Here is a 54,531-nt window from a genome sequence, read left to right as displayed (position 1 = left end):
TCCATCGTGGAGTGGTACAAGCCGGGCGGTTCCCTCTCGCCGCAGCGGCTGGCTGACGACGTCATCACCATGGCATTCGACGGCCTGCACGCGGACGCATAGCCAATACGTGCCGCTCTCTTCCCACGCCTGACGGCCAATACTAAGTGTGCTTGGTATTTTCCCCTCTACGCGGCTACGGTGGTTAAAAGCCACCGTCCGGAGGGAGGTCCTGATGAGCCAGGCCAGCCATCGACAGCGTTCCCGCAGTCTCCCGGCAGTCCCGGGTGCCGGGGCCCTCATGGCTGCCCTCACGCTCAGCGGATGCACCGGCATGCCAAGCCCCCGGGCCACCAGCGGCACCTCCTCAAGCCAGGCGCCGTCGTCGGCCTCCGCCAAGTCCGCGCCGGCGACGTGCTGCAGTCCGTGGAGGGGCGTGGAGCTCACCACGCCGGAGAAGCTGTTGCCGGAACTTCGCAAGTGCAATCCCGGCCACACCGTAGGCTTCAAGGTCAAGCGCGGCGACCAGAGCCTGGACATCAAGGTGGACCTCACCGACCGCCCAGCGAGCACAACCACCCGATAGAAAGGAAAAGAACATGAGCCACCCCAAGGAAGAACCCCAGGCTGGATTCATCATCCCGGACCCGTCAAAAATCCGCGAGGACGTCCCCGGCGACGCCGGCGACGAGGCCAACGTGATCCGGTTCAGCGAGGAGCAGGCCCTGATCGAGGAACAGTCGCACGGCGTGCGGCCGGACACGTATAGCGTCCCCTCCGGGGGGCCCACGATGGACGAGGCCCGCGGCAACATGGACCTCTCCGACCGCAGCGAAGACGGCCGCGGCACCGGGCGCGAGGATGACAGCAGCGACGACAGCCTGCACGGCGGCGCCGAAAGCTGATACCCGGATAGAGCAAGCAGCAGGGGTGCGCCGATCTGACCGGGGCACCCCTGCTGCTGTGTTTAACGGCTGGCTTGCCTAGACCTGGTACTCCAGCTTGCTGCCCAGGTTTTCGTGGACGCAGAGGATGTTGTGCTCAGTGTCCATGAACCACGCGCACTTCTCCGACTCCGTGGTGCAGATGTGGTTTTCCGTCTTCAGGGTGGGCAGGTCGTAATCCTGGAACATCACGCCCCTGGCTTCCATGTCACGGACGGTCGCTTCGATGTCCGTGACCTCAAAGCTCAGGGCAGTGTGCTCCGAGTGCTCGCCATCGGAAACCGGCATCAGCTGCAGCAACGGCCCGCCGTCGGTGCCGAGTAACTCGCTGCCATCATCAGCCTGGCCACGGTGCGGGAGCCCGAGTTTCTCCGTATAGAAGCTGTGGGCACGGGCGGCATCATCAACCGGCAGGATGGTAGTGGCGGTATTCATTTTCAGGCTCATGGGGGCCACCTCCTACGGGCAGAATCTTACGCTTCCACGGCCGAAAAAGGACCGCCCGGAATCGCCCGATCGTATTCGACGCGGAAACCCTGGACGCCCGTTCACCTGTGGCGGCAAAAACCAAACGCCCGCTCACTTTCCCAAGAAAAGTGAGCGGGCGTTCAGAGAGAGACCGCCAAAAGTGAGCGGGCGTTGAAACTACTTCTCGACCAGGGTGAGGACGTCGTAGGTGGCCACGATCTCGTCGTTCTGGTTGGTGAGGACGGCGTCCCAGGCCACCTCGCCGTATTCGTCCGTTTCGCGCGGGGTGATCTTCTTGGCGGTGAGCGTCACGCGGATGGAGTCGCCCGCGGCCACCGGCTTGGCAAAGCGGCAGTTCTCCAGTCCGTAGTTGGCAAGGACGGGACCGGGTGCGGGTTCCACGAACAGGCCGGCACCCCAGCTGAGCAGCAGGTAGCCGTGAGCCACGATGCCCGGGAAGAACGGGTTGGCTTCCGCAGCTTCCTGGTTGGTGTGGGCGTAGAAGGTGTCGCCGGTGGAGTTGGCGAATGCAGTGATGTCCTCAAGGGTCACCTGCCGCAGGTCCGAGCGGACGGCATCACCGATCCGGAGAGTGGACAGGTGCTTCCGGAACGGGTGCGTCCCCTCGGTTTCCACCGTGAAGTTGCGGTCCGCCCCCGTGTGCCAGACGCCGGTGACGGCGGTGAGCATGTTCGGCGAGCCCTGGATGGCGGTGCGCTGCATGTGGTGCAGCACCGACCGGATGCCGCCCAGTTCCTCGCCGCCGCCGGCGCGTCCCGGTCCGCCGTGGACCAGGTGCGGCACCGGTGAGCCGTGTCCGGTGGAGGAGCGGGCGTCCTCCCGGTTGAGCATCAGCACGCGGCCGTGGTGCGCGGCAATTCCGGTGACCAGTTCGCGGGCCACCTCGGGATCGTTGGTGCATACCGATGCCACCAGCGAACCGCCGCCGCGGGCAGCGAGGCGGACGGCGTCAGCCAGGTCCTTGTAGCCGATCACGGACGACACCGGCCCGAATGCCTCCAGCGAGTGGATGGCTTCCGCATCGGGGTTGTCCCAGTTCAGGACGACGGGGGCCATGAACGCGCCGCCGTCCACCACCCCGGTGGTTCCGTCGGCGGAGGTGACCGACGGCGAATCCAGGGTCCCGTACGCAAGCTCACCGCCGGCGTCGAGCATGGACTGCACGGCGGCGCGGACGTCCTCCAACTGTTCCACGGAGGCCAGGGCGCCCATGGTGACGCCCTCGCCGCGGGGGTCACCGAGGACCACGCGTTCAGCAATGCGCTTGCCGATCGCCGCGGACACGGCAGCCACCAGTTCCTGCGGAACGATGGCGCGGCGGATGGCGGTGCATTTCTGGCCGGCCTTGACGGTCATTTCGGTGACCACGGACTTGACGAAGGCGTCGAATTCCGGCGCGCCCTCCACGGCGTCGGGGCCGAGGATGGCGGCATTCAGGGAGTCTGTCTCCGACGTGAAGCGGACGCCGCCTTCCACCACGTTCGGGTGCGCCTTGAGGGACTTGGCGGTGGAAGCGGAGCCGGTGAAGGCCACCAGGTCACGGTAGTCCAGCACATCGAGCAGGCCGCGGACCGAGCCGGAGACCAGCTGCAGTGACCCGGCCGGCAGGATGTTGGACTCCACGATGGCCTTGACCACCGCGGCGGCCACGTACCCGGTGGGGGTGGCGGGCTTGACGATGGTGGGAACGCCGGCGATGAATGCGGGGGCGAATTTCTCCAGCATGCCCCAGACCGGGAAGTTGAAGGCGTTGATCTGCACGGCGACGCCGGGGATGCGCGTGTAGATATGCTCGCCCGCGAAGGATCCGTCCTTGGACAGCACCTCCATGGGGCCGTCCACCACCACCTGGGAGTTGGGAAGCTCGCGCCGGCCCTTGGAGCCGAACGTGAACAGGACGCCGATGCCGCCGTCGATGTCCACCATGGAATCGAGCTTGGTGGCGCCGGTCTGGGCTGAGAACGCGTAGAAGTGGTCGCGGCGCGCCTGCAGGTACTGCGCCAGTTCCTTGAGCTTAAGCGCGCGCTGGTGGAACGTCAGCCGGCCGAGTTCTGCCTGGCCGGTGGTCCGGCCGTGCTCCACGACCGCGGCAAGGTCCAGGCCTTCCGTGCTCACCTTGGCCAGGACCTCCCCCGTGCTCGCATCCCTGACAGGGACGGCGGATCCCAGCGCGCCGGCGTCGGGCGTCCACCAGGCATCCATGACGAAGCTGGGCACTGTCTCCACGGTGTCGACCGTGGCCTGGGGGGCTGTGGCTGTGGTGGTCATCGTTGACGGTCCTTCCAACAAGGGGGCAGGCAAACAAGAGCGGTCATTACTGACCGTCCGTTCGGTAATATATTCACCATACATTAAGCACCGTGCTGCAGACTAGAAGGCCAGGACCGCTTGGCCACCAAAAGGAGAACGCATGAACGCCCCCTCACCCCAGGACGCTGCCCCAAGCCAGCCCTCCGCGCACGAGCTCTGGAAGATCACCCTCGGGGAACTGGACGAGAAAATGGGTGTCAAGATCCTGGAGGAGTCCGTGGAGCGGGTGGTGGCCACCATGCCGGTCGAGGGCAACCGGCAGTCATTCGGGCTGCTGCACGGCGGTGCTTCCCTTGCCGTGGGCGAAGCGGTGGGTTCGTGGGCCGCCGTGATCCACGCCAGCACCCTGGGCAAAACGGCTGTGGGCGTGGATGTTTCCGCCACCCATCACCGTTCCGCCCGCGAAGGCCAGATCACCATCACCGCCACCCCCATCCACCTGGGCGGCACGCTGACCACGCACGAGGTGCTCATTACCAACGAGGCCGGCCAGCGGCTGTGCACCCTGCGCATCACCAACCTGCTGATGAAAAGAAAAAGCTGACCGCGGTTGACGTCCGTGCGGTTACCGTGACGCACGCCTGTTCCGCCGGCGGACCAGAACCATGAGCAGGATTCCGACGGCGAGTGCGCCCGCAGCACAAGCAGCAATGGTGACCACACCGGACGCTCCGGTGTAGGCCAGGCCCCCGGCGCCAGGATCACTGTGCCCACCGGTGTTGGCAAGGTCCGCAGGGGGTGCGCTGGGAGCCGCGCTGGCCGCCGGCGGAGGCACGACGGCGGGAGTTTCAGTCGGTGGGGCAGGCGACGGGTCGACGGGCGCCACGGTGGTCGGAGCAGGCGTGGTCGGGCCAGGGATGGTTGGAGCAGGAGCAGGACTGCTTGGCGCCGGAGTGACCGTCGTGGTCACTGTGGGCGTCGGACTTGCGGTCGTAGTGACTGTGGGCGTCGGGCTTGCCGTCGTAGTAACTGTCGGCGTCGGGCTTGCCGTCGGCGCAGTCGGCGTCGGGCTTGCCGTCGGGGTGGGCGGTTCCGCCGTGGCGGCCGCGAACTCGAAACTGCTGGCGCCCGACCGGCTGAACCCGTTGACCGTTTCGGCCGTGAACTTTAACGCTTCCGTGCCCTGCGGAGCCGTGTAGCTCCAGTTGCCGGCGGCGTCCACGGGTACCTCGAATGGGTCTTTCCCCTCAACTGTGACCCGGACCTTGGACCCGGCGGCCACCGCGGATGCGGGTGCCGCGGGCACCTGGCCGGTAATGACCTGCCCGGGCTTGTAGGTTTCACCGGGTGCGGGTGCCGTCACGGCAGGCTTGTTGAGGAAGAGTTCCAACTGGTAGCCGGGCAGCACAGCCAGGCTGTCCCGCAGGGTTGCTGCGACAGCAAAATTCTGCACGACGTTCCCATTCTCGTCCGGGGTGTCGCCGGCGGAGTGGGTGCCCAAGGCGTAATTTCCACTGAGGTAAGGCCCGCCGGAGTCGCCACCGCTGGACTGTACGCCGTAGGACAGGAAGCCGTTGAAGGCCCGGATGTCATTGGCGTTCTTCTTGTAGTCAGGTCCCGGTACCAGGAAGATCCCCACGGCGTCCACCGTTCCGCAGGACCAGGCTGAGGATCTCCCGGACCGGCAAACAGGCATTCCAACCACTGGATCAGCAGAACCAATAATCTTCACGTCCGGCCCGGGCACTGACGGGTCGCCCCAGGTGCTGGCAGCGGGAAGCGGATCGATGTCCTGTCTCAGCGACTGGACGACGGATATGTCTGTCCCGACATTCCCGGGGTCTGTGATGGCGGTGTAGTCGGGGCCCACGGGCGTACTGGGGTCCAGAACCGGCGAGTTACCGGGGCCGCCGAACTGGCTGAAGCCGAACTTTCCCAGCAGCCCCGCGGGCACACCCTGGAATTCCAGTGTGGCTGTCTTGGCGGCACCGTCCGACGCGCAGTGACCGGCAGTGAGGACGGCGGGAAGCCCCGCCGGGTCGAATGCCGAGAAGCCGGTGGAGCAGATGAACCCGAGGTCCGTCTGGTACCCGACGCCACCGGGAACGTCCGCCTCGGGCTTGAGCGGAGTCCCGCCGTCGAGCTCCACGTTGGCGTAGCGGGACACAAACTGTGAAGGGGAAATTTTGCCGGTGGTCTTGCCTGCGGCGTCTGCGCCGGCTGCGGGGGAAGTGGCGGAAAGCGCCTCCGGCGTGTTGATTCCACCGGTCCTGATCACGAATTTCCCGCCGGCCGCCATGACAGCCTGCAAACCCTGCGGGCCGACGTCGCGGATGTATGCCTGGAAAAGCTGCCCGGTACTCAGTGCCACTTGTGACCTGGAGCCGTCGGTAGCCGCGGAGGGCGAGGGAGCCGGCGGGGCCAGCTGCGCAGCGGGCGCTTCGAGCGACAACGGGAAAGCATTGCCGGCAAGGGCGGCAACCGCCCTCTCCAGGTCGCTGCCGGACCCGGTCACGACGACGGTGCGGCCCTCGATCCGGATTCCCACATAACCCGGGACCTGGCGCAGCCGGACAGCCACCGCTGCTGCCTGCGCGCCCAGCTCCCCTGCCGCCTCGAACTCCTGCGGCGTCATCTTGAGGTCCCGCTGCACCGCATCATCCAGCGCTGCCTGGGAGAGGGCTGTGGACGTGCCTGAACCGGCGGCACCCGTTGTCGGAGTCGCGGTGGCCTGTGAGGCGGGGGCCGAAGCGCTGCGAGGCTGCGGCGACTGCCCGCCGTCCGGTTCGCCTGCAGGGAAGGCGGGGGCTGCCACGAATACGGAGGATGCCAGCACGCCGGCTGCTGCGCCCAGCGAGAGTCTGCGCCGCAGATTGGCGGCGTTGGACCCCGGCTTTTGCTGCGGGGATGTACTGGCGCCTGGTGATGTTGTCCCGATCATGTCCGTCTCTCTGCCGATCAACGTGACAGAGGAAACAGCAGCACCTCATGTCACATGAGTCACACTGGTCCCAGTGTATCGGCGCCGACACGGCAAATGGCCAGAACGGAATCCAAATCTGCGGGACTCAGCCCGTTCGACACCAGGTAGGAGCGGGTGTCCAGGTCCCGGACGAATGCGACGACGGCGAGCCCGCGCTGCTCCAGGAGGGGCTCCAGTTCGGCCTCAGTCAGGTAGCGTTCCCGGCTGTGCGGTGGCCCATGGGTGCGGTACCTCTCGTTAATGCAGCGGGCCGCCCGCCGGTATCCCTCGGCGATGGCGTCGTCGGAGTCGCCGGCCAGGTCCTGGACCATGGCCGCCACCATTCCGCTGCGGTCGCGGCCGGCAGCGCAGTGCAGCAGGACGCCCCCCTTTGGCGCGGCCACGGCGATGGCCCGGAAAACCCCCACGAGCCTCTCCGGGAAGAGACGCGCGTTCGCCGCATAGTGGGCAGGATCGTTCAGGTAGGGGCCGGTGAGGGCTGTAAACCGTGGATCGCCCGGCTCTTCCGTGGGTGCGTGCAGCACCTCGATGCCGGCCAACGCCCCGGCGGGCACCTCAGGATCGCTGTCCCGGCGTTGCCCCTCTCCGCTGTTACGAAGATCCACGACGGTGCGGACGCCGTCGTCGAACGCCTGCCGCCAACCCGTCCCGGTGAGCCACTCACGCCGGCCCATCCTGTAGATACCTCCGGAAACGTGCCAGCCGTTGACAGCTCCATCCCAGTCCACGGGCCTGCCGCTTGTGTCCATTGGCACAGCTAACCACAGGCTGCCCTGGGCCGCATGGCACATTAGGGAACACCCCGGAAGAAGATAGGTCGCTCTTACCGATGACTGACGCCCTCTGCAGGCGTACGGTACCCCTGAATGCTTGTGCATGTAGGGGTATCCAAAGGAGAACTGCGATGAGAAACGCAACAGCACGACGCCGACAGACGGCTTTGGCGGCGCTTGCCGCCCTGGCGATGGCGATTGGTTTCGCGTCTGTTCCCGCCGGCGCGGCGCCGCCACCCGAAGTGGACTATGCCGCCCTGGGGGACTCGTATACGGCAGGAACGGGTGCCGGCGAAGCGGATCGACCGCCAGGGGTTGATTGCTGGCAGAGTCATCCGGGCTACGTGGATGTGGTAACTGCGACCCTTCCGGCGAACCTTCTCGACAATGCCGCGTGCCATGGAGCCGTCCTGTCCAGGCTGAGCCCCACCTACGATCAGGTTCTTTCCTCTCCGACTGTCCAGGAACAAATTCGGTCGTTGGTAAAAGAGCGGGCCCTGTCGCAAAAAACTGACCTCATTTCAATGACGGCGGGGGCGAACGATCTTGGTTTTGCACGGGTCTTGGGTGTTTGCGCCTTCTCGGATGAGGCCACATGCCGTGCTGCCCTGTCGCAGGCCGAGTCACCCACAGCGTTGGCCTTCCTCACTGCCAGCCTCGTTCAGACGTATACGACAATCCAAGTGTCGGCACCTAATGCGAAGGTGGCCGTGCTGGGCTATCCTCTGCTGTTCGACCCAGACAGCCCAATCGTTCTTCCGATTCCATCCGCAAATCAGCGGCTCATGAATGGCGCCACCGTGACGCTCAACGCCACGATCGCCAGGGCCGTGCGGATCGCTGATGCGTTACCTCGCACAGACATCCAATACATGGACGTGACCACGGCATTTACCGGGCACGCGGTCAACTCAGTGACAGGATCATGGTTGCAGTTGTCGCCGACCAATTTTGCGGCTGACTACAACTTCCACCCCAACCAGGCAGGGCACCAGGCCTACGCTGCAGTGCTGCTTGCTTCGGTGAACCTGAAAGAGCTGGCACGCCAGTAGAGCCCGCTCCCTATCCCCGCCGGGCCAAGCGGTGCTCGAGGCCGGCGCGGACAGCGGGCCACTCGTGGTCCAGGATGGAGAACACCACCGTGTCCCGGAGGTTTCCGTCACTGGTCCTGGAGTGGCTGCGGAGCACGCCGTCCTGCTTGGCGCCGAGCCGGGCAATCGCCTCCCGCGACTGGTGGTTCAGCCAGTGCGTCCGGAACTCCACAGCCGGGCAGCCAAGAACCTCAAAGGCATGCCGCAGCAGCAGCAGCTTGGAGTCGGGATTGGTGCCGCTCCCCTGCGCAGAGGCCGCGTTCCACGTGGAGCCTATTTCCACCCGGGGTGTTGCGGCATCGATGTTCATATAGGTTGTCATGCCGATAATCCGCCCCGGGCCCCCTGTGCCGGGGTCGATCAGCCGTGTGGTGAAGGGGAGCATTGAGCCCTGTTGCTGCAGCGCAAGCCGGCGCCGGATTTCCGCGGCCATGCCCTGCGGCGAGGGCACGGACGTGTACCAGAGCGTCCACAGCTCACCGTCCGTGGCGGCCTCCACCAGGCCGTCGTGGTGTTCCTCCGCGAGCGGCTCCAGGATTACGTAGCGTCCGGTCAGGGTAAGGGGTTCAAGGAAAGTCACTGCACCAGCCTAGGCCTGCCCATGGGGCGGGCTAGGCCGGGGACAGCACCGCGACGTCGAGCGAGGGAGTAATTGTGTCAGGAACCAACCCGGATCCCGAGGATGACAAGATCACAGGCCTGGAGCCCGGCGGCGGGGTGCCGCCCGGGGAAACCCCGCCGGGAGAAGCATCCACTGCAGGCCCGCAGGGCCATGAAGAGCACGGCACCCGGAAGGGCACGCAGTTCCTGTGGATCGCCATTATCGGTGTGGTGGTCCTGCTGAGCCTGCTGTACTTCATCGGCTACATCGTGGGCTTCTTCGACTAGGCACTCTTACAGGAGGCGGACGGTCTAGCTGGGCCAGTCAAAGAAACCCTTGCCCGTCTTGCGTCCCAGTTCGCCCCGGGCCACCTTGTCCTTCAGGATCTGCGGGGGCGCGAACCGGTCCCCAAGCGTGGACTGAAGGTATTCCGCGATGCCCAGCCGCACGTCCAAGCCCACGATGTCCGTGGTCTTCAGCGGCCCGGTGGGATGCTTGTAGCCCAGCACCATTGCGTTGTCGATGTCCTCGGCCGAGGCGACGCCCTCCTCCACCATGCGCATCGCCTCCAACGCGATGGCCACGCCTAGGCGTGAGGACGCAAACCCCGGAGCGTCATTGACGACGACGGCGGTCTTGCCGAGTGCCTCCACCCAGGATTTGGCGGCGGCAGCGAGTCCGGGGGACGTGCGCTCCCCCAACACCACTTCAATAAGCGTGGACGCCGGGACAGGGTTGAAGAAGTGCAGCCCCAGGAAGTTTTCCGGCCGCTTCAGCTCCCGGGCGAGCCCGTTGACGGACAGCGAGGAGGTGTTGGAGGCAATGTAGGCGTCGTCCGCCAGCCGCTCCTCGATCCCCCGCAGTGCCGTGACTTTGAGGTCCCAGTCTTCCGGGACGGCTTCCACTACCAGCTGGCGGCCGGCAAAGTCTTCGTAATCGGTGCTCACGGTGAGGCGGGACGCCAGCTCTTCGAAGTTGGCATCGACCGCGCCGCGTTCGATGCTCTTCAAGGCCGCCGATTCCACCCGTTCCCGGGCAGCCTCCGCGGAGACGTCGTCGCGCTCCACCACCAACACGTCCACGCCCTTGATCAGGAAGGCGTGGGCGATGCCGGCGCCCATGCGTCCGCCACCCAGGACACCAGTCCGGGCGGGAAGGTTGGCAGGGACTTCACGGTTGCTCATGGTCTACTTTCCGTCGGCGGAATTGGCGGAGGCGGGGGTGCCGGAGTTTGCGCCGGCTTTCCTGGCAGCACTGCGGTCCAGGAAGGCCTGCATGCGGTCGAACTTGGCCTGGGATTCGAAGAGGATGCCCTGGGCCAGCTGGTCGATCAGCGGGTGCGCTTCGGCCGGTGCGTGGAACACCGACTTGGTGATGCGCACGGCCAGTGGATCCTGGCGCCCGATCCGGCTTGCCAGGCTGTGGGCAGCCTCCAGGAGGTCTGCGGGATCGTGGATTTCGGTAATGAGGTTGGCCGCTTTGGCCTCCTCGGCGCCGAGGACCAGCCCTGCCAGGAGGATCTGTTTGGCCAGCGGTTCACCCACGAGTTCCTTGAGCCGCCAGCTTGCACCGGCCGCTGCCAGGATGCCCAGCCCTGTTTCCGGGTTGCCGATCCGCACGTTGGGGGTGCCGATCCGGAAGTCTGCCGCGTAGGCGAGTTCCGCCCCGCCGCCCAGGCAGTAGCCGTCGAGTGCGGCGATGACCGGCATGGGGAGCTTGGCGATCCGGACGAAGATAGTGGAGTTGATGCCCTGAAGGGCGTCGTCCCGCCGGCGTTCCCGCAGCTGGGCGATGTCGGCGCCGGAGGCGAAGACTCCTTCCACGCCGGCGATGATCAGCACCTTGGGGTTTTGTTCCAGCGCGGCGCACACCGTGTGCAGTTCGTCCACCATCTGCTGGTCGATTGCGTTCTTCACCCCCGGCCGGTTGAGGAGCACCATCACCCGGTCCTCCCGCTCCTCGACCAGGAGCGCGGTGAACTCTTCGGACGCCAGGTCCACGGCGGTGGCCATCAGATCTTCTCCAGCAGCATGGCGGTGCCCTGTCCAACGCCGACACACATGGTGGCGAGGCCGATTCTTGCGTCTTCGCGTTCCATGCGTCCCAGCAGGGTGATGGCGAGCCGTGACCCGCTGGATCCGAGCGGGTGCCCAAGGGCGATGGCGCCGCCGTCGCGGTTCACGATCTCCGGTTCCAGCCCCAGGCGCCGGATGCAGGCCAGGGACTGCGTGGCAAAGGCTTCGTTAAGTTCGACGGCGGACACGTCACCGATGCTCAGGCCGCTGCGCTTCAGTACCTTCTGGGTGGCAGGGACCGGGCCGATGCCCATGATTTCCGGTTCGCAGCCGGCAGAGGCGCCGTCGATGATGCGGGCGCGGGGTGTGAGGCCGAGCCGCTCGATGGCTGCCTCGGAGGCGATGATGATGGCGGACGCGCCGTCGTTCAGGGACGAGGAGTTGCCGGCGGTGACCACGGAACCGCCGTGGGCCACGGGCTTCAGCCCTGCCAGGACGTCCATGCTGGTGCCGGGACGTGGCCCCTCATCGGTGTCCACCACAGTTTCGGCTTTACGGGTCTTGACCGTGACCGGGACGATCTCGTCCTTGAAGCGGCCAGCCTCGATGGCGTCGAGGGCCAGTTGGTGTGAACGGACGGCAAACGCATCAGCGTCTTCGCGGGAGATGTTGTCCACGCGGGCCACTTCCTCCGCCGTCTCCGGCATGGAGTAGGTCATCTTTCCGTCCCGTGACAGGCCGCCATGCTGGAAGTGCGGATTGGTGAACCGCCAGCCGATGGAGGTGTCGAAGATCTGGCCGGGTTTGGCGAACGCGCTGGTGGGCTTTTCCTGGACCCAGGGCGCCCGGCTCATGGATTCCACGCCGCCGGCGATGACGATGTCAGCGGCTCCGGCCTTGATCATGTGGCTGGCCTGGATGATGGCGCTGAGCCCGGACGCGCAGAGTCGGTTGACGGTGATCCCGGGGATGTGGAGCGGAAGCCCGGCCAGGAGGGTGGCCATCCGGGCAACGTTCCGGTTCTCCTCGCCTGCACCGTTTGCGTTGCCCAGGATGACCTCGTCGATGCTCTCAGGATCCAGGCCGGCCCGTTCCACAGCTTCGCGGAGCACCAGCGCGGCCAAGTCATCCGGCCGGACGGAAGACAAAGCGCCCCCGTACCTGCCCACCGGCGTACGGACCCCGCCAACAAGGAAAGCCTGCGGACCTGCGGTTGCAGCCATGGAAACACCCTTCACGCGATAAACAGCACTGTCATCGGCGGCGCGGAGAGCAGATTACTCCACTTACCGACCGTTCGTTCTGTAAATGGTACACGGCAACGCTCCGGATGTGCATCCGGTTACAGGACGGTCACCCCCAGGTGAGCCGCGAGGTGGGGCGCGAGCAAGCCCAGCTGGCACTCGTCAACAACCAGCCCGGCCAAGCTGCCCAGGCCGCTGAGCCTGCGGAACTCCGTGCCCCTGATGTCGAAATCCTTCAGCTTGGCGCCGGCGAGGTCGAGGGACCCCACCGTGCAGTCCTGCAGCTTCACGCGGGTTGCGGTGGCGCCGCCAAGGTCCAGTTCGTTGATGATGCAGCCACTGATCAGCACATCGGTCAGCTTCGCGCCGCGCAGGTTAAGGAAGTCGAGCTTGCCGCCCTCGATCCGGACCGACTGCCAGCCGCTTTCGTAAAGTTCCGCCGACCCCAGGCGGGCATTGCGGAATTCAACCTCGCGCCAGGTACTGCGGGCAGCCCGGAAGACCGGGGCGTACAGCTCCGCCAGGATGCAGTCGCGAAAGGAGGCGCCCCGGAGCTGGGTTTCATGGAAGGACGCGCCATCAAACCGGCACTCCGCGAAGGCGGCGCCGCCCAAGTCCAGGCCATCAGCGGCAGGACGGTTGAAGTGGGCGCCGTCCTGCCTCCCGCCGTCCGGAAAGACGAGGTCCGGGCAGTCCTCAAGGTCCTGCAGTTCCACCGGAGAGAGCCGGGGCGGAACCACCTTGGCCGCACCCCTGCCGCGCACTGTATTCATGCCCCGAGCCTAGCGGCGGCTACTGACAAGGAACAGGATCCCCATCTACGCGGCACTTGAAATAGTAAGCAAGCTTTGCTTATCGTGGGAGTGCACGGTTGATCGATCGAGACGAAAGGAGGCCGGAACCATGGGCCTCGGAGACAAGATCAGTAACGCGGCGGAGGACCTTGGCGGCAAGGCCAAGGAAGCTGCCGGCAACGCAACCGACAATGACCGACTGAAGGCGGAAGGCCAGGCCGACCAGGTCAAGGCAGACGCCAAGAAGGTCGGCGAAAGTGTCAAGGACGAGTTCAAGCGCGACTAGTTCCTTGCTGGGGCAGCCGCAGCGAACGGCGTGCTGTTCCAGCCTGACGGCGGCGGATCCACTGGATCTGCCGCCGTTTCGCTGTCCACCCACATCGATTGCTGGGTAGATGCCGTTTTGACTCTCCGCGCCTCAAAAGGGCAGTTACTCAGCAGTCGATAGGATCACCAGCCGCTGCGTGTAGGAGTGTGCCCCTTTCGGGAATCCTCGGGCATGGTCATCCCGGCCCGCAGGCCGAGGAGCCGGATCGGGTGCCGTGGCTCGATCTTGGAGACGAGGTCGAGCGCCGTTGCCAGGACGTCGGCGGGATCCGTTGTTTCAGGGATCTTGCGCGCATAGGTTTTGGTGGTGAACGGGGCATAGCGCACCTTCAGCGTCACGCCGATAACGGGCCTTCCTTCGGCGGCGACATCCTCCAGGACCCGCGCCGCCAACTCACGGACGGCTGCTTCAATCTGCCCCGGATCCGTCAGGTCACGCTGGAAGGTGGTCTCCCGGCTGTGCCCCCGGGCCACCCAGGGCGTGTCATCGACAGTCCGCGATCCGTCGCCCCGTCCCAGCTGCGCATACCAGGGACCCATCTTCGGGCCGAATTCGGGAACCAGGTCTTCGGGATTGGCGGCCGCCAGTCCCGCGACGGTCGTGATCCCCAGGGTGGCGAGGCGGCGGGACACCTTGGTGCCCACACCCCAAAGGTCGATCGTGGGACGGTCCCCCATCACGTCGAGCCAGTTGCCGGCCGTGAGCCGGAAGACGCCGGCGGGCTTGCCGAAAGAGGTGGCAACCTTGGCGCGGACCAGGGTGTCACCGATGCCGACGCTGCAGTGCAGCCGGGTTTCGGCCAGGACTGCCTCCTGCAGCTGCCGGGCGAAGCCCTCCGGATCCTGAGTCTCCACGCCGACGAACGCTTCGTCCCAGCCAAGGACCTGGACCGTGGTTCCCGGCTGCGAACGCAGGACCGCCATGACCTTGTCCGACGCTTCAAGGTAGGCCTCATGGTCGACGGGCAGGATGACGGCGTCCGGTACTTTGCGTGCGGCGATGCGCAGCGGCATTCCGGATCCCACCCCGTAGGCCCTGGCCTCGTAGGACGCCGTGGACACCACGGCCCTTTCGGTGGGGTCGCCGCGTCCGCCCACGATGATGGGCTTGCCTGCCAGTTCGGGCCGTCGCAGCACCTCGACGGCAGCGATGAACTGGTCAAGGTCCACATGCAGCACCCACGGTTCGCCCACATGCCCAGTCTGCCCGGGCCAGGCGCCGCGCACCACCTTTTCCCCCGGTTCCCGGCCGGCATGCCCGCCGCGCGCGCCTGGTTCCCCGGTTAGCCTTAGCCATGACCTACGTTGACCTCAGCGCCGAAAGTGCCGCCGCCGGTGGATCCCGCCCCCTGGGCGGCCATCTAGCCACGCCGCAGGGCCAGGGCCCGTTTCCCGGGGTGGTGATGATTCACGAGGCCTTTGGGCTCACGGAGCAGACCCGGAGACATGCGGACAGGATGGCCCGTGCGGGCTACCTTACGCTGGCGGTGGACCTGTTCAGCGAGGGCGGGGCGCGGCGCTGCCTGGTCAGCACCATGCGAAGCATGGCCACCGGCACCGGCCGGGCATTCACGGACATCGACACGGCGCGGAAGTGGCTTGCCGGTTCCCCGCACTCCACAGGAAAGACCGGCGTGATCGGCTTCTGCATGGGCGGCGGCTTCGCGCTGCTCGTGGCCACGGACGGGTTTAACGTGGCCTCGGTCAACTACGGGCGGCTTCCCGGCAACCTGGACGACGCCCTCCGCGGCGCCTGCCCCATCGTGGCCAACTACGGGGGTGCGGACAAGCCCTTGCAAGGAGCTGCCCACCGGCTCGAGTCCGCACTCGACCGGCTGGGCATCGAGCACAGCGTCAGGGAATTCCCGGGGGCCGGACATGCCTTCCTGAACGACACCGAGGAGGGCCCCCGGTTCCTGCGCCCGCTCATGCGGGTGATGGGCATCGGGCCTGATCCCGACTCGGCCCCGGAGGCCTGGCAGCGGATCGAGGATTACTTCGACCGGTATCTGAAGGACTGAACCGGACGACGTCAAGGAGGAAACGCCGACGGCGGGCGCCCCCACCCAGGGGGACGCCCGCCGTCGACGGTTATTTGGAAAAGCCGGGAAGGCTTAGGTGAACAGCGCGTTCTTAGGCTCGTTGTTCTTGACCTTCTGCCAGCCGAGCCACAGGAGGACGGCGAAGAACGGGATGGTCCCCAGGGTCCAGAGGCCCAGGTAGAAGACTTCACCGTCCTTGCTGGTCATGGTGTCGAAGCCGATGAGCACGGTGATCGCCAGCAGGCCCAGCAGGCCTGCCCAGCTGGTCCACGGTGAGCCGGGCATCGGCAGGCTGGACGCGTTGCCTTCCTTCTTGCGCAGCATGATCTGGCTGGCGAAGATGGCGCCCCAGCAGAAGATCACGCCGATGGACGCGGTGTTCAGCGCCAGGTCGAACGCGTGCGAGCCGCCCAGCCAGATGTTCAGGAGGATGCCCACCAGATAGAACGCTGCGATGGCAAGGATGGCCGCGTACGGAACGTGGCGCCGGGACATCTTGGTGAGCCACTGCGGAGCATGGCCGTTGTTTGCCATGGTGCGGAACACGCGGCCGATGGAGTACAGGCCGGAGTTGCACGAAGACAGTGCGGCGGTGATGACGATCATGTTCATCACGTCACCCACCCAGCTCAGACCCATCTGGCCGAAGACCGTGACGAAGGGCGAGGTGCCGGCCTTGTACTGGTCGGATGGCAGCAGCATGGCCAGCAGGGTCACGGAACCGACGTAGAACACCACGATGCGCAGGACGACGGCGCGGATCGCCTTGGGCACTTCGCGTTCCGGGTTTTGCATCTCGCCGGCGGTAATGCCGACCAGTTCGATGCCGTTGTAGGCGAAGATCACGGCGTTGAGGACGAGCACCATCACCAGGGCACCCTTGGGGAACATGCCGCCCTCGGCCGCGAACAGGTTGCTCACCGAGGCGTGGCCGGGACCCACCTGGGCGTTGGTGACCACCATGAACGTGCCCACCGCCAGGAAGATCAGGATGGCGCCTACCTTGAGGCAGGAGGCCCAGAACTCGAACTCACCGAACGCCTTGACGCTGAGCAGGTTGACGGCCACCAGCAGTGCCAGGGCCGCGATGGCCGAGGCCTCCACCGGGACGTTGGGGAAGAAGAACTGGAAGTAGAGGCCGATGGCGATGAGTTCGGCGATGCCGGTCATGCCCCAGTTGATGAAGTACATCCAGCCGGAGAGGAAGGCGCCCTTCTTGCCGAACATCTCACCGGCGTAGCTGACGAAGGAGCCGGAGGTCTGGCGGTACATGATGAGCTCGCCCAGGGCCCGCATCAGGAGGTAGGCGATGACGCCGGCGATGGCGTAGGAGAAAATCAGGGCCGGGCCAGTGGAGGACAGGCGGCCGCCGGCTCCCATGAAAAGGCCCACGCCGATAGCGCCGCCCATGGCGATCATGGTGACATGGCGGCGGCCGAGCGTCTTGCTGTAGCCCTCGGCGCTGAGGGTGGGGTCGACGGCAGTGGATGGGGCCGTGTGGTTCTTTAGGTCTGCGGGGGTACTTTGAGGCACAACTGTTCCTTGTGGGTTGGGGGTTGGCCGCATCCGGACTTCGTATGATCAAGCTCACAAAATTCGGCTATTCAGCCTTGAGACCAGCATTTGTGAGGGCAATCCAACGAACTGCCGAAGCTTCAAGCGGCCTGTCCATCCTACTAGACCGTTGCGGGTGCTACGTGACGCGGACTACACAGAGCCGGCGGCGATAGGCTGAAGCCATGGCCACAGCCCACCGCTTACTGCCCTCCCCGCAGCCGCAGCTGTACCGTTTCTCGCGAATCGACGGCGCTGCGGTTTGCCTCTACGTGGCCATTGCCGCGTTCTTTGCCGTAGCCGGCGATCTGGTGAAACCCATCCTTCGGCAGGTGGCGCCCTCCCCTGCGGCTGCCTCCTACGCTGTGGACCTGCTCTTCTATGCCTCAGTGGGAATACTGGCATTCGTGGCCGCCCGCAAGGTGGTGGTCCGCGACCTCAAGGTCCTGGCCACCCGGCCGTGGTTCACGCTGCTGATGGTGCCCGCAGCAGTGATCGTGATGCTGATCCTCACTGCGATTGTGGTGGCGGCGAACGGGCAGGTGCAGACCTCCCAGAACCAGGCGGGACTGCAGGCACTGATGCAGCAGGTCCCCGCCTGGCTCATGGTTCCGCTGCTGGTGGTAGTGGGACCATTCGTGGAGGAATACGTCTTCCGCCACCTGCTGATCGGCAAGCTCAGCAGGCGCCTGAACATCTGGATTTGCTGCGCACTGTCCGTGTTTCTGTTCGCCGCGCTTCACATCGTGGGCCGGGAGGCGGTCACACTCACCGCACTGCTCCCCTACCTGGCCATGGGCGCCACCCTGGTGTTCGTTTACATGTGGACCGGGAAGAACGTGATGTTCTCCTACCTGGTGCACGCGGCCAAGAACCTGCTGGCGGTGGTCCTGGTGTACGCCATCCCCCCTGAGCTCTTCCAACACATGCAGAACGTGCAGGCATAGGCGTTCCTGGAACGGGACGTTCCGCATCTCCCGCCCCGGCCGTACCGTGGACGGATGGGACTGAATATCCAGATCGTTGTCGATTCCACCAGCCCCCACGAGCTTGCCGATTGGTGGGCGGAGACACTGCAGTGGGTGGTGGAGCCGCAGGACGCGGACTTCATCCGGTCCATGGTCGAACAGGGCTACGCCACTGAGGACCAAACCAGGACCCACCGCGGGCACCTGGTCTGGAAGGATGGGGCTGCGATCCGTCCGCCTCAGGACATCGACTCGAAGGACCCCGAGAGGCGCATCCTGTTCCAGACAGCACCCGAGGGTAAGACGGTGAAGAACCGGGTGCACTGGGACGTCAGGCTGGACGGCCGGGACAAGGACGAGGTGCGGCGCGAGCTCGAGGCCCGCGGCGCCTCCTTCCTCTGGACGGCGCGGCAGGGGCCGCATTCATGGCACACCATGGCCGACCCTGAGGGCAACGAGTTCTGCATCAGCTGACGCCGATTACTAGACTTGGACGGTGAGCAACCAGATCCCCTCCCCGGTGTCCGATGTCTTCGATCCCACCCGCTGGCGGGTGGTCTCCGGTTTCGAGGACTTCCAGGACATGACCTACCACCGGCAGGTGGAGCGGGATGCCGACGGCGGCTGGGTGCGTGACCTGCCCACGGTCCGGATTGCGTTCAACCGGCCGGAGGTCCGCAACGCGTTCCGGCCGGGCACAGTGGATGAGCTGTACCGGGCCATGGACCACGCCCGGATGACGCCGGACGTCGCCACCGTCCTGCTTACCGGCAACGGCCCCTCCCCCAAGGACGGCGGCCACTCGTTCTGCTCCGGCGGTGACCAGCGGATCCGGGGCCGGGACGGCTACCGGTACGTAGTAGAAAACACAGCCGATGGCGAGACGCAGGAAACCATCGACCCCGCCAGGGCCGGCCGGCTCCACATCCTGGAAGTCCAGCGGCTCATGCGCACCATGCCCAAGGTGGTGATCGCCGTCGTCAACGGCTGGGCGGCGGGCGGCGGGCACTCGCTGCACGTGGTGGCCGACCTCACCATCGCGTCGCGCGAGCACGGCAGGTTCAAGCAGACCGACGCCACCGTGGGAAGTTTCGACGCCGGGTACGGCTCCGCGCTGCTGGCCCGGCAGGTGGGGCAAAAGACCGCCCGCGAGATTTTCTTCCTGGCCCGTGAATATTCCGCAGAAGACATGGTCCGCATGGGCGCGGTCAATGAGGCCGTGGACCATGAGCGGCTCGAGGAAGTGGCCCTGGAGTACGCCTCAGACATCGCCCGGCAGTCCCCGCAGGCCATCCGCATGCTCAAGTTCGCCTTCAACCTCGCGGACGACGGCCTCGCCGGCCAGCAGGTGTTTGCCGGTGAAGCGACCCGGCTGGCCTACATGACGGATGAGGCCGTCGAGGGCAAGGAGGCCTTCCTGCAAAAGCGCGACCCCGACTGGTCACGCTTCCCGCACTACTTCTAAGGCAAGACGGCAATGAACAGCGAAACTCCCCCTGTCCCGGTCCAGCACGGACCGCTCAATATCGAACCCGCCCTGAAAGCCCTGGCGGCCGCCCTGCACGGTGAGGGCCCCGCCGTCGAACTCTCCGTTGGCCCGGACGGCGCCCTGGTCGTCGGCCATGTGGAGACCCCCGGCTGCGACGACGCCGTGGCCGTGGTGCGCACGTCCGGGTCCACCGGCACGCCCAAGGCCACCCTGCTGACGGTGGAGTCCCTGGCGGCCTCCTCAATGGCCACCGCTCTGCGGCTCAAGGGCGAGGGGCAATGGCTGCTGGCACTGCCCGTGCAGTTCGTTGCCGGCATCCAGGTGCTGGTGCGGTCCCTGTTCGCCGGGACCCGGCCCTGGGTCATGGACATGTCCGGCGGCTTCACTCCCGAGGCCTTCACCGCCGCAGCGCTGGAGCTGACGGACAAAATCCGCTTCACCTCCCTGGTGCCCACCCAACTGCAGCGCCTCCTGGACGATCCGTCGCCGGAAACGCTGGCGGTGCTCCGCCGCTTCAACGCCATCCTGCTCGGCGGCGCCCCGGCCCCGGAGGCACTCCTCACAGCAGCGCGTGAGGCGGGGGTCCGGGTCATCACCACGTACGGATCCGCGGAAACGTCGGGCGGCTGCGTCTACGACGGCTACCCTTTGGAAGGCGTTTCGGTCCGGGTGGCGGAGGACGGCCAGATCCTGCTGGGCGGGGACACGGTGGCGGCCGGCTACATCGAGGCACCGGACGAGGAAACCGGAACGTTCTTCGAGGAGGACGGTGTCCGCTGGTACCGCACCAGCGACCTCGGCTCGATTGACGACGACGGCCGGCTCACCGTGCTCGGACGTGCGGACGACGTCATCATCACCGGCGGCGTCAAGGTCTCGGCCGGGCACGTGCAGGAGCAGCTGGAAGAGTCCGACGACGTTTCCGCGGCTTTCGTGGCCGGCGTCCCCTCCGCGGAGTGGGGCCAGGCGGTGGCCGCCTACGTGGCGCTCACCCCCGAAGGCGTGGCCCGGCACAATGGCGGGGACCCCGCCGTCGTCCTTCAACACCTGTGGCAACAGCAGCTGGGGGTGCTGGCGCCCAAAACCGTCCTCACCGCCCCGGCCCTGCGGATGCTCGCCAATGGCAAACCGGACCGGCTCGCCATGACTGCCGAACTCAGCGCCCTGCACCGGGGAAAGTAGAGTTGGACCTGCACCACCGAGGTGGGTGGGTACGTCCCGTCCTGCCGTCTGACCGAAACAACACGAGGTACTAACCGTGGCCACAGCCGCCCAATGGATCCAAGGCGCCCGACTCCGGACGCTCCCGGCAGCGATCGCGCCCGTGCTGATCGGCACCGCCGCCGCCTATGAGATGGACCGGTTCATCCTGCCCAACGCCATCCTCGCGGCGCTGGTGGCACTCCTGCTCCAGGTCGGCGTCAACTTCGCCAACGACTACTCCGACGGCATCCGCGGCACGGACGATGACCGGGTGGGCCCGCTGCGGCTGGTGGGCTCCGGCGCCGCCAAGCCGGAACATGTGAAGTGGGCCGCGTTCGGGACCTTCGCCCTCGCCATGGTGTTTGGCCTGGTCCTGGTGTTCCTCACCCAGGCATGGTGGCTGATCCTGGTGGGGCTCGGCTGCGTCATGGCTGCGTGGGGCTACACCGGCGGCAAGAACCCCTACGGCTACATGGGCCTGGGCGACGTCTTCGTCTTCGTCTTCTTCGGCCTGGTGGCCACCCTCGGGACCACCTACACCCAGGCCGGCCACATCAGCCTGTCCGCCGTCATCGGTGCCATCGGCACCGGCCTGATCGCCACCGCGCTGCTCATGGCCAACAACGTCCGGGACATTCCCACGGATATGCAGGCCGGCAAGAAAACCCTGGCCGTGCGGCTGGGCGACAAGCACGCGCGGGAAAGCTACGTCCTGATGCTGGCCGTCGCCATCCTGCTGGTGGTGATCCTGGCGCCGGGCCGGCCCTGGATCCTGATCGTGCTGCTGCTCATTCCGGCTTGCCTGATGCCGGCCTGGCTGATGATCAACGGCCGCAAGCGCAAGAGCCTGATCCCGGTCCTGAAGCAGACCGGTTTGATCAACCTTGGCTACAGCGTGCTGTTCTCACTGGGGCTGATCCTCAGCCACGGGTTCTAGCTGTCTTTGTTGCTGCTGCCGTTTGCGTTGTTGATGGTGATGTCCGGGTTGGCGTCCAGCAGGGCGTCCTCCGCGTTGGCGTCCTGGACCTCGCCAGCTGACCGCAGGGGCTTGGCCTTGCCGGAGAACCGGTACTGCAGGGCTGCCGCGGCAGCGTCCCGCTGCTTCTGGAAGAACAGGTAGCTGATGGCAAAGGCGATGAGCGCGGCGCAGATCACGGACACCAGGAGCCCCACCTGCAGGAGCGCAAAGAGGATAAACAGGGGCAGGAAGATCGCCAGCCGGATCAGGGAATATTTCAAAAAGGCCACTATTCAAGTTTAGCCGCCTCCGCCGGGGGCCCCTGCCCGTCCTGACGATAGACTTAATGGCATGCTCTTCCGTGTGGCATTGGCCGTGGCAGTCCTCGTCATCTTTGTGTATGGCCTGGTGGACGTGATCCGCACCGAAGGCCGCCTGACCAGGGGCATCTCCAAACCCGCCTGGCTCATTGTCCAGATCGTGCTGCCCATCCTGGGCGCCGTCCTCTGGCTGTTGATCGGCCGCCCGCGCGGGACAGCGCAGCCGCGGCCCAGCTATCCCCACCCCACTGCGCCCGACGACGACCCGGACTTCCTGCGCAACCTTGAGGCCCGCCGCCGTAACCAGGCCGAGGCCGAACGCCTGAAGAAACTCCGGGACGACCTTGAGGCCAAGGCCAAGGAGGAAAACGGGAAGGGCCGGCGGGGCACCGACGAACATGACACCGACGGACTGAAATAGTTCCCGTGGCGTCCCAACCCGGCGGTGACGAGCGGCATTTGCCTGCTCCCCCTCCGAGGCCCGGCCTCTCCTACTCGGCGCCGCCGCCCATCCCGGTCACGCCTCCGGCGCCGTGGCCGGTCCGCACCGCCCGTACCCTCTGGATCCTCAGCTTCATCGCCGGATTGGCTGTCCTGCTCGGTTCCTATGTTGCCCGCGACTCCAACCTGCAGCGGCTCCGCGGCGTCGTGGCGGATATGGCGGCCGGCAGCGACGCCGGCTCGGTGGGGACCGCGGCGGGGATCGTTTTTTGGGGAAGCATCGCGGCTCTGCTGCTGGTGACCCTGCTGGAGGCCGCCGTACTGTCCATGCTGCTGGGCCGCCGGAAGTGGGCACGCTGGACCCTGGTTCCCCTCCTCGCCACCCATGTCCTCCTCCTGCTGCTGGCGGCCGCTTTCCTGGTCCCCGGCGGTGCCGCGGGAAGCTATGTGGTGATGCTTTGGGTTGCCGGGGTGGCCCTGGCCTTCGCCGGACTGGTCCTCCTGTTCCTGCCTTCTGCCGGAGCATGGTTGAAGCGCGGGCGTGTTTGAGGAGGCGCTGCCGACGCCCGGCCCCAGTAAAGCTGGCTTGGCCTGCCTAGGCTGACTGCGCTTGCCGGTCCAGTCCCGCGCATTCCGCCAGTACGCCCTCGCAGCTGCGGACCACTACCCGGCACGCTTCGGCTGCGGACCGCGCCGTCAGCGGGTTCTCGGCAATCCTGCGCCAGCGGGTGAGGCAGCGCCGGGCTTCTGCAGCCAGCACATCGGGAGCGGTACCAGGGGCGAGGCCCAACCGCAGGCAGGCACCCGTCCCGCGGCCGCCAACCAGCCGTTCAGCTTCCGCCGCCAGTTCCGGGGCCAGCTCCACCCCGGCCGTCCGGAGCGCGGCGAGCAGCCTCAGCTCACGGAATTCGTGGTCGCCGGCCTCAAGCCGTTCCAGGGATGCTGCGAGGTGTTCTGTCCGTGGCCGCGGGCGGCTGTGCAGGAGGTCTGCCACCGCCGCCAGGGCGGTCCTGGCCTTCAACACGGCCGCCCTCGACTGGAACTGGCGCTCAAGCAGTTCCAGCAGCGGGTCCAGGCCGCTGCGGCGCACCAGTTCGTGGGCCAGCGGCGTGGGTTCGGTGAACCCGCTGCGGATCAGGACCACGGCCAACCGGATGCCAAAAAGCCCAAAGCGCTCCAGCAGGGAAGCCCGGGCCGCTTCCGTCAGCCCTTCCGGCCCCGCGGACCGGCGGAACCTGTCCGCCGAAAGCATCATCCGTTCTCGCCCGCTTCGGTCCAGCGTTGCCAGCGCCTGGAGGGCTTCGAAATCCGGCTGCCGCAGGGTACGGGCACTCTGGGCCAGCAGTCCCGCCACCGGAAGCACGTCCAGGGCCAGCTTCCGAAGGTTGGGGTCGCGGCTGTATCTTTCGGCGATGGTGCCCGCCGAAATCAGCGAGTCAATGCGTCCGGCCCCCACTTCGTCGGCACGGGACAGCACCGCGATGGCATTGACCGTGCCCGAGCGGCCGGCGCCGGTGTCCCGGAACGACTCGAGGAAATGGACGTCCGAGGCGTGCAGGTGACGCATCAGGTAGATAACGGCATCGGCTTCCGACGGCGAGTCCTCCGGGGTGAGGAAGCGTACCGACCGTGCGGACACATCCTGGGACAGTGACGCGATCCCGGGGGTATCGATCAGCGTCAGCGCCTTCAGCGCAGGGGACGGCCATTCGACGTCGAGCCTTTCCACACGCTCAGCAGGCACCCCGTCCAGGGCGAAGGCCAGCCGGCCGCCCTCCCGCCTCAACGGCAGGTTCCGGGGTTGCCCGTCTGTGGTGTGCAGGGTGATCCGCGGGGTATGGCCGTGCCGGTACCAGGTGATGATCCGGGTGCATTCGCCAGTGTCCGTGGGAGCGATTTCCTCCCCGATGATGGCGTTCAGGAGCGTGGACTTCCCTGCCTTCACCATGCCGGCGACCGCTACCCGCAGCGGTTCCGCCAGGCGCTGCGCGTAGCCCTGGAGTGCATCGGCGGCCTGGGGGTCATCGCCATAGACCTCCAGCGCTTCGCGGAGAAGGGCCGCCGCGCCCGACGCGGTGGGTACCGTCATCGCCCCCCCGCTGCCCTGGGAATCCCGGCTGCGTTGGCCTCCGCTGATACTGCCTCGGCGGCCCGGTGCAGCGCGTCCACCTTGGTGAGCTGGGCCCTGATTTCCCGCACCCGCCCTTCTCTCTCCTGCGTATACGAGTTGGCGGTTTTCTGGGCTGCGGCAACGGAATCGGACAGCGAACGGTGGTATTCATCCGCGATATCGGTGAAGTGGTCCCGGATGGTGCGCTGGACCAGGCGCAGCCGGTCCTTCAGCTGCTTTCCCACCTGGAATGTAACATCGTCAAGCTGCCGCCGGACCAATGCCTTCGCTTCGCCCTGGCGGCGCTTCAGCCGGTTTTCCTGGTCATCCCGGTACGCCTTGCGGCCAAGCAGGAGCCCGGCGCCCACCGACAGCGGATTGATCAGGGCCATCCCGAAAATGCCCGTCAGGAGGCCAAACATCAGGACCCCGCCGTAGGAGCCGCGCATCCCGATCAGGACCTTCTGGACAGGATTCACTCGCCCCGGGTCCAGGTCCGCCATTCCGTCCACCGGGTCCAGGGCATCCCCGGAATCGGCCACGTGCAGGACGGGCAGTGACACCTCGTCAGCGGCGAAGTGTGCCGCCACCTGCCCCGCAAGCCATTGGGCCCGCTCACTCGTCCAGACAAAGGTGTCCGAGACTGCGGCGGCCGCGCATTCTTCGAGCCACTGGGAGAATTCGGTCCAGACAGGTCCGGGGTCGCCCTGGTCGATGGCATTCTCGGCTTCCTTTTGGATGTGGCGCAGGCGGTCCCGGAGGTCGTACTCCATGTCCGCGATGAGGTCGTTGATGCCATCGCTGAGGGTCAGCTGCCAGCGCGCCGAACGCTTCCTCAACTCATCGGCCTCGGTCTTGGCCTGTTCCAGGGCGGCCAGCATCTCCGGCTTGCCCTCCGGGTTCTCCAGGGCTTCAAGCTCGGACTGCAGCGACAGCCGAAGGTTTTCGGTGACGGACAGCAGGTCCTGGCTGACGGAGTGGCGCTGGATGCGCTCCGCCTTGCCCACGACGTCGTTGCGGAGGTGGGTGACGAGGTCCGGAAAACCTGATTCGGCATTGAGTTCGCTGTCCTGCAGCCGCGATGCCTCGAGGCGCAGGTCTGCGGACAGTGGGAAGAGCGGAATACCCGGAGCGACCTGGTCCAGGTGCTCCCGGTCCAGCTCCTCCACCCGCCGCCAGTCCGGGTAGAGGTCGGTTTTGGACAGGACCGCGGCGACGCTGGGGGTGATGCGCATGGCCTGCCGCAGGAACCGCAGCTCCGGTTCGGTATATTCCTGCGAGGCGTCCGAGACCATCAGCAGGGCGTCGGCTGTGGGAAGTGCGGTGAGGGTGGTCAGGGTGTGCGAGGAGCCCATGCCGCCCACGCCCGGGGAATCTATGATGGTGAGCCCACCGGTAAGGATCCGGCGGGGCAGGCAGACCTCCGCGGCCGCGAGTTTCCGGCTGTTACCCGGGTTGCCCTGCTCCGACACAAAGGCCGGCAGCTCCGCAAGATCCACCGGCCTGCGCTCCACGCTGCCGTCCCGTCCGTCGGCTCCTTCCGTCCCGGAAGGACTGTCCGAGGGAACCAGGACGGCGGCCGAAGCCGGTTCGCCGTAGCGGACGATGGTGGGCAGTGCGGTGGCGATATCGTCATCCACCGGGCATACGGGCGCGTTGACCAGGGCGTTGATGAGCTTGCTCTTGCCTTGTTTGAACTCCCCCACCACGATGACCATGACGCTGGGATCCTTCAGCCGGGCCATGGCTTGCTCCAGCCGCCGGCGCAGGTCCGCGCGGTCCCCGCCGCCCACCAGCCGCAGGCCTTCCTCCAGCAGCTTCACCAGTTGCCCGGCGGCTGCAGGCCCAAGCGGCCCGGCCAGTCCTCCTTCTGCCACAGCGTGCGTCCTTCCACTGCCGAAACCTGTCACGGTGCCGAAAATCCCGCCGTCGGTGGTGCTGGAAGAGCCCACAGGCGGCAGACACCTCCTGCGGGCGGTTTGCCTCCCGGGACTAGCGTGTTACAGCGCGGTGGAGTCGTCAACCACCGAATCGTCAATGGTGGTGTGGTTGTCCAGGTCGACATCGGTGTGGGTGGATTGGTCCTCCGTGAAGTCCAGTTGGTTGTCCGCCGCCACCAGGTTGTCCTGCGCGATGTTCGCAGCCGCGTTGTCCTGGAACGAGTCGTCCACCTGCACGTCCGTGGTGGTGGAGTTGTCCTGGTTGAACGAGTCGTCTACCTGCACGTCGGTGGTGGTGGAGTTGTCCTGGTTGAACGAATCGTCCACCGCCACCGTGTTTTCAGTGGAGTTGTCGGAGTTGTCGTTGAACGAGTCCGTCAGGTCCAGGGCCGTGCTTACAGAATGGTCTGAATGGTCGGAGTTGTCCGAGTTGTCGTTGAAGGAATCGTCCACATCCAGGCTGAGATCCGTGTTGAACGCGTCGGAGATGTGCGTCTCCTCGGTGCCGACGCTGACGCTGCCACCCGCGTGGATCGAGTTATCCGTGGAGTTGTCGGTCGAATCGTCGGTGTTGTGGGAATCCCTGATGTTGTTCGAATCCCTGACACTGGCGTCGTCACCGGCTGCCACGGCCCGGTCCCCGGTCGCCACGGCGGCCGCGTTGTCGAACCATTGCTCCACGTCACCGTCCGCCCAGATGTTTTGGTGGACCGACTGGTCCGTGATGGTGTCCCGGTCATCGAGCATGGTGGTGCTCGTGGTGTAGGAGAAGTGGTTCACCACGTGGTGGAGCTGCTGCACTGCGTACGCGTGGTCATCACCGCCATACCCCGCGCCCTGTCCACCGGCATGGATGGCGGCCGCGCTCCCGGTGTGGACGGCCGACGCGTTCGCCTGTCCGGCCCATGCGCTGTTGCCGCCGGTGCTGTACCCCCGGTCGAGTGCGGGAGCGCTGACGCTGATGGGGGCGTAGTCGAGGACAACGGGCATTGCCGCATCCACGTCAGCCGAGCACACATTGGCCAGGCCGTGTTCCGCCAAGGTCTTTTCCGGGTTGTCCAGGAAATTCTGGATGGCCTTCCGGTTGCCGAAGAGCTGCATCAGGAACTGCACAAGGTCGTTGGCGAGTGTTGGCATGTGCGTGGTCCTCACATCTTTGTCGAGTTGTGGATCATGCGGCGAACGGATCCGGTTGGCTTAAACCTAGGTTCCTTGCCGGGACGGGGCATCGGGGCGCGTCCCCCCTGCCCGCAGGCTCGGCTCCGGGGCTCGGACGCCTCCGGCAGTAGGGGTACTAGGGGTCACTCCTGTTGTGGATTCAGTGGCTGCTGGTTGTCCACACCCAGCGCCAGGCGCAGCCTGGTCAGCAGGTCGGAGCGGTTTTCGGCACCCAAGCGGCGCCGGATACGGGCGATATGGTGCTCCGCGGTCCGGGGAGAAATATAGATTGCCTCACCAATTTCCCGATAGGTCTTGCCTTCAAGCACCAGCCTGGCCACTTCCTTCTCCCGCTCACTCAGTCCCGAAGCATCCGACTGGGCCCTGTTCCCCGCAGCGTCCGCGGCTCCCGGGCGCAGGTCCGCGGCCCGGGAGGCGGCACCGGCAGGAGGGCCCTGCGGGTGGAGGTCCCTGGCACAGGCCAACAGGCGCATCATGTCGCGCCGTTCCTCGGCACGGGCGGCTGCGTGCCCGGCCAGCCTGGCCCCTTCCCACGGCATTCCCACGGCACCCAGCAACCGTGCAGCGGCCTCCACATCGGCCGGACGGAACCGCCCGGCCAGCACGGATACCCAGGCTTTGCCTGCCGTCGCCAGGACCGCGGCAAGCTGGCTGTGGGCGGACGCCCGGGCCAGCGCCGTGGCATGCGGGGCAAGATCGGCGGGGCTCTCGTTCAGCAGCGCTGCCTGGACTCCGGCCCAGTGCAGCGGAACGGCCCAAAGGGCAGGTTCGTCCAACTGGCCCAGCAACTTCCACGCATCGTCCAGGTACTGGGCCACACGGGGCGTTTCGCGGAGCCGGGCGGCCGCAATCAGCAGTTCCCCCCAGGGAAGCAGGCTGTAAAGGTCTACCGACGTGTGGAGCATGGCTTCGCGTGCCCGTTCCCAGGCCCTGAGCAGTTCGGGAACGTCACCGTTGCGGCGGGCCAGCCCCACTTCCAGCGCCGCACACATGAACTCATCGCGCGGGACCAGTGGCCACGGGTTGGCTTTGGCGGCCTCCGTCGCGGCAAGCCGGGCCTCCTCGGGTTTGTCCTGCATCATGGCAGCCCAGCCCTGGAGCAGCAGGAGCCTGGGCTGGGCTGAATTTCCACCTTGCCCCGCTGCTGCCGCCGACCGGCAGACAGTTTCCGCCAAGTGGGGATCGCCGCTGTGAAGGGCCAGCAGGGCTGCGAGGGCGGCCGGCGTTTCAGGCAGCGGAAGTGCGATCCGCGACGAATTAAGCATGTCCGAGGCGTGGATCAGCAAGGATATGCCCTGGTGGGGTTTGTCCCCCAGGGACGCGATGATTCCCTGGCCGGTCTGGACCAGGGCGGCCGCCAGGAGCGTTGGCGATGCCGCCGGCGCATCCGGCTGGAAGATCGACTCCGCACCGGACCTGTCGCCGGCTCCGATCATGGCCACGGCCGCGAGCGGCGCGGAGGGCCCAACCCGGGCAGAGCCGAGCCAGCTGTAGACGTCGGCGGCACGGGCGAGCATTCCCCGTTGGGCCCAGACAGAGGCAGCCACGTCGGCCCCGCGCCGGACATCCGGCGGATCGGAGCTGACCAGGAGGGCGTCGATGATTCGCGCGGCGGCATCCAGCTCCCCGTCGCCGGCTGCGGCCTGGGCGCGCCGTGCCGCCGTTGCCAGCGGATCGGCACCGGCCAGGAGCGCCTCCCCGTAGAGTTGGGACGCAAGCCGGGGGTCACCTTCCAGGGCCACATCGGCCGCATGCTCCAGTTCTGCAGCCACCCGGTGGTCAGCGAGGCCGCCCCGTGCCAGCTCCCGGGCGAGGCTGCCAAGCGGTTGTCCGGCCGAAATGAAAACCGATACGAGTTCACGCTGGAGCGCATGCACCTTGGACGTTGGCGTGGCGGTCAGCAGGGCATGCTGGACAGTCCCGAGTACAGTGCCGTCCGGCCTCAGCAGGCCCGCGGCCTCGGCCCGGTCCACCAGGGCGTCCAGGTCCTCCACAGCCCCGCTGTCGAGCTTGTGCTGCAGGTCTGCCGGCAGCGGTCCCGGCAGGGCGAAGCCCACCGAGAGTGCCAGCAGCAGGTCCCGCACGGCGGCCTGTGCACCCCTAAGCTGGCTGGCGACCAGCTCCGTGACATGGGGTGGTTGCCCTTGGTGGTCGGGTGAAGTGTGCAGGGGTATGGGGCGTTCCGCCCGCTGGAGATGCCCGTCCATGTCAGGCTGCCGGAAGAGTGGTCGGGGCCGTTGCCACGGCCGTTTCTTCAACAGGGGGTGTTGTTTCGGCTGGTGGCGCCTGGGGCGTTGGACTGGCTTCGGCGGCCAGGTCGGTTGGGCTCAGGGAAGGCTGTGTTGTGTCCGTAGGACCTGGGCCGTCCGCTGGGCTGGGCGTTGCGGTATCCCCCACCGGAGGCTCCGTCGCAACGGCAGTCGCGGGATCGGTGGTTCCAGGATCGGTTGCTCCGGGATCAGTCGGATCCGGGGTATCCGACGGGGCAGGATCGGTGGCCGTCTGGGTGGCCGGAGGGGTTGTGGGGTCTCCGGTGGCGGATTCGGGGGTTACCGCTGTCCCGTCCGTTGCTGTTCCAGGGCCCGTTGCTCCGGAATCTGTCCCTGCCGTGCCCGGATCAGCAGGGGCCGCCGGTGCACCGGCTGCCGGTACCGCGCCTGCCGCGGCAGGGCCGTCTGCCGGAGGATTGGCTCCCGTTGTGGGCATTGCGTTGCCGGCGGCCTGTCCGCCGGTGGGGAGCGCGGAGGCACTCAGCCCTGTTTCCTGCGAAAGGGGTTTCCTGGCGCTGGCCTCCACGCCGGCAAGTGGCTGGGGGGTGGGCGCTGTGGCCGCTACTCCCCCGCCGGCAGTTTCCGTGCCGGCGGAACCGCCGGTGGTGCTTGCTCCGGCTTGGGGCACAAACATGGCGGTCAGGCTGCCGAAGCCGTCCGGGCTTTGCGCAGCGGTAGCTGTCAGGACTGTCAGGAGGGCAGCTGCGGCAGCCACTGCGGTGACCCGTACGGTGGGCGCCGGGGCATGCGCTCCCCGGCGCCTGCGTTGCGGGCCGCGGAGGGCCGGGCCCGCGGGGGCGCCTCCCGCCAGCGCGTATTTACGCGACCAGCTGGGCAGGCCCGGCGCGGGTGGCACTTCTGCGGGAGCGACCGCGGCCTGGGCCTCATCGGCGCTGGCCTCGGACTGGGCCGGGGCAGCAGCCTCAGCGGCAGCATTGTGGGCAAGGACGGCCGCCACTGCCGCCCCAAGGCAGATGGCGGACTTAGGGTCGGCGTCGACGGCGACCGGCAGGTCCAGTTCTTCCGATACCACCTGTGCCACCAGGGGAATCCGCGAGGACCCGCCGATCAGCAGCACGGTGGACAGGTCTGCCGGTCCAAGATGAAGCTGCGCGAGGGACCGTTCGAGCGCCGCCACCGTTTCGTGCACGGGTTCTTCGATCAATGCCTCGAATTCGGCACGGACCAGGCGGACCTGCTGCTGGACGCCGGGCAGGAACACCGGGATGGTGGCCTCGCTGTCCACGGACAGCGCCTCCTTGGCCTCGACGCATTCGCGCCGGAGCCGCGCCAGGGCGCCCAGCACGGCCGGGTCCGCCGGGTCGAGGCCCGACAGTGCATTTCCGGTGTGGTCGGCAACGTAGCGGAACAAGGCGGCGTCAAAGTCGGCGCCGCCAAGGTCCTCGATGCCCTCGGGCCGGCCCAGGAGCTCAAAGCGGCTACTGCCGGCCTTCCGCAGGACGGCTGTGTCGAAGGTGCCGCCCCCAAGGTCGTAGACGGCGATGGTGCTGCCTTCCTCCACCCGCACCTGTGACGCGTAGTGCAGGGCTGCTGCCTCCGGCTCGGGGAGGAGGGTGACGTTTTGCAGTCCGTGGGCGGCGAGGGCGCCGCGGATGCTTGACAGGCGGTGGCTGCCCCAGGCGGCGGGGTGGGTCAGGAAAACCTCCGACGCCGGACCGCCCTCGCGTTCGGCGGCCCGGTCCGCCACCCACCGGGCCATGGTGGCGAAGATGTCCGCGGGCTGGAGGGCGAGGGTGCCCAGGATGATGGGAACCTCGTCGCCGATCCGGCGCTTGAATTCGCGCACCACGCGTTCCGGGAAGTCCAGGCCGCGGCGCTCCGCGGCTTCGCCCACCAGGACGGCACCCTGTTCCGGATAGTAGAGCACGGAGGGGATGGAGGCTCCGCGGGCACCCAGCGGCAGGCACTCGGGCACGGTTGAAGCCCCATGGTCAAAACGTACAACGGCGGCTGCCGTGAAACTTGTCCCGACGTCAACGGCGAGAGCGTAGCTCATGGGTACCTCGAGAGGCTGGCGGTCCACCTGCAAACTTCATCACAGTGAACAGTCACCAAATTAGCATCCCCGGGAAGCCGGGAACACCCCTGTTGCTACATCGAATGGTTAAACGGCATGCACTTGGCGAAGGGATTTCAAATCGAGGACAAAAGGCCCTTGCAACCGGGCGGGAAGACCCGCTGCTAGAGGCCGGAGTACGAGTGGAGCCCGTTGAAGAACGTGTTCACGATGGTGAAGTTGAAAATCACGCACAGGTAGCCGACGATCGACAGCCAGGCGGCCCGGGTTCCGGTCCAGCCGCGGGTGGCCCGGGCGTGCAGGTAGCCGGCGTAGACCACCCAGATCACAAATGTCCACACTTCCTTGGTGTCCCAGCCCCAGAACCGGCCCCAGGCCTTTTCTGCCCAGATCGCGCCGAACATCAGGGTGAAGGTCCAGCCGATGAAGGCGATGGCGTTGATGCGGTAGGAGAGGTTTTCCAGGCTGAGCGCCGACGGCACCAGGCGCATGAAACCGAGCTTGTCTGCCCCGCCGGCCGCCACGGTCTTTTGCCGGTAGGACTGTACAAGCTGCAGGGTTGACATGGCGAAGGTCAGGGTGAAGAGTGCGGAGGACAGCACGGCGATGGAAACGTGGATCACCAGCCAGTAGCTCTGCAGGGCGGGCACCAGGTGGCCCACGGGGGTCCAGAACGCCACCGACGCGGCAACGAGCATGATGATGACCAGCCCCACCACGAAGGTGCCCAGGAAGCGGAGGTCACGCCGGATCAGCGAGAGCAGGAAAACGGCCGCCACCAGGAATGCGCCCGTGGTGAGGAATTCGTACATGTTGCCCCACGGAACGCGGCCTGCACCGAGCGCCCGGGTGACCACGCCGGCGCCGTGGATGAGGACGGCAAGGGTGGTCAGTGCCACGGCGACCCGCGCCGGAACGCGACGCTCCGCGTACTTCATGTCGCCGTCGGCCGTCATGACGCCGCCGGTTCCTGCACCGCCGGCCTTGGCAGCGGACGACGACGGGCGCTCGGCCCGGTCTGCGGGCCCGTCAAGCCGGGCCCCGGGAGAGCCGGCACCAACGCCGGCCACGGCCGGAACCTTGGCCGCAACGCCCGCCTGCGCGGCCTTAAGGTCCACCGCCCGCAGCGCCTTGCTGCTCTTCGCCAGGTCCCAGGCGAACGCAATGAAGGCCACCGTGTAGGTACCCGCCGCCAGCAGCATGAAGAGTTCGCTGTACTGGCCCATGGTTTCGTTGATTCCAAATGGCATTACTGGTCCTTTTCGGGCCCGGTGGGGCCTGCTGGGGTGGTGATGGAGCCTTCGGCGTTTTCGGCGGAGCCTACGGCCTTATCGGCGGAGCCTGCGACATTATCGCCTGTCCCGCTGGGAGTTTGCTGGGATCCGGCAGTAGCTTCGGCGACCTGGTCTTCGGCGGCCGGGCCGTCGGCATCCCCGTCAGGAAGCTGCCACTCGGTGGAGAACAGTTTCCGGACCGCCGCTGCCTCGCCGGCAAGGCGGTGGTCCTCGCCGCGGGCCAGGAGTCCGTACTCCACCATGGTGCGGCCGTCGGCCGCGGTTCCGGTGCGCACCCAGACGCGGCGCCGGTTGACGTAGAGCGACAGGATCAGGCCGGCCACGGCAAGGAGGGCGAAGACCAGGGCGGACACCTGTCCCGGGTTGTGGTGGATGTCCACGCCGATGTAGCGCTTCACGCCGTCAAAGCTGATGCTGCCCTTGCCGTCCGGAAGGGTGTAGGTGGAGCCGGGGGCCAGGGTGATGCCGCCTGCCGCCAGGTTCCTGGCGTTCAGCGGGGTCAGGTTCTTGACGTCGAGTTCAAAGACGTTCTGCGGAGCGCCGGTGTCCAGGCCCAGGTTGCCGTAGTAGGAGTTCAGGGTCAGCTGCGGGTTGAAGAGTTCGGGGTCCGCGCTGAACGACACGTTCTTGTCCGTGACGAATGCGGTGGGGAGGAAGAAGCCCACGAAGCCCAGCTGGTCCGGCCTGGCGTCCGGTACCTTGATCACCACAGAGGAGTAGTAGTTCTCACCCTGCAGCTTGGCCACCACCGGCCCCTGCATGGCCACGTTGCCTGCAGCGTCCCGGATGGTCACCACGGGTGCGTAGCCGTTGCCGGTGAGGTAGATGCTGGTGCCGCCCAGGCTGACAGGATCGTTCACCTTCAGGATTTCCTGCTTGGGCGGGGCGTCCGGGTTCTCCTTGGTGGTCACCGTGGCCGCGAAGTCGATGGGCTGGCCGAACTTGCCCTTGGATTCCCGGTCGAAGGTGATGTTGAACTTGTTCAGCTGGAGCGAGTATGGCTGCAGCTGGCTGGACTGGAAGTTGGTGCCCGGGTTGAACTGGTCGTAGCCCACCAGGGTGTTCACGAAGGTGTCGCCTTCCACCAGGATGCGCTGGCCGCTGTACCCGAACAGGCCGCCGGCGGCGACGGATACCAGCACGCCGATCAGCGACGTGTGGAAGACAAGGTTTCCCACTTCCTTCATGAAGCCGCGCTCGGCACCCAGGGACGGCAGGGCGCCGTCGGCATCCCGCACCTCCACCCGGTAGCCGCGTTTGCGCAGCAGCCCCGCCGCATTGTTGATGGCGTCCGACGCCGGGATCCCGGCGCTGGAGGGAATCACCAGGGTGCCGTATTCGGGCAGCCGCGACAGGCGCTGCGGGGTACGCGGCGGCTGGGAGCGCATGGCCTTGAAGTGGGCGATGGCGCGGGGAACCACGCAGCCGATCAGGGAAATGAACAGCAGCAGGTAGATGGCAGAAAACCACACCGAGGAGTAGACGTCGTAAAGCTGGAGGGAGTCCAGCAGCTTTCCGTAGTCCGGGTGGTCCTTGATGTATTGGGTGACATTGGCCGGATTCGCAGGCCGCTGCGGGAACAGCGAGCCGGGCACGGCGGCGACGGCGAGGAGCAGCAGGAGGAACAGCGCGGTGCGCATGCTCGTCAGCTGTGTCCAGGCCCAGCGCAGCATGCCCTTGGGCCCCAGCACGGGGAGGGCCGCCTGGGCCTTCGCCGCTGCGACAGGGGCGGTTTGCTTCTTCGTTACGTTCACACGCTCGCTCATCAGATCGGCAACTTCACGTCGGTTTGGAACCAGTACTGCAACCCTGTGACCCAGGCACCCCATACGCCGGTGGCCATCAACAGACCCAGCACCACAAGGATCCCCCCGCCGGTCCGCTGGATCGCGAGCCGGTGCCTGCGGAAGAAGGCCATGACGCCCATCCCCCGCCGCAGGGCCAGCGCGATCAGCAGGAACGGAATGCCCAGTCCCAGGCTGTAGACGAAGGCAAGGAAGGCGCCCTTGGCGGCCGAGGAACCGCCGGAGAGGCTCAGCAGCTGAACAGCGGAGTAGGTGGGACCGATGCACGGAGCCCATCCCAGGCCGAAGGTCAGGCCCAGCAACGGCGCGCCCCAGAGCCCGGCGGGCGGCTTGACATGGATTTTCGCGTCCCGCTGCAGCCAGCTGAAGCCGCCCATGAAGACGATGCCCATGACGATCACCAGGACGCCCAGCAGCTGCGTGATCCAGGCGTTCTGGCCGCCGGTTATCAGCGTGCCCAGCTGGCCGAACGCACCGCCGAGCAGGACGAAGATCACGGAGAAGCCAAGGACGAACAGCCCGATTCCGGCCAGCATGCGGCCGCGCTTTTGCTTCTGCAGGTCAACCCCGCTCAGCCCCGTGACGTACCCCAGGTATCCGGGAACCAGGGGAAGGACGCACGGGGAAAGGAAAGACACCAGTCCGGCGAGCAGCGCGACAGGAATGGCCAGCAGGATGGAGCCGCTGAGGATGGCTTCGGCGAAGGGGCTGTTCACGGTGCCGGCCGCCCTACTCAGCCACGGCAGCGGTGATCAGGGCCTTGAGGGTGCCCTTTTCGATCTCGCCGAGGACACGGGAAGCCACCCGCCCCTGCTTGTCCAGGACCAGGGTGGTGGGCACGGCGCCGGGCGGCACGAGGCCTGACACGGACAGCAGGACGGCGCCGTCCTTGTCGTCAAAGCTGGGGTAGGTCAGGTTGAAGGTTTTCTCGAACGCCGCGGCCGTGGGCTTCTCGTCCCGGAGGTTGACGCCGAAGAACTGGACGCCCTGGTCCTTGAACTCCTGGTGCAGCGCTTCGAGGAGTGGTGCTTCCACCCGGCAGGGCGCGCAGGCGGCGAACCAGAAGTTCAGGACGCTCACCTTGCCCTGGAAGTCTGCAGGGGTCACGGCGGTGCCGTCGAAGAGGGCTCCCTGGATCTGCACGGCTTCCTTGCGGTCGCCGGCGGCAAACTCCGTGACCGAGCCATCGCCGGCAACGTAGTTCTTGTTGTCCCCCGCCTTTGCCTGCTTGGCAAGCGCATCCTCCTGGGCGCAGCCGGACAGGCCAAGGGTCAGCGCGGTCAGGGCCATGCCGCCGGCGGCCAGCAGGCCGCGGCGGGAGGGAAGGTTGTTATAGCTCACTGCTAGGCTCCAGGGGTGCTGGCGGCACCGGGAAGAAGGGACGCCGCGGGTTCGTTGTACTCGACCCGCAGCAGCGAGCCGTCGTCAGCGAAAACCAGGGACGTAACGGATGTCAGGGTGCACTCGCGCTTGCGGGGGTCGTGCCAGAGGGGCCGGCCTTCGGCGCTCAGCCGGGCTGCCCAGATAGGCAACTGGTGGCTCACCAGGATGGCCTCCGGACCGCCGGCGCCAAAATCGCCGTCGGCCAGTTCGATGGCCCGAAGCCGCGCATCCCGCGCAGCTTCAGCCATCCTTGCCGCCTGCTGCTTGTAGGGCTCCCCCCAGGACGGCCGCAGCGGGTTAACCAAGTGCGGCCAGTGCCTCGGCCGGCGCAGTTCCGCCTGGGTGACCTTGATGCCCTCGAAGTAGTTTTCGGCCTCGATGATCCGCTGGTCCGTGTGGACCGGCAGGCGCAGGGCTTCCGACGTCGGACGCGCGGTTTCCTGCGCACGCTCCAGCGGGGAGGCGGCCAGGTAGGTGATCCGGGCGCCTCGCGCGGCGCGCTGCCGGAAGTGCTCGGCAAGGGTCCGGGCCATCTCCTGCCCCAGCTCGGAGAGGTGGAATTCGGGAAGCCGCCCGTAGAGCACGCCGTCGGGATTATGGACCTCGCCGTGGCGGAGCAGATGGACAGTGGCTTGGGGCATGTTTACCAGTTTCTCAAAGATGGCGTGCGATCCGAAATCATCGCAGCTGCTTTCTACAAACAGTAGAACTGAAGTTTTTGAAGAAATGTTCCGAAGCCGGGAACAAAAGATGCAAATGCATGTTTATACTGGATGCAGCAAGATGGTTGAGGCTTCAACTGATGAGGCTTCAACCGACAAAGGTTCTACAGCAGAACGACATACACATTTTCAAAGGAGCAACATCATGGCACTTCCCGCAGACGTCACCACCGGCACCTGGACCCTGGACAACTCGCACAGCGAAATCGGCTTCACTGTCCGCCACGCAGGCATCAGCAAGGTCAGGGGCCAGTTCACCGAGGCTGCCGCCACGCTCGATCTCGCAGAGGATGTGGCCGCGTCCCGGATCAGCGCCACCATCAAGACCGCCAGCTTCGACTCCGGCGACGCCAACCGCGACGGCCACGTCAAGGGCGGGGACTTCTTCGACGTGGAGAAGTTCCCGGAGATCTCCTTCGTCTCCAACGGACTGGTGGCCAAGGGCAACAGCTACGAACTCACCGGTGACCTGACCATCAAGGGTGTCACCCGCCCGGTAACCCTGGAAACCGAGTTCAACGGTGTTGCCGTCGACCCCTTCGGCAACACCCGCGCCGGCGTCTCTGCTGAGACCACCATCAGCCGCAAGGACTTCGGCCTTACCTGGAACGCCGTGCTGGAAACCGGCGGCGTGCTGGTCAGCGACAAGGTTGCCATCAACCTGGAACTCGCGTTCATCGCCCCTGCAGCATAATCACCCTTCCCGGGCCTTCCCCGGCACCAGGCCTCCAGGGCTTGGCGCCGGGGTCCCCTGTTTAAGGGCAGCCACCTGCACGGATACCGGACGAATCGCCCACAACGCCGCCCGCCGGGGGTACGGTGGACCTAAGCCATGCTGGGGGGACGGCTGAGGACCGATTCCCGGCAGCCTACCTGGATCCCGACCTGCAGAAGGAACGCCCATGAGTACTCCTCCCGTCCCACCTCCCACACCCCAAGACCCGCATTCCGGCAACGGCCAAACGGGGAATGACCAGGCCGGAACCGGCCAGCCCGGAAGCCAGCAGCCCGGGTCCCAGCCGCGCTACGGCCAAAACGCGCCACAATACGGCCAGAACGCACCGCAGTATGGCCAGAGCCAGCCCCAGTACGGGCAGAACCAGCCGCCGGCGGCGCCTCAATATGGCCAGAACGCGCCCCAGTACGGTTCCCCCTATGGGCAGAATGCGCCGCAGGCTCCGGGCTACGGGCAAGGGGCCGGGCAGTTTGGCCAATCACAGTATGGCCAGTCGCCGTACGGCCAGTCCCCCTACGGCCAGTACCCTTCGGAACAGCCCCAGCCGGCCGGAAGCAACGGCATCCCGCAGCTGGTGAACATCTCGTTCTGGCTGCTGATCGCTTCAGCCGTGATTTTCGTCGTCTCAATGCTTGTCGGCCTGACGCAGCTCGATGATCCCCAGTTCCAGCGGGTTTTCGAGCAGCAGATGGCGGCGGGAGGCGCCTCGGGAGTCACGTATAACGACATCAAGGGCGTCATTGCCGGCACCCTGATCGTGTTTGCGATCATCGGCGCGGCCCTGTACCTGCTGGTGGCCTTCTTCGTCCGCAAGGGCAAGAACTGGGCCAGGATCCTGGGAACGGTGTTTGCGGCCTTGTCCGTGCTAGGCCTGTTCGGGGTTCCAAGCTTCGGAACGATCGGGAGCGTCCTGGGCATCGCCGCCATTGTGCTGCTGTATCTGCCGGCGGCTGCGCCGTATTTCCGTAAGCAGCAGCCCTTCGCCAACCCGTATTCCGGCGGCTTCGGCAACCCCTACGGTCGGTAACCGGCACCTCTGCCGGTAGACAGGCGGCCCGGGAAGCAGCAATGCTTCCCGGGCCGTTTACGTTTAACCCGCGGCTAGGCCGTCTGCCCTGGTGCCTGGGCGCGCTGGGCGTGGTAGGCCAGGATCTGCAGTTCGGTGGCCATATCCACCTTGCGCAGGTTGACCCCCTCGGGAACCTGCAGCATGACGGGAGCGAAGCTCAGGACGCTGCGTACGCCGGCCGCCACTACCCGGTCGCAGACCCCCTGGGCCACTGCCGCCGGCAGGGCCAGCACCACCATGTTGGCTCCGGTGCGGTGCAGGACTGTTTCGAGGTCGGCGACGTCGCTGACGCGCAGCCACCCCACCTCATTACCCACCACCATCTGGTCGGCGTCGAAAATCGCCACGACGTCGAAGCCCCGGGATTCGAAGCCGCCGTACCGTGCCAGCGCCTTGCCCAGGTTTCCGGCGCCGACGATGGCCACTTTCCAGTCATGGGTCAGCCCCAGGGCGGCGGCGATGTGCCTGCTGAGGTACTGAACCTCGTAGCCCACTCCCCTGGTGCCGTAGGACCCCACGTGCGAGAGGTCCTTGCGGAGCGTTGATGAACTGACGCCGGAGGCTTCCGCCAGGGATTCGGAGGAGACCCGCTCGACGCCCTCGGCCAGGAGGGTGTTCAGGGCCCGGAGGTAGAGCGTCAGCCGGGCCACGGCGGCAGGCGGGATCTGCTTGGCCGCAGTGCCCGCGGCATCCGGAAAGCCGGGCACGGGCTGGGACGTGGAATCCAAGGACGTCACTGGCGCTCCCCTACCGGGCCATGGCGCGCTGCAGCACGCGTTCCAGCCGGGCCTCGTCGATCTTCCAGAAGTCTCGCTGCACGCCGTCCACCAGCACCACCGGGATCTCTTCGGCGTAGCGTTCACGAAGTTCGGGCTGGTTGTCCACCAACTCTTCGCTCCACGTAAGGCCCAGGGCGGCCGTAACCCGCCCGACGGCGTCGCGCGCCTCCTCGCAAAGGTGGCAGTCAGCTTTGGTGACCAGGACGACGCGCGGTGTAGCCATGGCTTAACGGTATCGCCGTTCGCGGCGTGCGGGTGACGCCGACGGCGGCGGGCCACCTAATTGACTAGACTCGGGACCATGCCCGAGGAGAAATATGTCGCCGTAGTCACGCGGCCGGCCGTTGCGCCGCAGCCCGCTGAGGCGGCGTTCTTCGACGTGGACAACACGCTGATGCGGGGCGCCAGCCTCTTCCACGTGGCACGGAAGATGCACCAGCGCGGCGCGTTTACCCTGGCCCAGGCCGCCGGCTTCGCATGGAAGCAGTTCAAGTTCGTTGCCCGCGGGGAAAACATCGACGACGTCCACGCCGTCCGGGACTCGGCCCTGACCCTCGCCGCCGGCATCACCGTCGACGATATCAAGGCGCTCGGTGAAGAGGTCTACGACGAAATGATCGCGTCCCGGATCTGGCCGGGCGCCAAGGCACTGGCCGAGCAGCACCTCCGGGTGGGCCGCCGCGTCTGGCTGGTGACCGCAACGCCCATCGAGGTGGCCACGGTGATCTCCACCCGCCTGGGACTGACCGGGGCCCTGGGAACGGTGGGCGAAGTTTCCGAGGGCATGTACACCGGCCGTTTGGTGGGGGACATCCTGCATGGCTCGGCCAAGGCCGTGGCCGTGCAGGCCATCGCCGATGAGGAGGACCTGGACCTCAAGCGCTGCTGGGCATACAGCGATTCCTACAATGACGTTCCGTTACTTTCCCTTGTGGGGCATCCGGTGGCCATCAATCCGGACGCGAAGCTCCGCCGCCACGCCCGGGACCGGAACTGGCCGGTCTACGATTTCCGTGCCGGCCGCCGTGCAGCCACCCTTGGCCTCAAGGCGGCCACCTTCGGCGGTGCCGTCTACGGCCTCTGGAAGGGCTTCGCCCGCATCCGCGGCCCGCGCGGATAGCCGCTCCCGCACGACAAACCGAACTGCCCGGACAAACGAAAATGCCCGGACAAACGAAAATGCCCGCCGCCTTGAAGGCGACGGGCATGTCCACGCTGCTGGAAGTATTGCTACTTCTTGTTGCGGCGCTGGTGACGGGTCTTGCGAAGCAGCTTGCGGTGCTTCTTCTTGGCCATACGCTTGCGACGCTTCTTGATAACTGAACCCACGAAAGTTCCTTACAAACTAGATGCAGTACCTGTCTGATGGAGAATGTCCGTGGACAAAGCTACGAACTGAACAACTGACAGATTCTTACAATGACGTAAAACGTTCCTTAACAGGGTACCGCCTATCGGGAGCGGCTCAGGACAAGCCCTCTCAAGCTGTCTCGGTGTGGCCGTCCACCACAGCACCCTTGAGGTACTGCTCGACGGCGTTTTCGGGGACGCGATAGGAGCGGCCAAAGCGCACTGCCGGCATTTCGCCGGAATGCACCAGCCGGTAAACAGTCATTTTGGAGACTCGCATGACCTCGGCTACTTCAGCCACGGTCAGGAACTTCGCGTTGGAGAAGTTCTGTTCTGCCGACATTTCCCTATTTTCCTTTGCTGACGGATGGACAACAGTGACCCCAGGTACGTGCCAATGCGGTGTTCCGATGCTGAGCCATCCACCAACCACCTAAGAAGATACTCTAGATGTTCATGTGGCAGATGTGAAAGTAGGTAAAACCCCCTATTTCGACTGCCGCCGCTTCGCCGCCGATGCCGCCAGCTGCTGCAGGACGGACGCGGAAACGTCCCAGTCCATGCAGGCATCCGTGACGCTCTGGCCGTACACCAGCCCGGACCGCCCGGCGGCATGCTCCGCTACGTCCAGGTTCTGGGCTCCGCCCACCAGGAAGCTTTCCAGCATGACCCCGGCAACGGCGTGCGCCGCGGCGCCCCGATCCTCAAGCTGGGCACCGATTTCAAGGGCAACTTCCGCCTGCCGGTGGTGGCTCTTGCCGCTGTTGGCATGGCTTGCGTCCACGATCAGTCGGGGGTTGAGCCCCTTGCCGGCCAGTTCGCCGGAGGCGCGTTCGACGTCGGCCGCGGAGTAGTTGGGTCCCTTGCGTCCGCCGCGGAGGATGACATGGGTGTCCGGGTTTCCTGCCGTTGATACCAGCGCGGCCCGCCCATCGCCGTCGATCCCCAGGAACGCCTGGGCCGCTCCGGCCGCCCCGCAGGCGTCGATGGCCACCTGCAGGCCGCCGTCGGTCCCGTTCTTGAAGCCGATCGGCATCGACAGCCCGGAGGCAAGCTGGCGGTGGATCTGGCTTTCCGTGGTGCGGGCACCGATGGCTCCCCAGGAGATCAGGTCCGCCATGTACTGCGGGCTGATCGGCTCCAGGAATTCGGTGGCGGTGGGCAGCCCCAGGGCGGTGACCTGCTGCAGGAACTGCCGGGCGGTGCGCAGCCCGGTGACCATGTCGTGGCTGCCATCCAGCCGGGGATCGTTGATCAGGCCCTTCCAGCCCACCGTGGTGCGCGGCTTCTCGAAGTAGGTCCGCATGACGATCAGCAGGTCTTCCTTGTGCTTTTCGGCCTGGCTGACCAGCCGGCGGGCGTACTCCAGGCCGGCCTTGGGGTCGTGGATGGAGCAGGGGCCCACGATCACCAGGAGCCGGTCATCCACGCCATCCATGATGGCGCGCACTTCGTCACGTCCCCGTTCGACGACGGCTGCGGCCCGGGCGTCCAGGGGCAGTTCGGCGAGGAGTTCGGAAGGAGTGGGCAGCGCAGTGAATTCGCTGACCCGCAGGTTCGAGGTGGATGTGGTGTTGCTGGCGTGGGCTGCTGTTGTAGCGGTGCTCATGGTCGGGTCCTGTTCCAGATGGGAAGCGGGCCCGGATTTCAGAACCCGCCGGAGAAACGGCGAAGGGCAGAGAATCATCTCTGCCCTGTTGGCTCTGAAGGAATGCTGGATGCGTGTCAGTTAGACGCGGGCCCCTCCAGAGCCAACGAAAAATACGCATACCAACGGTTAGTCATGGAAGAGACCATAAGCCCGCGGTGACGCGGCCGCAAAATCGGCCGCGTCACATTGCGTCCCCGATTTACCCCAGGAGCTTGCGGAGGAACTGCAGTTGCCGGATCCAGTGGTGCTCCTGGCCGCCTTCGTGGTTGTTGAACCGGTACACCTCGATCTGCTTGGCGGCACCGGTGGCGGAGGAAGCATTGGTCCCGGAGCCGTAGGCATTGAAACTCGCGAATACGGTGGACGCCGGGCAGATGTCGTCCATCAATGCGGCGGAGTACAGTGCCGGCACGGCGGCAAACCGGGCCAGGTTGACGCCGTCGAAATAGTTCAGGACGTCCAGCGCGGATTCGTAGCGGTCGCGGTGCCGGGCCAGGAATTGGGCTATCTCCGGGTAGGGCCCGCGCGGGGTGATGTCGATGGCGCGGGGGAAGTCCTGGAGGAAGGGGACGTCCGGCAGCGCGGCGATGACGCCGTCGAGCCGTCCTGCCGCCAGACCGGCCGTGGCAACCACCAGGCCGCCGCCCTGGCTGACGCCTGCCAGCACCACCCTGGCGGGGTCGACGTCGGGGTGCGCCTGGGCAGCCTCGACGGCACGGAAGGCATCAACATAGACGCGCCGGTAGTAGTACTCCTCACGGCTGGAGATGCCCCGAGTCATGAGGCCTGCGTGGGCCACGTCCCCGGCCGAGGGATGCGGGTCCGCAGTGTCCCCCACAGTCCCGCCATACCCTTGGCCGCGGGTGTCCATAATGAAGTGCGCGTAGCCGGCCTGCGCCCAGCGGGTGTCCTGGTTCACCAGGCCGCGGCCGCCGGAATAGCCGATGTAGTTCACCACCACCGGCAGCCGCTCGCCTTCCCCGCGATTGGCCGGCAGGTGCAGCCAGCCCTTGACCGGTGCGCCGCCAAAACCGGAGAAGGTCACGTCGAAGGTATCAATCACCGTGAGGTAGTTCTCCACCGGATCGAAGGTGGCGTTGAGCGGAAAGGCCCGCGCTTCCTCGACGGTGGCATCCCAGAACCCGGCGAGGTCGTCCGGTGGTGTGACGCCGGAGGTGTAGCTGCGGAGCTGGGCCAGGGGCAGGTCGAAAAGGGGCATCGTTGTCCGTTCCGGTTTAGTTGGTGGCGGCCTCGCGGTCGAGTCCCTCTATCTTTAGCGCACGTTTCCCTGGCGCACGATGATGAGTGGTTCAAAGCGGCGAAGGCTTGCCCCTGCGGCGATGATCGAACGCAGTTCCGCCAGGCCGCCGGCTGCGGCCCCGGCCGCGCGTGCCTGGACCAGGACGTTGCCCATGGCCGTGGCCTCCACCGGACCGGCAACCACGGGCCGGCCCGTGGCATTGGCCGTGAGCTGGCACAGCAGGCTGTTCTGCGAGCCGCCCCCCACCACGTGCACCACGTCCACCGGGCGCCCGGCGAGGCGTTCGGCCGCGGTGATGGTCTTGGCATAACCGGTGGCGAGGCTGTCCATGATGCAGCGGGTGATGGCTGCAGGATCGTTGGGCAGGAGGTCCCCCGTGCGCCTGACCGCCGCGCGGATCCGCTCGGGCATATTGTCCGGGGCGATGAAGTAGGGGTCGTCCGCGTTGATCTGCGGTCCGCCGGCGGGGAGCGCGGCCGCGGCCGCCAGCAGGGCGGCAAGGTCGGGCTGGAAGCCCTCGCCGGCCCACGTCCGCTGGCATTCACTGAGCAGCCACAGGCCGCCCACGTTCCGCAGGTACCGTATGGTGCCGTCCACGCCCCGTTCATTGGTGAAGTTGGCTTCGCGGCTGGCCTCCGTTAACACGGGGTGCTTCAGTTCCAGGCCCACCAGCGACCAGGTCCCGGACGAGATGTACGCGAAGTCCTCCGTGTCCGCCGGCACCGCCGCGACGGCGGACGCGGTGTCGTGCGATCCCACCGCCACCACCTGGGTTTCCCGGGACAGGCCTACTGCGGCCGCGACGTCCGGGAGGAGCCCGCCGTACGCTTCCCCGGGCTGGATCAGAGGCGGGAACAGGTCCTTCCGCAATCCCAGCGCGGCGAAGAACTCCGTGGCCCATTCCCCCGCCACAGCGTCGAAAAGGCCGGTGGTGGAGGCGTTGGTGGCCTCTGTCCGGCGCTTCCCTGTGAGGCGGAAGGCAATCAGGTCCGGGATGAGCAGCGCCTGCAGGCCGGCCAGGTCCCGTTCGGTGGCGAGTTGGTAGATGGTGTTGAACTGCAGGAACTGCAGCCCGGTGGCCTGGTACAGGCGGGCGGGGTCCAGCTTGGCGTGCACGGGTGCCACGGCGGCCCGGCTTCGGTCGTCGCGGTAGCTGTACGGCTGCGCCACCAGTTCGCCGGCCTTATCGACCAGCCCGTAGTCCACCGCCCAGGTGTCGATGCCGATGCTGGCGATGGTCTCGCCCTGGACGGCCGCCACCGCTGCCGCGGCCTTGAGTCCTTCAAGCACCTCCGCGTAGAGGGCGTCGAAGTTCCAGCGGAGGCCGCCGTCGATCTCCACCACTCCGTTGGGGAACCGGTGGACGGTCTCCAGGGCCACCCCGGCGGGGGAAACGCGGCCCAACATGACCCGGCCCGATGAGGCACCGATGTCGACTGCGGCGAACACCGCCCGGGCGGGCGCCTGGGCGGTGTTCGCGGCCGCTTCCGCTGTGCTCATCGGAGGAAGGCTGCGGCCACGCCGGCGTCCACGGGGATGTGCAGGCCGGTGGTGTGGGACAATTCGTTGCCGGTGAGGACGGCTGCGGCGTTGGCGACGTGTTCGGGCAGGACTTCGCGTTTGAGCAGGGTGCGCTGGGCGTAGTACTCGCCCAGTTTCTCCTCGTCCACGCCGTAGACCGCGGCGCGCTTGGCGCCCCAGCCGCCGGCGAAGATTCCGGAGCCGCGGACCACGCCGTCGGGGTTGATGCCGTTGACGCGGATGCCGTGCTCGCCCAGTTCGGCCGCGAGCAGGCGGACCTGGTGGGCCTGGTCGGCCTTGGTGGCGGAGTAGGCGATGTTGTTGGGTCCTGCGAACACGGAGTTCTTGGACGAGATGTAGATGATGTCCCCGCCCATGCCCTGGGCGATCATGACCTTCGCGGCGGCTTTGGCCACCAGGAAGGAACCCTTGGCCATGACGTTGTGCTGGAGGTCCCAGTCCTTTTCGGTGGTTTCCAGCAGTGGCTTGGAGATGGACAGGCCGGCGTTGTTGACCACCAGGTCCACGCCGCCAAACGCCAGCACGGCGGCGTCGATCGCAGCCGCGACCTGGGCCTCGTCCGTCACGTCTGCCTGGACGCCGACGGCGACGTCCGGGCCGCCGAGTTCTTCGGCGACCTTCTGCGCGTTCTCCAGGTTCAGGTCGGCGATGACCACGCAGGCGCCTTCCGCGGCGAGGCGGGTGGCGATGGCCTTGCCGATGCCGGACGCCGCGCCGGTAACCAGCGCGATGCGGGTGGCGTGGGACTTGGGCTTGGGCATCCGGGCCAGTTTGGCTTCCTCCAGCGCCCAGTACTCGATCCGGAACTTCTCGGATTCCTCGATGGGTGCGTAGGTGGAGATCGCTTCGGCACCGCGCATCACGTTGATGGCGTTGATGTAGAACTCGCCGGCGACGCGGGCGGTCTGCTTGTTCGCCCCGAAGGAGAACATCCCCACGCCGGGGACCAGCACGATGGCCGGGTCCGCGCCCCGCAGGGCGGGTGAATCGGCGTCCGCGTGGCGGTCGTAGTACGCCTGGTAGTCCTCGCGGTAGTCCGCGTGCAGCTCGTGCAGCCGGGCGATCGAGTCCTCGATGGAGGCGTCCGCCGGCAGGTCCAGGATGAGCGGCTTGACCTTGGTGCGCAGGAAGTGGTCCGGGCAGGAAGTGCCCAGGGCGCCCAGCCGCGGGTGCTCGGCGGATTCCAGGAATTCCAGGACGACGGCGTCATCGCTGAAGTGCCCCAGCTGTGGCTTGTCGGTGGAGGCCAGGCCGCGGATCACCGGCGCCAGGGCGGCGGCCTTCGCGCGGCGTTCGGCTTCCGGCAGCGCACCGTAACCGGCAAGCTTCGCGCCGAATGGCTCTGCCTTGCCGTTGTCCCGGATGTACTTTTCGGCCTGTTCGATGATCCAGAGCGAGTTGGTTTCGGCTTCTTCGCTGGTGGCGCCCCAGGCGGTGATGCCATGGCCGCCCAGGATGGTGCCGATGGCCTGCGGGTTGGCGTCCTTGATCGCGGCGATGTCCAGGCCCAGCTGGAAGCCGGGACGGCGCCAGGGCACCCAGACCACCTTGTGGCCGAAGATCTTGGTGGTCAGCGCCTCACCGTCGACCGCGGTGGCGATGGCGATGCCTGAGTCCGGGTGCAGGTGGTCCACGTGCGCGGCATCCACCAGGCCGTGCATCGCCGTGTCGATCGAGGGAGCGGCGCCGCCCTTGCCGTGAAGGCAGTAATCGAAGGCCGCCACCATCTCATCCTCGCGCTCCACACCGGGGTAGACGTTCTTCAGCGCGTTCAGCCGGTCCAGCCGCAGCACCGCAAGGTTCTGTTCCTTCAGCGTGCCCAGGTCCCCGCCCGAGCCCTTGACCCACAGCAGCTGGACGTCCTCGCCGGTGACGGGGTCCTTTTCGGTGCCCTTGGCCGAGGTGTTGCCGCCGGCGAAATTGGTGTTCCGCTTGTCAGCGCCCAGGCGGTTGGAACGGGTAATCAGGTCTTCAACAGTCTTGTTGGTCATGAGAGTTATGCGCCCCATCCGGCTTGCTGGCCGCCAACGCGGTCCTCATTGATCTTTTTCTGGTAGCCGCTGGCTTTGAAGGTGGCCATCGGGTCCGCGGGCAGGCCGCGGGATTCACGCCATCCGGCCAGCATCGGCCGGACGTCGGTGTAGAACGCATCGTTGAAGATGCCGTTGGCTGCGAGGACGTCCCCGGCCCGTTGGGCTTCGTTCAACGCAGCGGTGTCCACCAGCAGGGCGCGCAGAGTCATCTCCTGGACGTTGAGCACGGAGCGGATCTGGCCCGGGATCTTCTCTTCCAGGTTGTGGCACTGGTCCAGCATGAGGGCCACACCGGAGTCCTTGCCGTAGCCACCGCCCCGGATCACCTCGTACATGATGCGGAAGAGCTGGAACGGGTCCGCGGCACCCACGATGAGGTCGTCGTCGGCATAGAAGCGGGAGTTGAAGTCGAAGGAGCCCAGCTTGCGCAGGCGCAGCAGCTGCATCACGATGAACTCGATGTTGGTGCCCGGCGCATGGTGGCCGGTGTCCAGGCAGACGAATGCCTTCTCCCCCAGCGCCAGGGTCTGGGCGTAGGACGTGCCCCAGTCCGGAACATCGGTGTGGTAGAAGGCCGGCTCGAAGAACTTGTACTCCAGCACCAGGCGCTGCTCTTCACCCAGCGCGGCGTAGATCTCCTGCAGCGACTCGGCCAGACGGTCCTGGCGGCCGCGGATGTCATCCTGGCCCGGGTAGTTGGTGCCGTCCGCCAGCCAGATCTTCAAATCCTTCGAACCCGTGGCGTGCATGATCCCGATGCAGTCCAGGTGATGGTCGATGGCGCGGCGCCGGACAGCCTCGTTAGAGGATGTCAAAGAGCCGAACTTATATTCGTCATCCTGGAAGGTGTTGGAGTTGATGGTGCCCAGTCCCACGCCCAGGCCGGCCGCGTACTCCTTGAGGGCAGCGTAGTCGTCCACCTTGTCCCACGGAATGTGGAGGGCCACGGTCGGGGCCAGGCCCGTCAGTTCGTGGACCTTGGCGGCGTCCGCCAACTTCTCCTGGACGGTCCGCGGCGTGCCGGGCGTGCCGAACACCTTGAACCGCGTACCTGAATTTCCATAGGCCCACGAGGGGACCTCGATGGCAAGCTCCCCGAGCCTGCCCAGCGCCGTTGCTACGTCGTTCATGATGGTTCTTTCCGGTGATTGAGCGTCTGCCTGATGGCCTGTCTGGTGCCCCGCTGCCGGAGCGTGGTACTGCTGGGGTTAGTGGGAGCCCGCGGCTGCCAACTGGCTGTCAAGGTTGAAGACTTCTTCAAGGACCTGGAACCCTTCATCGGGCGCCTGGCCGGAGTCTTCGAAGAGGGTGGCCATTTCCGCCTGCCAGCGGGCGTTGACCTCTGTCAGTGCCATGCGGGCACGTGCAGCGTCAAAGTCGTCGCATTCCACGTAGCCCACCAGGAGCCCGTCCTCCCCCAGGAACAGCGAGTAGTTCTGCCAGCCCGCCTCCTTGAGGGCGTGCAGCATGTCCGGCCACACCGCAGCATGGCGGCGCCGGTATTCGTCGATCAGCGCCGGCTGGACCGAGGAACGGAAACACACCCTCATCGGGACTCCCCTTCAAAGTTTCCAAATTTGAATCGTTTCATTGGTACGATTCAAAGTACTCTTGGATTTGAGCAGGTGTCAAGCAATGGCAGAAACTTTTAATCCCCCTCGCGGACAGGGACAGCCGCGGGCAAACCGGCACGGAGAATCGATGAACCGCACAGCCAGTATCAAGGACGTGGCCGTCCACGCGAGCGTGGCGGTGGGAACTGTCTCCAACGTCCTGAACTACCCTGACCGGGTGTCGGAGCGTACCAAGGAACGCGTCCTGCGCGCCATCGACGAGCTGGGGTTTGTCCGCAACGACGCTGCCCGCCAGCTGCGCGTCGGCCACAGCCGGACCATCGGGCTGATCGTCCTGGACGTCGGAAACCCCTTCTTCACCTCAGTGGTGCGGGCCGCAGAGGACGCGGCGGCACTGCAGGGCAGCGCGGTCCTCCTGGGCGACAGCGGCCACAATGCCAGCAGGGAGGCCAACTACATCGACCTCTTCCAGGAGCAGCGCGTCCAGGGCCTGCTGATTTCGCCCGTGGGCGATGTGACGGACAGGCTGGACCTCCTCCGCGAGCGCGGCGTGCCCACAGTCCTGGTGGACCGGCTGGCCGACGAATCCAAATTCAGTTCCGTGGCGGTGGATGACGACGCCGGAGGCTACCTCGCAGCCCGGCACCTGCTGGATACCGGCCGGCGCCGGCTCGCCTTTGTTGGCGGACCCACGTCCATTCGCCAGGTGGCGGACCGCCTCCAGGGCGCCCAGCGGGCCGTGAAGGAGGAACCGGACGCCACGATTGAGGTGCTGGACTCCGAGGGCCAGACCGTGCTGGCAGGCCGCAGCGTGGGCGACATGCTGGTGGAGCGGGGCCGGAAGGAGCTGCCGGACGGCATCTTCTGCGCCAACGACCTCCTGGCGCTGGGCGTCATGCAGTCCCTGACCATGACGCACACCTTCCGCATCCCGGAGGATGTGGCACTGATTGGCTATGACGACATCGACTTCGCCGTCTCCGCGGTGGTGCCGCTGTCCTCCATCCGCCAGCCCACAGAGCTGCTGGGCCGGACGGCCATTGAGCTGTTGTCTGAGGAAGTGGAGTCCCAGAACCCGGTCCACCGGGCCGTGGTGTTTACACCTGAGCTGGTGGTCCGGCAGAGCACGGCTACGCCGGCTGCCGGCTGATCAGGCCGGACCGCTTATTTTCCGGCCTGCTGCAGCCATTTCATGGATTCTTCCCGTGAAGTGAAGAACCGGGTGGGGCAGGGCGGTATGTGGACGCCCAGGAAGAAATTGGCGATGATCCGGTCCACCGGGCTCGACCCCAGGAGCGCGATGCGGTTGGCCGCGCAGGGAATGGAGAAGACCGAGCGCGCCTGGATGCTGACGTTTTCGGTGGTGGCCATGTCCACCAGCATCGGGTAGCTGGCGTCCCCGGCGATGCGGTTCACAGCAGCCATCGCCGCCTGCGCGTCCTCGGCCTCAATCCGCACCTTGGGCTCCCAAATAAGATGGATGAGGCCGTCGGAGCGCAGCTCCACAGTACCCTTGCCGCCGTCGACCCTAACGGGCTCCATCCCCCGCCTCCCTCCAGTGGGCAGTTCCTGAACTCCTCTATCTTGCACCAGCCGGAGGGAATCCGTACGAGGCGGCAACAGGCTTGACTCATCAGCGTGCTTGCGCGCAACCCGGCGCTGAAAGGATTTACCGAAAATGCGCACCAAGGTCTCAGCTTCGATTACCGCGGTCGCCCACCAGCGCCATGCTCTTTGGCATGGCAGGAACCTTCACCAACCTCGCCGGAGTTGCCACTCCGGTCAGCCAGACATTGACCACCACCGCGGCCGCCGCGCCCACCACCAACGCGGCGACCGCCCCGGGCGGCGGTTGTGACATCGTGAACCTCGTCCTCGGGTCGCTGCACCTGGATGTCCTGGGGCTTAACGTCGACCTGAACCAGGTGGTCCTGGACATCGTCGCCCAGTCGGGCGCGGGCAAGCTTGTCGGCAACCTTCTGTGCGCCGTTACCGGGCTCCTTGACGGCGGCAACGGGCTTAGCGGCCTGGCCAACCTGCTCAACCGCCTCCTGGGACTCTAGTTTCCTGAAGGCCGCATAACAGCGGACGCGGCACGAGGCGGGCGGCCCCCTGGGACCGTCCGCCTCTTCGCTGCCTGCCTCTCCTCTGTCCAATGAAAGCTTGTCCGCCTACAGCTTCTCCACCAGCAGGTTGCGGTAGGCAGCCCGGAGCGGGGCCATCTGGCGGAAGCCAAGCCGGCCCGCGCCCAGCATCTTTGCCGAGGCATCGGTCCACTCGAAGAGGAGCAGCCCGTTGATGGAAAACGCCACATGCGGCCCGTCCTTCACCACGTCCAGCCGGTAGAAGTCTGTGGCGTCTTCGGTGGGCGGCAGCGGGTCCGCTCCCTGGGCCACCAGCTCGAATCCGGCACTCTTGCGCAGGTTGCAGGTCCGGAACGCGCGCTCTGATTCGTGCTTGTGCCGGAAGTAGGAGACGTGCAGCGCATCGATGTCCCCGGAGTGGTACTGCGGGTAGTAACCCGTGCGGGGCGCGAGGCCGGGGCTGAAGAGGTCCAGCCCGCGCTGCCCCGTTGCGGCGAAGAACAGCATGGCCAGGCCAGGCTCCGCGAGCGGCAGGAACTCCCAGCTGATCCGGATGCCGTCCGGAAACTCCCCGGGGCACCAGAACGTCCAGTGGGCGTGGTCGCCGAATTCCCGGTCATCCAGTGAACCCGATAATTCCAGCGCCCCGCCGTGGCTGCCCAACTTGACCGGCCCCTCTGCCACCCAGCCGGCAACGTCCTCCGGTCCTGCCAGCGGGTTGCTGTAGAGGATGCTTCCCACCTAGCCGCGTCCCGCCGTCGTGCGGGAAACCAGCCGCCGGGGGCAATAGCCCAGCTGCACCAGCTGCTCGGCCACCTCGCCGGCGACAAGCGCGGCGCCCCGCTGGGAGAAGTGGGTATCGTCAGCCAGGCCGTCGGGCCAGTGCGCATGTTCCCCCGGGGCGAAGTGGCAGAAGAGGTCCCGGGAGTCCATCCGGCCCAGCCGGAGATAAACGCTACGGGTCCAGGCGTTGAGGTCGATCACGGCGGTCCCCAGGTCCATGCCGAGTTCACGGACCACGTCCGGATAGTCTTCCAGGCTTTCCTCCAGGACGGCGTCCGACGGCGGCCCGGCCAGGAAGTGCCGCCGCTCCACCGGGGTGCACAGCACGGGAACAGCACCCGCCGAACGCACCTCCGCCACCATGGTGCGCAGGTTCGCTGCGTACCCGGTGCGGGCCGCCAGGTGCTGCTTCTTCTGGTCGTTGTGGCCGAACTGGATGGTCACCAGGTCCCCGGCGCCCGCTTCTGCGAGCAGGTCCGCCCACAACCCCTCGGCACGGAAGGATTCGGTGCTCGCACCGCCTTTGGCAAAGTTGTGCACGGCACCCCAGGTCCAGGTGAGCGGAGCCAGCCGGGCTCCCCAGCCGCTCATGGGGAACTCGTGCGTGGGACAGTTGGCCACGGTGGAGTCTCCGGCCAGGAGGATCTTCATGGCGTCCTTTCGTCGGAAGATGGGTCAGCCCTTGACGGAGCCGATGAGCATGCCCTTGGCGAAGTGCTTCTGCAGGAAGGGATAGAAGATGAGGATGGGCAGGGTTGCCACCACGATCACGGCGAACTTGATGCCCTGTTCCGGCGGCATGTAGTTGGGATCCACGTTGCCGGTACCCAGCAGGTCCGAGGCCGCCGTGACTTGCCGCAGGTACATCTGCAGGGTCCACTTGGAGTTGTCGCTGAGGTACAGCAGGGGCGACATGAAGTCGTTCCAGATCCCCACGGCGTAGAAGAGCGCAAACGTGGCCAGGACCGGCTTGGACAACGGCAGCAGGATCCGCCACAGGATCCCGATCTCGGTGGCACCGTCCATCTTGGCCGATTCTTCAAGTTCCGCAGGGAGTTCCTGGAAGAAGTTCTTGATGATGATCAGGCTAAACGGGTTGATGGCCGCGGGCAGGATCAGGGCCCAGTACGAGTTCAGCAGTCCCAGGTCCTTAACCAGCAGGAAGGTGGGGATCATGCCGCCGGAGAAGACCATGGCGAACACCACCAGGGAAAGGATGACGTTCCTCCCCCGCAAGGTCTTCTTGGCCAGCGGATAGGCCATGGTCACCGTGAAGGCCAACTGGACCAGGGTCCCCACCGCGGTGACCAGGATGGTGGTCACCAGGGCGCGGACGAACGCCGGAGTGGCGAAAATATATTCGTAGGAGCCCAGGGTGAACTGTTCGGGCCAGACGAAGAACGCCCTTCGGGTGATCTCGGCTTCGGTGGCGAAGGAGCCGGCGAAGACGTAAATGAACGGCAGCAGCGTGATAATGCCGATTAAGGACAGGAACACGTAGTTGACGGCGTCAAAGATCCGCCCGCCGCGGGTGTTGTGAATCTTCATTAGAACAGTCCGCTCTGGTTGAATCGCTTGGCCAGCCAGTTTGTGCCGAAGATCAGCACGATGCCCACCAAAGATTTGAACAGGCCAACGGCCGTGGAGTAGCTGTAGGCCCCCTGGGTGATGCCCACGAAGTAGACGTACGTGTCAAAAACGTCCGCCACTTCACGGTTCAGGGCGTTGGTCATCAGGTAGATCTGCTCGAAGCCGGTGTTCAGCATCTGCCCGATGGCCAGGATCAGCATGACGATGATGGTGGACCGGATGGCAGGCAGGGTGATGTGCCAGACCCGGCGGAACCGGCCCGCGCCGTCGATGATGGCCGCTTCGTACTGGTCCTGGTCCACGGTGGCGAGGGCGGCCAGGAAGATGATGGTTCCCCAGCCCGTGTTCTTCCAGATTTCCTGCAGCACGATCAGGGGCCGGAACCAGGCAGGGTCCGACAGGAAATCGATGTTGGTGCCCATGACGGTGTTCAGGAGCTGGAACAGCGGGCCGATGTCCAGGGCGAACAGCAGGAAACTCAGCGACGCCACGATGGTCCACGACAGGAAGTGCGGGATGTACACCAAAGTCTGGACGGTGCGCTTGAGGATGGACAGCCGGACTTCGTTCAGCAGCAGCGCCAGGACGATGGTCAGCGGGAACGCCACACCAAGGTTCAGGAAGGCCAGGATCAGGGTGTTGCCCAGCAGCCGGGGAAAGTCCGGGTTGGCGAAGAAGTCCTCGAAGTTCCGGAAGCCCACCCACGGGCTGCCGTTCACGCCAAGGAACGGGACGTAGTCCTTGAAGGCGATGGACACCCCGTACATGGGGGCGTAACGGAACACTGCGAAGTACACCACGCCCGGCAGCAGCAGCAGGTACAGCCATTTGTAGTGCGCGAAATGGACGGAGAACCTGCCCCGGTTCCGGGG

The 54,531-nt window shown here is 66.3% G+C and carries 57 protein-coding genes (1 of these 57 running past the window's edge); 20 read left to right on the top strand and 37 right to left on the bottom strand.

The window, feature by feature from the left end:
- From ACTJK0_RS03510 to ACTJK0_RS03500, 3 genes are all read left to right on the top strand, one after another.
- Positions 1 to 102 carry the 3' portion of a TetR/AcrR family transcriptional regulator gene (locus ACTJK0_RS03510; protein ID WP_440744251.1) on the top strand. 537 nt of this gene lie to the left of the window's left edge, so the window shows 102 of its 639 coding nt (coding positions 538-639); its start codon lies beyond the left edge, outside the window; its stop codon occupies positions 100 to 102.
- Positions 103 to 214: 112 nt separating this feature from the next.
- Entirely contained in the window at positions 215 to 565 is a 351-nt protein-coding gene (locus ACTJK0_RS03505; RefSeq protein ID WP_440744250.1) for a hypothetical protein, read from the top strand.
- Positions 566 to 578: 13 nt separating this feature from the next.
- A complete protein-coding gene (locus tag ACTJK0_RS03500) occupies positions 579 to 884 on the top strand; it encodes a hypothetical protein (RefSeq protein WP_440744249.1) in 306 nt (101 codons plus the stop codon).
- A 78-nt stretch (positions 885 to 962) separates the two neighbouring features.
- On the opposite strand, the gene ACTJK0_RS03495 is transcribed toward ACTJK0_RS03500, so the two are convergent.
- Positions 963 to 1,370 carry a VOC family protein gene (locus tag ACTJK0_RS03495; RefSeq protein ID WP_440744248.1) on the bottom strand — a complete coding sequence of 136 codons (408 nt, stop codon included), beginning with the start codon at positions 1,368 to 1,370 and terminating at the stop codon, positions 963 to 965.
- Between the two features lie 198 nt (positions 1,371 to 1,568).
- Positions 1,569 to 3,680: a phenylacetic acid degradation bifunctional protein PaaZ gene (paaZ, locus tag ACTJK0_RS03490; RefSeq protein ID WP_440744247.1), complete on the bottom strand. Its 2,112-nt coding sequence runs from the start codon at positions 3,678 to 3,680 to the stop codon at positions 1,569 to 1,571.
- Positions 3,681 to 3,822: 142 nt separating this feature from the next.
- Between paaZ and ACTJK0_RS03485 the strand changes: the two genes are divergently transcribed.
- Entirely contained in the window at positions 3,823 to 4,266 is a 444-nt protein-coding gene (locus ACTJK0_RS03485) for a hotdog fold thioesterase (protein WP_110541622.1), read from the top strand.
- A gap of 21 nt (positions 4,267 to 4,287) precedes the next feature.
- Here the strand turns inward: ACTJK0_RS03485 and ACTJK0_RS03480 are convergent, their stop codons facing one another.
- Together ACTJK0_RS03480 and ACTJK0_RS03475 are read right to left on the bottom strand one after the other, a co-directional pair.
- Positions 4,288 to 6,603 (bottom strand): S1 family peptidase, encoded by a 2,316-nt coding sequence (locus tag ACTJK0_RS03480; RefSeq protein ID WP_440744246.1) that lies wholly within the window; start codon positions 6,601 to 6,603, stop codon positions 4,288 to 4,290.
- Between the two features lie 59 nt (positions 6,604 to 6,662).
- A complete protein-coding gene (locus ACTJK0_RS03475) occupies positions 6,663 to 7,394 on the bottom strand; it encodes a tyrosine-protein phosphatase (protein ID WP_440744245.1) in 732 nt (243 codons plus the stop codon).
- A 155-nt stretch (positions 7,395 to 7,549) separates the two neighbouring features.
- Here ACTJK0_RS03475 and ACTJK0_RS03470 point away from each other — a divergent pair, with 155 nt between their 5' ends.
- Positions 7,550 to 8,470, top strand: a complete 921-nt coding sequence (locus ACTJK0_RS03470; RefSeq protein ID WP_440744244.1) for an SGNH/GDSL hydrolase family protein — start codon at positions 7,550 to 7,552, stop codon at positions 8,468 to 8,470.
- 10 nt (positions 8,471 to 8,480) lie between these two features.
- Here the strand turns inward: ACTJK0_RS03470 and ACTJK0_RS03465 are convergent, their stop codons facing one another.
- Positions 8,481 to 9,089 (bottom strand): GNAT family N-acetyltransferase, encoded by a 609-nt coding sequence (locus tag ACTJK0_RS03465; RefSeq protein WP_440744243.1) that lies wholly within the window; start codon positions 9,087 to 9,089, stop codon positions 8,481 to 8,483.
- 74 nt (positions 9,090 to 9,163) lie between these two features.
- Between ACTJK0_RS03465 and ACTJK0_RS03460 the strand changes: the two genes are divergently transcribed.
- Entirely contained in the window at positions 9,164 to 9,397 is a 234-nt protein-coding gene (locus ACTJK0_RS03460) for a DUF6480 family protein (protein ID WP_110541626.1), read from the top strand.
- A 24-nt stretch (positions 9,398 to 9,421) separates the two neighbouring features.
- Here ACTJK0_RS03460 and ACTJK0_RS03455 read toward each other — a convergent pair whose 3' ends face one another.
- The 4 genes from ACTJK0_RS03455 to ACTJK0_RS03440 form a co-directional block, all read right to left on the bottom strand.
- Complete coding sequence (locus ACTJK0_RS03455; protein WP_440744242.1) at positions 9,422 to 10,294, bottom strand: 3-hydroxyacyl-CoA dehydrogenase family protein; 873 nt, start codon at positions 10,292 to 10,294, stop codon at positions 9,422 to 9,424.
- 3 nt (positions 10,295 to 10,297) lie between these two features.
- On the bottom strand, positions 10,298 to 11,122 hold the full coding sequence (locus ACTJK0_RS03450; RefSeq protein WP_440744241.1) for an enoyl-CoA hydratase/isomerase family protein: 825 nt from the start codon (positions 11,120 to 11,122) through the stop codon (positions 10,298 to 10,300).
- On the bottom strand, positions 11,122 to 12,348 hold the full coding sequence (locus ACTJK0_RS03445) for a thiolase family protein (RefSeq protein ID WP_440744240.1): 1,227 nt from the start codon (positions 12,346 to 12,348) through the stop codon (positions 11,122 to 11,124). Before ACTJK0_RS03445 ends, ACTJK0_RS03450 begins: the two co-directional genes overlap by 1 nt.
- A gap of 119 nt (positions 12,349 to 12,467) precedes the next feature.
- Positions 12,468 to 13,142 carry a pentapeptide repeat-containing protein gene (locus ACTJK0_RS03440; RefSeq protein WP_440744239.1) on the bottom strand — a complete coding sequence of 225 codons (675 nt, stop codon included), beginning with the start codon at positions 13,140 to 13,142 and terminating at the stop codon, positions 12,468 to 12,470.
- 130 nt (positions 13,143 to 13,272) lie between these two features.
- Between ACTJK0_RS03440 and ACTJK0_RS03435 the strand changes: the two genes are divergently transcribed.
- Positions 13,273 to 13,449, top strand: a complete 177-nt coding sequence (locus tag ACTJK0_RS03435; protein WP_043452369.1) for a CsbD family protein — start codon at positions 13,273 to 13,275, stop codon at positions 13,447 to 13,449.
- 164 nt (positions 13,450 to 13,613) lie between these two features.
- Here the strand turns inward: ACTJK0_RS03435 and ACTJK0_RS03430 are convergent, their stop codons facing one another.
- Positions 13,614 to 14,684 carry a DNA polymerase IV gene (locus tag ACTJK0_RS03430; RefSeq protein WP_440744238.1) on the bottom strand — a complete coding sequence of 357 codons (1,071 nt, stop codon included), beginning with the start codon at positions 14,682 to 14,684 and terminating at the stop codon, positions 13,614 to 13,616.
- Between the two features lie 101 nt (positions 14,685 to 14,785).
- On the opposite strand from ACTJK0_RS03430, the gene ACTJK0_RS03425 reads away from it, so the two are divergent.
- On the top strand, positions 14,786 to 15,511 hold the full coding sequence (locus ACTJK0_RS03425; protein WP_440744237.1) for a dienelactone hydrolase family protein: 726 nt from the start codon (positions 14,786 to 14,788) through the stop codon (positions 15,509 to 15,511).
- A 93-nt stretch (positions 15,512 to 15,604) separates the two neighbouring features.
- Here ACTJK0_RS03425 and ACTJK0_RS03420 read toward each other — a convergent pair whose 3' ends face one another.
- The gene (locus ACTJK0_RS03420; protein ID WP_440744236.1) at positions 15,605 to 17,065 is read right to left on the bottom strand and encodes an amino acid permease; all 1,461 of its coding nucleotides are present in this window, start codon (positions 17,063 to 17,065) and stop codon (positions 15,605 to 15,607) included.
- Positions 17,066 to 17,271: 206 nt separating this feature from the next.
- On the opposite strand from ACTJK0_RS03420, the gene ACTJK0_RS03415 reads away from it, so the two are divergent.
- The 5 genes from ACTJK0_RS03415 (at position 17,272) to ACTJK0_RS03395 (ending at position 21,683) form a co-directional block, all read left to right on the top strand.
- Positions 17,272 to 18,033, top strand: a complete 762-nt coding sequence (locus ACTJK0_RS03415; RefSeq protein WP_440744235.1) for a lysostaphin resistance A-like protein — start codon at positions 17,272 to 17,274, stop codon at positions 18,031 to 18,033.
- Between the two features lie 54 nt (positions 18,034 to 18,087).
- Positions 18,088 to 18,528 carry a VOC family protein gene (locus ACTJK0_RS03410; protein ID WP_440744234.1) on the top strand — a complete coding sequence of 147 codons (441 nt, stop codon included), beginning with the start codon at positions 18,088 to 18,090 and terminating at the stop codon, positions 18,526 to 18,528.
- Positions 18,529 to 18,550: 22 nt separating this feature from the next.
- A complete protein-coding gene (locus ACTJK0_RS03405; protein WP_440744233.1) occupies positions 18,551 to 19,519 on the top strand; it encodes a 1,4-dihydroxy-2-naphthoyl-CoA synthase in 969 nt (322 codons plus the stop codon).
- A gap of 12 nt (positions 19,520 to 19,531) precedes the next feature.
- On the top strand, positions 19,532 to 20,725 hold the full coding sequence (locus ACTJK0_RS03400) for an AMP-binding protein (protein ID WP_440744232.1): 1,194 nt from the start codon (positions 19,532 to 19,534) through the stop codon (positions 20,723 to 20,725).
- A gap of 76 nt (positions 20,726 to 20,801) precedes the next feature.
- Positions 20,802 to 21,683 (top strand): 1,4-dihydroxy-2-naphthoate polyprenyltransferase, encoded by an 882-nt coding sequence (locus tag ACTJK0_RS03395; RefSeq protein ID WP_110541637.1) that lies wholly within the window; start codon positions 20,802 to 20,804, stop codon positions 21,681 to 21,683.
- Here ACTJK0_RS03395 and ACTJK0_RS03390 read toward each other — a convergent pair.
- Positions 21,680 to 21,994, bottom strand: a complete 315-nt coding sequence (locus ACTJK0_RS03390; protein WP_181422344.1) for a DUF4229 domain-containing protein — start codon at positions 21,992 to 21,994, stop codon at positions 21,680 to 21,682. The genes ACTJK0_RS03395 and ACTJK0_RS03390 overlap by 4 nt on opposite strands.
- A 61-nt stretch (positions 21,995 to 22,055) precedes the next feature.
- Here ACTJK0_RS03390 and ACTJK0_RS03385 point away from each other — a divergent pair, with 61 nt between their 5' ends.
- Entirely contained in the window at positions 22,056 to 22,445 is a 390-nt protein-coding gene (locus tag ACTJK0_RS03385; protein ID WP_440744231.1) for a PLD nuclease N-terminal domain-containing protein, read from the top strand.
- Positions 22,446 to 22,450: 5 nt separating this feature from the next.
- A complete protein-coding gene (locus ACTJK0_RS03380) occupies positions 22,451 to 23,014 on the top strand; it encodes a hypothetical protein (protein WP_440744230.1) in 564 nt (187 codons plus the stop codon).
- A 46-nt stretch (positions 23,015 to 23,060) separates the two neighbouring features.
- Here the strand turns inward: ACTJK0_RS03380 and ACTJK0_RS03375 are convergent, their stop codons facing one another.
- The 10 genes from ACTJK0_RS03375 to ACTJK0_RS03330 all read right to left on the bottom strand — a co-directional run bounded on the left by ACTJK0_RS03375 (position 23,061) and on the right by ACTJK0_RS03330 (position 37,126).
- On the bottom strand, positions 23,061 to 24,554 hold the full coding sequence (locus ACTJK0_RS03375) for a dynamin family protein (protein ID WP_440744229.1): 1,494 nt from the start codon (positions 24,552 to 24,554) through the stop codon (positions 23,061 to 23,063).
- Positions 24,551 to 26,452, bottom strand: a complete 1,902-nt coding sequence (locus tag ACTJK0_RS03370) for a dynamin family protein (RefSeq protein WP_440744228.1) — start codon at positions 26,450 to 26,452, stop codon at positions 24,551 to 24,553. Before ACTJK0_RS03370 ends, ACTJK0_RS03375 begins: the two co-directional genes overlap by 4 nt.
- Positions 26,453 to 26,575: 123 nt before the next feature.
- Positions 26,576 to 27,652, bottom strand: coding sequence for an IniB N-terminal domain-containing protein (locus tag ACTJK0_RS03365; RefSeq protein WP_440744227.1), 1,077 nt, complete (start codon positions 27,650 to 27,652; stop codon positions 26,576 to 26,578).
- 164 nt (positions 27,653 to 27,816) lie between these two features.
- Complete coding sequence (locus tag ACTJK0_RS03360; RefSeq protein ID WP_440744226.1) at positions 27,817 to 29,901, bottom strand: LuxR C-terminal-related transcriptional regulator; 2,085 nt, start codon at positions 29,899 to 29,901, stop codon at positions 27,817 to 27,819.
- Between the two features lies 1 nt (position 29,902).
- On the bottom strand, positions 29,903 to 32,008 hold the full coding sequence (locus ACTJK0_RS03355) for an Hsp70 family protein (protein ID WP_440744225.1): 2,106 nt from the start codon (positions 32,006 to 32,008) through the stop codon (positions 29,903 to 29,905).
- Positions 32,009 to 32,166: 158 nt separating this feature from the next.
- Positions 32,167 to 33,252 carry a c-type cytochrome biogenesis protein CcsB gene (gene ccsB / locus ACTJK0_RS03350; protein WP_440744224.1) on the bottom strand — a complete coding sequence of 362 codons (1,086 nt, stop codon included), beginning with the start codon at positions 33,250 to 33,252 and terminating at the stop codon, positions 32,167 to 32,169.
- Entirely contained in the window at positions 33,252 to 35,063 is a 1,812-nt protein-coding gene (gene resB / locus ACTJK0_RS03345) for a cytochrome c biogenesis protein ResB (protein WP_440744223.1), read from the bottom strand. Before resB ends, ccsB begins: the two co-directional genes overlap by 1 nt.
- Positions 35,063 to 35,818, bottom strand: a complete 756-nt coding sequence (locus tag ACTJK0_RS03340) for a cytochrome c biogenesis CcdA family protein (protein WP_440744222.1) — start codon at positions 35,816 to 35,818, stop codon at positions 35,063 to 35,065. Before ACTJK0_RS03340 ends, resB begins: the two co-directional genes overlap by 1 nt.
- Positions 35,819 to 35,831: 13 nt before the next feature.
- Entirely contained in the window at positions 35,832 to 36,392 is a 561-nt protein-coding gene (locus tag ACTJK0_RS03335; RefSeq protein WP_110542127.1) for a TlpA disulfide reductase family protein, read from the bottom strand.
- A gap of 53 nt (positions 36,393 to 36,445) precedes the next feature.
- The gene (locus ACTJK0_RS03330; protein ID WP_440744221.1) at positions 36,446 to 37,126 is read right to left on the bottom strand and encodes a histidine phosphatase family protein; all 681 of its coding nucleotides are present in this window, start codon (positions 37,124 to 37,126) and stop codon (positions 36,446 to 36,448) included.
- Positions 37,127 to 37,352: 226 nt separating this feature from the next.
- On the opposite strand from ACTJK0_RS03330, the gene ACTJK0_RS03325 reads away from it, so the two are divergent.
- The gene (locus tag ACTJK0_RS03325; RefSeq protein WP_110541648.1) at positions 37,353 to 37,901 is read left to right on the top strand and encodes a YceI family protein; all 549 of its coding nucleotides are present in this window, start codon (positions 37,353 to 37,355) and stop codon (positions 37,899 to 37,901) included.
- A gap of 208 nt (positions 37,902 to 38,109) precedes the next feature.
- Positions 38,110 to 38,970, top strand: coding sequence for a hypothetical protein (locus ACTJK0_RS03320; protein WP_440744220.1), 861 nt, complete (start codon positions 38,110 to 38,112; stop codon positions 38,968 to 38,970).
- Between the two features lie 74 nt (positions 38,971 to 39,044).
- Here the strand turns inward: ACTJK0_RS03320 and ACTJK0_RS03315 are convergent, their stop codons facing one another.
- Both ACTJK0_RS03315 and ACTJK0_RS03310 read right to left on the bottom strand, forming a co-directional pair.
- Positions 39,045 to 39,749 (bottom strand): redox-sensing transcriptional repressor Rex, encoded by a 705-nt coding sequence (locus ACTJK0_RS03315; protein ID WP_110541650.1) that lies wholly within the window; start codon positions 39,747 to 39,749, stop codon positions 39,045 to 39,047.
- 10 nt (positions 39,750 to 39,759) lie between these two features.
- Complete coding sequence (locus ACTJK0_RS03310) at positions 39,760 to 40,014, bottom strand: glutaredoxin family protein (protein ID WP_110541651.1); 255 nt, start codon at positions 40,012 to 40,014, stop codon at positions 39,760 to 39,762.
- Between the two features lie 78 nt (positions 40,015 to 40,092).
- On the opposite strand from ACTJK0_RS03310, the gene ACTJK0_RS03305 reads away from it, so the two are divergent.
- Positions 40,093 to 40,911, top strand: coding sequence for an HAD family hydrolase (locus ACTJK0_RS03305; RefSeq protein ID WP_440744219.1), 819 nt, complete (start codon positions 40,093 to 40,095; stop codon positions 40,909 to 40,911).
- A 110-nt stretch (positions 40,912 to 41,021) separates the two neighbouring features.
- Here ACTJK0_RS03305 and ACTJK0_RS03300 read toward each other — a convergent pair whose 3' ends face one another.
- From ACTJK0_RS03300 to ACTJK0_RS03265, 8 genes are all read right to left on the bottom strand, one after another.
- Positions 41,022 to 41,120, bottom strand: coding sequence for a 30S ribosomal protein bS22 (locus ACTJK0_RS03300; RefSeq protein WP_003792170.1), 99 nt, complete (start codon positions 41,118 to 41,120; stop codon positions 41,022 to 41,024).
- 151 nt (positions 41,121 to 41,271) lie between these two features.
- Entirely contained in the window at positions 41,272 to 41,484 is a 213-nt protein-coding gene (locus tag ACTJK0_RS03295; protein ID WP_043452394.1) for a helix-turn-helix domain-containing protein, read from the bottom strand.
- Between the two features lie 144 nt (positions 41,485 to 41,628).
- Positions 41,629 to 42,750: a 3-deoxy-7-phosphoheptulonate synthase gene (locus tag ACTJK0_RS03290; protein ID WP_440744218.1), complete on the bottom strand. Its 1,122-nt coding sequence runs from the start codon at positions 42,748 to 42,750 to the stop codon at positions 41,629 to 41,631.
- 241 nt (positions 42,751 to 42,991) lie between these two features.
- Positions 42,992 to 44,011 carry an acetylxylan esterase gene (locus ACTJK0_RS03285; RefSeq protein WP_440744217.1) on the bottom strand — a complete coding sequence of 340 codons (1,020 nt, stop codon included), beginning with the start codon at positions 44,009 to 44,011 and terminating at the stop codon, positions 42,992 to 42,994.
- Positions 44,012 to 44,065: 54 nt separating this feature from the next.
- Complete coding sequence (locus tag ACTJK0_RS03280) at positions 44,066 to 45,553, bottom strand: rhamnulokinase (protein WP_440744216.1); 1,488 nt, start codon at positions 45,551 to 45,553, stop codon at positions 44,066 to 44,068.
- On the bottom strand, positions 45,550 to 47,586 hold the full coding sequence (locus tag ACTJK0_RS03275; RefSeq protein ID WP_440744215.1) for a bifunctional aldolase/short-chain dehydrogenase: 2,037 nt from the start codon (positions 47,584 to 47,586) through the stop codon (positions 45,550 to 45,552). The genes ACTJK0_RS03280 and ACTJK0_RS03275 overlap by 4 nt, the downstream gene beginning before the upstream one ends.
- A gap of 5 nt (positions 47,587 to 47,591) precedes the next feature.
- Positions 47,592 to 48,758, bottom strand: a complete 1,167-nt coding sequence (gene rhaI / locus ACTJK0_RS03270) for an L-rhamnose isomerase (protein WP_440744214.1) — start codon at positions 48,756 to 48,758, stop codon at positions 47,592 to 47,594.
- A gap of 78 nt (positions 48,759 to 48,836) precedes the next feature.
- Positions 48,837 to 49,178: an L-rhamnose mutarotase gene (locus ACTJK0_RS03265; protein WP_440744213.1), complete on the bottom strand. Its 342-nt coding sequence runs from the start codon at positions 49,176 to 49,178 to the stop codon at positions 48,837 to 48,839.
- A gap of 151 nt (positions 49,179 to 49,329) precedes the next feature.
- Between ACTJK0_RS03265 and ACTJK0_RS03260 the strand changes: the two genes are divergently transcribed.
- Entirely contained in the window at positions 49,330 to 50,352 is a 1,023-nt protein-coding gene (locus ACTJK0_RS03260) for a LacI family DNA-binding transcriptional regulator (RefSeq protein WP_440744212.1), read from the top strand.
- A 14-nt stretch (positions 50,353 to 50,366) separates the two neighbouring features.
- On the opposite strand, the gene ACTJK0_RS03255 is transcribed toward ACTJK0_RS03260, so the two are convergent.
- A complete protein-coding gene (locus ACTJK0_RS03255) occupies positions 50,367 to 50,744 on the bottom strand; it encodes a DUF7793 family protein (RefSeq protein ID WP_110541659.1) in 378 nt (125 codons plus the stop codon).
- A gap of 197 nt (positions 50,745 to 50,941) precedes the next feature.
- Here ACTJK0_RS03255 and ACTJK0_RS03250 point away from each other — a divergent pair, with 197 nt between their 5' ends.
- Entirely contained in the window at positions 50,942 to 51,265 is a 324-nt protein-coding gene (locus ACTJK0_RS03250; RefSeq protein ID WP_440744211.1) for a hypothetical protein, read from the top strand.
- Between the two features lie 108 nt (positions 51,266 to 51,373).
- On the opposite strand, the gene ACTJK0_RS03245 is transcribed toward ACTJK0_RS03250, so the two are convergent.
- The 4 genes from ACTJK0_RS03245 to ACTJK0_RS03230 are packed head-to-tail and all read right to left on the bottom strand — an operon-like array spanning position 51,374 to position 54,459.
- On the bottom strand, positions 51,374 to 52,027 hold the full coding sequence (locus tag ACTJK0_RS03245; RefSeq protein WP_440744210.1) for a DUF1961 family protein: 654 nt from the start codon (positions 52,025 to 52,027) through the stop codon (positions 51,374 to 51,376).
- Positions 52,028 to 52,720 (bottom strand): rhamnogalacturonan acetylesterase, encoded by a 693-nt coding sequence (locus tag ACTJK0_RS03240; protein ID WP_440744209.1) that lies wholly within the window; start codon positions 52,718 to 52,720, stop codon positions 52,028 to 52,030.
- A 24-nt stretch (positions 52,721 to 52,744) separates the two neighbouring features.
- On the bottom strand, positions 52,745 to 53,617 hold the full coding sequence (locus tag ACTJK0_RS03235; RefSeq protein WP_440744208.1) for a carbohydrate ABC transporter permease: 873 nt from the start codon (positions 53,615 to 53,617) through the stop codon (positions 52,745 to 52,747).
- Entirely contained in the window at positions 53,617 to 54,459 is an 843-nt protein-coding gene (locus ACTJK0_RS03230) for an ABC transporter permease (protein ID WP_440744207.1), read from the bottom strand. Before ACTJK0_RS03230 ends, ACTJK0_RS03235 begins: the two co-directional genes overlap by 1 nt.
- Between the last annotated feature and the right edge of the window lie 72 nt (positions 54,460 to 54,531).

It is taken from the genome of Paenarthrobacter sp. 22069 (assembly GCF_052046035.1).
Classification (GTDB): domain Bacteria; phylum Actinomycetota; class Actinomycetes; order Actinomycetales; family Micrococcaceae; genus Arthrobacter.
Note: the sequence above shows the minus strand (reverse complement) of the source record. Positions and strands in the feature narration are given on the sequence as shown.

Excerpts from the sequence above, each read along its gene's own strand:
- ACTJK0_RS03505 (WP_440744250.1), top strand. The coding sequence starts at position 215 with ATGAGCCAGGCCAGCCATCGACAGCGTTCCCGCAGTCTCCCGGCAGTC.
- ACTJK0_RS03500 (WP_440744249.1), top strand. The coding sequence starts at position 579 with ATGAGCCACCCCAAGGAAGAACCCCAGGCTGGATTCATCATCCCGGAC.
- ACTJK0_RS03495 (WP_440744248.1), bottom strand. The coding sequence starts at position 1,370 with ATGAGCCTGAAAATGAATACCGCCACTACCATCCTGCCGGTTGATGAT.
- paaZ (WP_440744247.1), bottom strand. The coding sequence starts at position 3,680 with ATGACCACCACAGCCACAGCCCCCCAGGCCACGGTCGACACCGTGGAG.
- ACTJK0_RS03485 (WP_110541622.1), top strand. The coding sequence starts at position 3,823 with ATGAACGCCCCCTCACCCCAGGACGCTGCCCCAAGCCAGCCCTCCGCG.
- ACTJK0_RS03480 (WP_440744246.1), bottom strand. The coding sequence starts at position 6,603 with ATGATCGGGACAACATCACCAGGCGCCAGTACATCCCCGCAGCAAAAG.
- ACTJK0_RS03475 (WP_440744245.1), bottom strand. The coding sequence starts at position 7,394 with ATGGACACAAGCGGCAGGCCCGTGGACTGGGATGGAGCTGTCAACGGC.
- ACTJK0_RS03470 (WP_440744244.1), top strand. The coding sequence starts at position 7,550 with ATGAGAAACGCAACAGCACGACGCCGACAGACGGCTTTGGCGGCGCTT.
- ACTJK0_RS03455 (WP_440744242.1), bottom strand. The coding sequence starts at position 10,294 with ATGAGCAACCGTGAAGTCCCTGCCAACCTTCCCGCCCGGACTGGTGTC.
- ACTJK0_RS03450 (WP_440744241.1), bottom strand. The coding sequence starts at position 11,122 with ATGGCCACCGCCGTGGACCTGGCGTCCGAAGAGTTCACCGCGCTCCTG.
- ACTJK0_RS03445 (WP_440744240.1), bottom strand. The coding sequence starts at position 12,348 with ATGGCTGCAACCGCAGGTCCGCAGGCTTTCCTTGTTGGCGGGGTCCGT.
- ACTJK0_RS03440 (WP_440744239.1), bottom strand. The coding sequence starts at position 13,142 with ATGAATACAGTGCGCGGCAGGGGTGCGGCCAAGGTGGTTCCGCCCCGG.
- ACTJK0_RS03435 (WP_043452369.1), top strand. The coding sequence starts at position 13,273 with ATGGGCCTCGGAGACAAGATCAGTAACGCGGCGGAGGACCTTGGCGGC.
- ACTJK0_RS03425 (WP_440744237.1), top strand. The coding sequence starts at position 14,786 with ATGACCTACGTTGACCTCAGCGCCGAAAGTGCCGCCGCCGGTGGATCC.
- ACTJK0_RS03415 (WP_440744235.1), top strand. The coding sequence starts at position 17,272 with ATGGCCACAGCCCACCGCTTACTGCCCTCCCCGCAGCCGCAGCTGTAC.
- ACTJK0_RS03410 (WP_440744234.1), top strand. The coding sequence starts at position 18,088 with ATGGGACTGAATATCCAGATCGTTGTCGATTCCACCAGCCCCCACGAG.
- ACTJK0_RS03400 (WP_440744232.1), top strand. The coding sequence starts at position 19,532 with ATGAACAGCGAAACTCCCCCTGTCCCGGTCCAGCACGGACCGCTCAAT.
- ACTJK0_RS03385 (WP_440744231.1), top strand. The coding sequence starts at position 22,056 with ATGCTCTTCCGTGTGGCATTGGCCGTGGCAGTCCTCGTCATCTTTGTG.
- ACTJK0_RS03375 (WP_440744229.1), bottom strand. The coding sequence starts at position 24,554 with ATGACGGTACCCACCGCGTCGGGCGCGGCGGCCCTTCTCCGCGAAGCG.
- ACTJK0_RS03365 (WP_440744227.1), bottom strand. The coding sequence starts at position 27,652 with ATGCCAACACTCGCCAACGACCTTGTGCAGTTCCTGATGCAGCTCTTC.
- ACTJK0_RS03360 (WP_440744226.1), bottom strand. The coding sequence starts at position 29,901 with ATGGACGGGCATCTCCAGCGGGCGGAACGCCCCATACCCCTGCACACT.
- ccsB (WP_440744224.1), bottom strand. The coding sequence starts at position 33,252 with ATGCCATTTGGAATCAACGAAACCATGGGCCAGTACAGCGAACTCTTC.
- resB (WP_440744223.1), bottom strand. The coding sequence starts at position 35,063 with ATGAGCGAGCGTGTGAACGTAACGAAGAAGCAAACCGCCCCTGTCGCA.
- ACTJK0_RS03335 (WP_110542127.1), bottom strand. The coding sequence starts at position 36,392 with ATGGCCCTGACCGCGCTGACCCTTGGCCTGTCCGGCTGCGCCCAGGAG.
- ACTJK0_RS03330 (WP_440744221.1), bottom strand. The coding sequence starts at position 37,126 with ATGCCCCAAGCCACTGTCCATCTGCTCCGCCACGGCGAGGTCCATAAT.
- ACTJK0_RS03325 (WP_110541648.1), top strand. The coding sequence starts at position 37,353 with ATGGCACTTCCCGCAGACGTCACCACCGGCACCTGGACCCTGGACAAC.
- ACTJK0_RS03320 (WP_440744220.1), top strand. The coding sequence starts at position 38,110 with ATGAGTACTCCTCCCGTCCCACCTCCCACACCCCAAGACCCGCATTCC.
- ACTJK0_RS03310 (WP_110541651.1), bottom strand. The coding sequence starts at position 40,014 with ATGGCTACACCGCGCGTCGTCCTGGTCACCAAAGCTGACTGCCACCTT.
- ACTJK0_RS03305 (WP_440744219.1), top strand. The coding sequence starts at position 40,093 with ATGCCCGAGGAGAAATATGTCGCCGTAGTCACGCGGCCGGCCGTTGCG.
- ACTJK0_RS03295 (WP_043452394.1), bottom strand. The coding sequence starts at position 41,484 with ATGTCGGCAGAACAGAACTTCTCCAACGCGAAGTTCCTGACCGTGGCT.
- ACTJK0_RS03290 (WP_440744218.1), bottom strand. The coding sequence starts at position 42,750 with ATGAGCACCGCTACAACAGCAGCCCACGCCAGCAACACCACATCCACC.
- ACTJK0_RS03285 (WP_440744217.1), bottom strand. The coding sequence starts at position 44,011 with ATGCCCCTTTTCGACCTGCCCCTGGCCCAGCTCCGCAGCTACACCTCC.
- ACTJK0_RS03280 (WP_440744216.1), bottom strand. The coding sequence starts at position 45,553 with ATGAGCACAGCGGAAGCGGCCGCGAACACCGCCCAGGCGCCCGCCCGG.
- ACTJK0_RS03275 (WP_440744215.1), bottom strand. The coding sequence starts at position 47,586 with ATGACCAACAAGACTGTTGAAGACCTGATTACCCGTTCCAACCGCCTG.
- rhaI (WP_440744214.1), bottom strand. The coding sequence starts at position 48,758 with ATGAACGACGTAGCAACGGCGCTGGGCAGGCTCGGGGAGCTTGCCATC.
- ACTJK0_RS03265 (WP_440744213.1), bottom strand. The coding sequence starts at position 49,178 with ATGAGGGTGTGTTTCCGTTCCTCGGTCCAGCCGGCGCTGATCGACGAA.
- ACTJK0_RS03260 (WP_440744212.1), top strand. The coding sequence starts at position 49,330 with ATGAACCGCACAGCCAGTATCAAGGACGTGGCCGTCCACGCGAGCGTG.
- ACTJK0_RS03255 (WP_110541659.1), bottom strand. The coding sequence starts at position 50,744 with ATGGAGCCCGTTAGGGTCGACGGCGGCAAGGGTACTGTGGAGCTGCGC.
- ACTJK0_RS03250 (WP_440744211.1), top strand. The coding sequence starts at position 50,942 with ATGGCAGGAACCTTCACCAACCTCGCCGGAGTTGCCACTCCGGTCAGC.
- ACTJK0_RS03240 (WP_440744209.1), bottom strand. The coding sequence starts at position 52,720 with ATGAAGATCCTCCTGGCCGGAGACTCCACCGTGGCCAACTGTCCCACG.
- ACTJK0_RS03235 (WP_440744208.1), bottom strand. The coding sequence starts at position 53,617 with ATGAAGATTCACAACACCCGCGGCGGGCGGATCTTTGACGCCGTCAAC.